Origin of the sequence: Terrabacter sp. NPDC000476, assembly GCF_040300125.1 — a bacterium.
Lineage (GTDB): Bacteria > Actinomycetota > Actinomycetes > Actinomycetales > Dermatophilaceae > Terrabacter.
Window position 1 is genome coordinate 1341189 of sequence record NZ_JBEPDF010000001.1, and the last position, 57671, is coordinate 1398859.

Sequence of the window (57671 nt, forward strand, 5' to 3'; positions counted from 1 at the left end):
AGGCGATGGAGCCGCTCTACGGGTTCCGCTCGCTCGAGAGCTTCAAGCAGAAGTTCCGGCCGCGCCACGAGCCCGTCCACCTCGTCTTCACCGACGAGGCGGCCCTCCCGCGCATCGGACTGGCCCTCACCTCCGCCTACCTGCCGGACGCGTCGCTGCGCGACCTCGCGCGCGCGGGCCTGCAGTCGCGCCGCGAGGGCGCCGGGACCGCGTCCTGACCCCGGCGTCCCCGGGCGACCGGGGGCCGCCCGTCAGGTGTCCTTGTAGGGGCGCTTCTCGAGGATGGAGGCCAGGGTGGCGGTGCGCTCCGGGGTCCAGTCCGGCGGTCGGGTGACGGCGACCCACGACTCGAGGTTGGCCGTGGCGGAGTAGAGGTGGCCGTAGCCCATCGGGATGCTGCCGGCGCCGGGCAGGTCGAGCAGCACCTGCCACATCGTGACGACGGGGAACCAGCCCATCCGCGGGGAGACGTCGGGGCCACGTTGGCCGTCCTTGAGCCACTCCGGCTCCGCGAACGCCATCGACGGCGAGAAGAAGACGATCGGGTCGCTCGCGTGCTGGAGGTAGACGAGCCGGGTCGGCCCCCACGTCGCCCCGCCGCGTCCGAGGCCGTCCTGCTCCGCGGTGAAGCGCACCGTGCGCCCCTTCTCGTAGACGGGCAGGTATGCCGGGCTGCCGGGCTCGCGACCCGCCGTGAGTCGCGCGTGCAGCTCGTTGACGAACGGCGGCCCGGACATCAGGGCCCCGTCGACCGGCTCGTTGATGACGTTGATCGAGCCGAGGATGCTCTCGACCCCGAACGACCCGAGCGACAGACCGTAGAGGTAGAGCTTCGGCCTGCTCTGCTCCGGCAGCGTCGCCCAGTAGGTGTGCACCGTGTCGAAGACGACCCGCGAGGTCTCGCGGACGGCGTCCTGGTCGGCCAGGAGCGAGATCCACGACGGGAGGTAGGAGTACTGCACGCCCCCGATGGCCGTGTCGCCGTTCCAGAGGAACTCGAGGGGGTCGGTGCCGTTCTGGTCGAGGAAACCGGTGCCCGTCGTCGTGGCGACGACGAGCACCTTGCGCGAGAAGGCGCCGGACCGCTTGAGCTCGGCGAGGAGCAGGTCGGCGCGCCCCTGCACCGTGTCGGCGGAGCGCAGCCCGGCATACACGCGGATCGGCTCCTTCGCGCCACCGCCGTTCGCCCGGTCGAGCTCGGCGACGGTGGGGCCGCCGCCCACGAAGTAGCGGCCCTGACGACCCAGCAGCTCCCACGACGAGAGCGACTGGGGGCTCCCCGAGCGCTCCGGCACCTGCGGCCGGTTCATGTCCTCCGCGATGAGCGTGTCGCGAGGGGCGAAGATGGCGTTCGCGACGGTGAAGAACCCGTTGACGAGGACGCCCGTGAGCAGCGACCAGATGAGGGCGAGCAGGACGGCGGAGCCCACGACGACGGCGACCCGCCGCGGCAGCCGGCGGCCCAGCCGGCGGAAGACGGTGCGGAAGAGCAGCCGCAGGCTGCGGGAAACGACGAGGATGAGCACGGTCAGCGCGACGGTCACCCCGATGATGACCGGCCACGTGCTCGGCGAGGACGGCTCCATGCCGTAGAGGGTGCGGATCTCGTTCTGCCAGCCCACCTGGCGCCACCCGGTGAAGACCGCCGCCCACAGGCCGAGGCCGACGAGCACGAGCACGAGCACGCGGCGGGTGCGACCGGGCACCGCCGGGATGCCGAGGTAGCGCCACAGCCACTGGCACGTCGCGCCGAACCCGTAGCCGATCATCACGGTGACGCCCGACGCCACGCCCTGCACGGCCGCCCCGCGCGGGAGCAGCGAGGGCAGGAGCGAGAGGGCGAAGAACCAGGCGGCCATCGTCAGGCCGACGCCGGAGAACGTCGTGTCGAACACCCGCTGAGGGGCGCCCAGGCGAGGGCGGCGGGGCAGTCGACGCAGGCGACGTCCGGTGCGGACCGCGGGAGGGGGCACGGTCGATGCGGTCATGATGGCGGCTCCTTGCTCGGCGTGCCACGTGACGAGCGCCAGCATAGGTGGCTGCCGGGGCCGCACCCCCGGGAACGAGAGAAGACCCCGGTCCAGTGGACCGGGGTCTTCTCGGCTCTTTCGAGCCATCACGTAGCCCCGACGGGATTCGAACCCGCGCTACCGCCTTGAGAGGGCGGCGTGCTAGGCCGCTACACAACGGGGCCGTGAGCGGTGCCGAGCGAGCTCGGCACGAGAAGAAACCTTACCGTGAAGGCGTGATTTCTCCGAATCGGATCACGTTGCCGTGAACCGTGGCTGGGGTACCAGGACTCGAACCTAGAATGACGGAACCAGAAACCGTAGTGTTGCCAATTACACCATACCCCAAGGGGTTTCACTCACAGTCCGCCTTGCGGTGGCCTGTGGGGTGAACCGAAGAGGAATATTACCGGGCATCCCGCGCAGGCCCAAATCGAGGGTCGAGCGCGGCCTCCAGCTCCCCCAGACGGGTCACCACGGGCACCGGCTCGCTCGTGCCCCGACCCTCGCGGTCGAGCCACACGGCCCGCAGCCCGGCGGCCCGGGCCCCGAGGACGTCCCACTCGAGGCTGTCGCCGACGCAGACGACCTCGGAGGGCTCCAGCGCCATGAGGCGGCACGCCTCGAGGTAGACCCGGGCGTCGGGCTTGCCGAACCCCAGGGTGTCGGTGGTGACGACGACCTCGAAGCGGTCCGTCAGGCCCAGCGCCTCCAGCTTGACGGTCGTGGGTGCGAGGGCCGAGTTCGTCAGCAGCGCGACGGCGAGCCCGGCCGCCTCGGCCGCGGCGAGCAGCCCCGGCACGTCGGGGAAGAGGCGCTGCGCCTCCCGGAAGGCCGGCGCATAGGCCTCCTCGAAGGTGCGGTGCGCCGTGTCCGGAAGGTCGAGGTCGAACGCCGTGGCCACCTCGGCGAGGCGGCCCGCGCGCATCGCCTCGAACGGCACGTCACCGGACGCGTAGCGCGGGAACCAGCGGTCGGGGTCGTCGTAGTAGCGCTGCGCGAGGGCGCGGTGGTGCTCGACCGGTCCCGGCCACACGGCGGCCGCCGCCCGGGTGCCGGCCTCGACCATGGCCGCACGGGTGTCGACGATGGTGTCGTCGACGTCGAGGAGCAGCCCGCGAGCCCCGCTCACAGCCGCTGCCGCTGCCGCTGCCGCCGAGTGCGTCACGACCGGCCCTGCCCGTCGACGCCGAAGAGGGGCAGGGCGGGCCCGACTCCCTCGACGACGACCTCGACAGCGACCCTGGCCCTCCCGTCGCCGTCGACACTGCCGTCGCCCCTGCCGTCGACCCTGCCGTCGACGCCGCCGGCGCGGCGCAGCCAGTCCGCCCGCTCGAGGCGCACGTGCTGCAGCGTCTCCCCCGAGTGCTCGAGCACCGACCGGTGCGTGTCGCGGTAGCCGAGGGCGCGCGAGACGCCGAGCGACGCGCCGTTCCCCGTCGTCGCCGAGCTCACGGCCGCCTCGGCGCCGAGGCGCCCGAAGGCGAGCGCCAGGACGGCCGCGCGCATCTGCTGCCCCCAGCCGCGGCCCCGCGCCCCGGCGACGAGCCACGACGACGAGTCGACCGTGCGCTCCGCCCGCCAGTCCGGGCCCTCGAGCCACTGGACGCCGACGACGTCGCCACCGGCGCGCACGACGAAGGGCAGGGCCCAGTCCTCCGGCGACCACAGGCCGAGGGCGCGCCAGTACGACTGCGCGAGGATCGCGCGCCGGTTGGCGCCCTCGTCGAGCCCCGCGTAGCGCGTCGCGGAGGGGTTCATCTCGAGGTCGTCCGGCACGAGCGGCCACAGCGCCGGCAGGTCGGCCTCGGTCATCACCCGGAGGACGAGGTCACCCGTCGTGAGCCGGATCCCGTGCAGGGGCCAGGCCGTGGCGTCGTGCGGCTGCACGTGGTCCCCTCTCAGAGCGTGTCGCGCAGGGACTGCAGGCGGGCCAGCGTCGAGGTCTTGCCGAGGATCTCCATCGACTCGAAGAGCGGCGGCGAGATGCGCGCGCCCGAGACGGCCGTGCGCAGCGGGCCGAAGGCGAACCGCGGCTTGATCCCCAGGCCCTCGACCACGGCCGCCCGCAGGGCGGCCTCGATGGTGGCGGCGTTCCACGGGCTCCCCGTGCCGAGCACGCCGTCGCCGTGGTCGTCGATGTCGGCGAGGGCGGCGAGCGCGGCCTCGAGGACGGCGGGCGCGTCGTCCTTGAGCTGGGCCCGCGCGTCCTCGTCGACGGCGAGCTGGTCGTCGGCCACGAAGAAGGGCCGCACGAGCGCGGGCGCCTCGGTGAGCAGCACCATGCGGGTCTGGATGAGCTCGGCGATCGCCTTGAGCCGCGCCAGCTCGCCCAGCGACTGGGTCTCCCCGAGGACCCCGTCCTCGACGAGGTAGGGCAGCAGCCGGCTCGCGAACTCGCCGACCTCGAGCGAGCGGATGTAGACGCCGTTGAGCCAGTCGAGCTTCTTGAGGTCGAAGATCGGCCCGATGGGGTTGACCTTGGCCCAGTCGAAGGTGCGGCTGAAGTCGTCGAACGAGAAGACCTCGACGTCGGCGCCGTCGGCATCCTGCTGCGGCGGATAGGCCAGCAGCGCAAGGAAGTTGACGAGCGCCTCGGGGAGGTAGCCCTGCTCGCGGAACCACGTGAGACGAGCAGCCGGGTTCTTCCGCTTGGAGATCTTGGACTTGTCGGTGTTGCGCAGCAGCGGCATGTGCGCGAACTTCGGCGGCTCCAGGCCGAGCCACTTGTAGAGCAGGATGTGCTTGGGCGTGGAGCTGATCCACTCCTCGCCGCGCACGACGTGCGTGATGCCCATGAGGTGGTCGTCGACGACGACGGCCATGTGGTACGTGGGGAACCCGTCGGCCTTGAGGATCACCTGGTCGTCCGGCCGGGGCGCCGACACCTTGCCGCGGATGACGTCGTCGAAGACCAGCGGCACGTCGTCGGGCACGAGCATGCGCACGACGGGCGTCTCGCTGAAACCGGGCAGCGCGGCCCGCTCCTCGCGCGTCTTGCCCACGCACAGCCGGTCGTAGCCGGTCGGCTGCTTCGTCTTCTGCTGCACCTCGCGCATCTGTGCGAGCCGCTCCGTGGAGCACCAGCAGAGGTAGGCGTGCCCCTCCTCGACGAGCCGGTCGACGTAGGGGCGGTAGGTGTCGAGGCGCTCGGACTGGCGGTAGGGCGCGAACGGCCCACCGATGTCGGGGCCCTCGTCCCAGTGCAGTCCGAGCCAGGCGAGCATGTCGTAGAGCTGCGCCTCGCTGTCCTCACGGAAGCGCGCGCGGTCGGTGTCCTCGACGCGCAGCACGAACTGCCCGCCCTGCTGGCGCACGAAGGCGAGGTTGAAGAGCGACATGTACGCCGTGCCGACGTGCGGGTCGCCGGTCGGCGACGGCGCGACGCGGGTGCGGACCGGGCCCGACCCGTCGGACGTCGAGACGCGCGGCGCCTCGGCGCCCCGCACCTCCACGAGGTCGGCGTCGGGGACGCTGGCGGACGGCATACCTGTGGTGTCGCTGATCTCGCTCATGGTGCGACCAGCCTAGTGGGCGCCCGAAACGCTCAGCGACGCACGAAGGTGTTGGTGAGCGAGCCGATGCCCTCGATCTCGATGGACACCTGCTGGCCCGCCTCGACGAGCCCCACCCCGGCCGGCGTGCCGGTGAGGATGACGTCGCCCGGCAGCAGCGTGAAGGCCGCCGACGCGTACTCGATGATCGACGCGATGCCGTGGATCATGTCGGCGGTCGTGCCGTCCTGGCGCACGTCGCCGTCGAGGGTCGTGACGATCGAGAGGTCGCTCGGGTCGAGCTCGGTCTCGACCCACGGGCCCAGCGGGCAGCTCGTGTCGAAGCCCTTGGCGCGGGCCCACTGGCCGTCGGAACGCTGCCAGTCGCGCGCCGTCACGTCGTTGGCGATGGTGTAGCCGTAGATGCACTCGGCGGCGTTCTCGGCCTTGACACCCCGGGTGATCGTCTTGATGACGACGGCGAGCTCGCCCTCGTAGGAGATCTCGTCACTGCCGGCCGGGAGCACGACCGGGTCGAACGGCCCGACGACGGCGGTGTTCGGCTTGAAGAACATCATCGGCTGCGCCGGCGCCTCCCCGCCCATCTCCTTGGCGTGGTCGGCGTAGTTCTTGCCGATGGCGACGACCTTGGAGCGCGGGATGACGGGCGCGAGCAGGCGCACGTCCTCGAGCATGACGGGCGGCTGCCCGCTCGGCTGGAGGCCGACGTAGAGCGGGTCGCCGGCCAGCGGCGTGATCACCTCGCTGCCGGGGTCGCCCTGGACGATGCCGTATGCCGGGTCGTCCCCGGTCGTGTACCTCGCGATGCGCACGCGCCCACCCTACGACGGGCGGCGCCCGCGCGCGGAGGGCGGTCAGCGCGGCCAGACGATCGTGACGTCCGCCGGCGACCCCGGGCGGCCGCTGCGGCGGGTGCGGTACTCGGGAACGCCGACGCACGTCCACAGCAGGCCCGCGACGTCGGCGCCGAGCAGGTGGGCGAGGTCGGAGTCGCGGAAGGTCATGCCGGACGCGGCCGCGCCCGACGCGTACGCCATGAGATGGAGCCGGCCCTCGGCGAGCCCGGCGAGCAGCTGCACCTCGCGGTACGCGTGGTCGTCGAGGTCGTCGAGCGGCACGCCGCTCATGGCGACGAACGACGCGTCACGAGCCAGCCCCTGCTCGAGCGCCGCGGCGAAGAGCTCGTCGCGGACCGCCTGCTCGGGGAGCGGACGCACGGGCGACGAGACGTCGGGCCAGCGGTGGATCCCCGTCGCGACGTCGTCGACGGCGCTGACGCCGACCCAGTGGGGCACGTCGACGCCCCGGAGCGCCACGGCCATGGCGTCCTCGAGGACGGCACGGGGCAGCGAGCGGTCGGCGTGGAGCCGGCGGATCGAGCCCTTGCTCGCCACGACCTCGTCGACGCCCGCTCCCCCGTCGTCCGAGATCCGCACTGCTGGGCCGCGGACGAGCTCGGGACCGAGGACCGTCCGCTCCCCCGCCCGCTGGGCCGCCGTGACGAGCGGGAGCTCGAGCCCGTCGGCGTCGTGGTGACCGGGTCGGGCGTCCCCGGTGGGGTGGATGGCGGGGCGTCCGTCGCCGAGGACGACGAGGGCGACGGGGAACTCGTGGACGCGGTCGGCCCCGACGAGGGCGGCCACCTCGACGTCGGGGAACGTCGTGACGAGTCGGGCGGTCAGGCCGGCCGAGTCGGCGAGGGCGAGGGTCTGGGCGAGCATCGTGCCGGCGTCCCAGTAGACGTGGCGGAAGCCGCGTTCCCGGTAGCGCCAGCCGGTGCGCCAGGGGACGCCCGTGACGACGAGCGTCACGGCGTCTCCCGACGGGGCCGGACCGACGGCCACGAGCGCGTGGGCCTCGGGGTCGTACCAGTGCAGGCCCGGTTCGAGGCCGTCGCGCACGACGTCGGCGCCGCGCGGCACGCCGACGTAGAGCTCGAGCGGGAAGCGGGCGCCCGCGGACCCGGCGGCCCGGAAGAGGACGACACCGCCGTCGGCACGGGTCGTGCGCCGCGTGACCCCCGACGACAGGAAGAGGAGGCGGGCGAGGGCCGGGAGGTCGAGCCGACCGGGCTCGACCTCGGCCGTGCCGGCGAGCACCGCGCGGGCGGCGGCCTGCGACGCCGGCAGCTCGGTGGGGAGCAGGGTGCGGTGCAGGTCGTCGTCGTACGCCTTGTAGGCACGGGGACGGCGCGACAGGTCGTTGGGGACGAGGTCCTGCACGAGCCGGTCGTCGTCGGGCACCTCGGTCCACTCCCGCTCCGCGGAGTACGACGTCAGCCGGTGCAGCACGTGGGTGGGTCGCTCTGCGTCCGTTGCCATGCGTCCATCCTGCCCTCGCGTCGCCGGTGCGCGGTGGGATGCGGCGTCGCGACTCCCCTACCCTCGTGGGGTGCACGTGATGAGCGAGGCCGAGTGGCGCGACCGGACGGCGGCGCACGAGGCGCGGGTCGACGCCGCCACCGCGGCGCACCTGGCGCGCCGGCGCGACCACCGCAAGCACCCGGTCGAGGACTTCCTCTTCACCTACTACACCTTCAAGCCCGCGCAGCTGCGCCGCTACCACCCCGGCGCCGGCACCTCGCTCGCCGCTGCGGAGCGGGCGCCGCACACCGACTGGCGCTTCTATGCCGTCGACGGCGACATCGTCCGCGTGGACGTCGAGGCCTTTACGGCCGCCCGCGGCGACACCCTGCGCTTCGTCCGGGAGCTCCTCGTCCGCACGGCGGAGCGGCCGGGTCGCTTCGGCTGCTTCGGGCTCCACGAGTGGGCCATGGTCTACCGGCTCGACCCGTCCGACGTGCGCCACTCGGGGTGGCCGCTGCGGCTCGGCGGCGCCGGCACCGACGCCGTCGTCGAGAGCCACCAGGTGGCTTGCTCGCACTTCGACGCCTACCGCTTCTTCACACCCGAGGCGGCACCGCTCAACGCGCTGGCGCCGACCCGCGAGAGCCAGACCGCCCTCGAGCAGCCGGGCTGCCTGCACGCCGGCATGGACCTGTACAAGTGGGCGCACAAACTGGTGCCCGCGGTCTCGAGCGAGCTCGTGATGGACTGCTTCGAGCTGGCCCGCGACATCCGGGCGCTCGACATGCGCGCCGCGCCCTACGACCTGAGCGAGCTCGGCTACGACCCGGTCCGCATCGAGACCCCCGAGGGCAAGGCGGAGTACGCCGCCGCGCAGCGCGGGTTCTCGGCGCGCGGCCAGGCCCTGCGGGCCCGCCTCGTCGAGGCGATCGACCAGGTGCTCGTCCCCGTCTGACTCCGCCCCCGCGTACCGGCGGACCGCCACGAGCGGGGCCGGAGCGCCCCGCCCACGCTCGGGTTGCCCGGTCGAGGCGTCCTCGTGGCGGTCCGTCGGCGCGGGGTCGGCGAGGGCGGGGTCGGCGAGCCCGGGCCCTGCCGCGGCGGCGCTCGGGGTCAGTCGGAGCCGTCGACGTAGAGGCAGAAGGGGTGGCCGGCGGGGTCGAGCAGGACCCTGACGTCGTCCTGCGGCTGGAACGCCGCGAGCTCGGCCCCCACCTCGACGGCGTGGGCCACGGCCGCGTCCAGGTCGTCGACCTCGAGGTCGAGGTGCAGCATCATGATCGGCCGGCCCGGCTCGCTCGGCCACACCGGTCGCACGTAGTTCGGCTCGGTCTGGAAGGCCAGGTTGTAACCGTGCGTCTCCGACGGCGCGAGCGTGGCCCAACCGGGGGTGTCCTTGTAGAGGGTCCACCCCAGCAGCCGCTCGTAGAAGTGCGCGAGGGCGGATGCGTCCGGTGCGTCGAGCACGACGCCGAACCAGTGCTTCGTCGTTCGTAGCGGCATCGACCCAGCATCCCAGGGCCGACACCAGGGCGGGGCGAAGAAGGGGTCGTCTCCGCGTATCACCGCCGCCTCCTGCTGCTCTGAGGGTTGTCGGCGAAGGTCCAGGCACGCGCGCCGACCACGCCCACCCCTTACGGGAGTGGTGCTGGGCGGCGCCTGGGCCGCCCAGCCCTCTGCCGCACCCGGCCGGGCGCGCTCAGCGCGAGGCGACGAGGCCGCGCACGAGCACCGACAGGCCCACCTCGAAGGCCTTCGCGTGGGCGTCCACGTCACCCATCGACGCCGCTGCCGATGCCGGCTGCAACGTACCCGCGAGCTCGCGATCCTGCTGCGCCGCAACCGAACCCAGCACGTGGTGGAGCACGAGCGCAGCCACCGCGTCCCGCTCGGACGGCGGGGCCCCAGCGGCCTGGACGAGGCGGGCGAGCGACGCCAGGGGGCGCACCGAGCCGGGGTCGACGGCATACGCCAGCCCCACGACGCCGGCCCCGTCGGGCACCTGGACGAGCGCCTCGCGGAGCGCCACGGCGAGGCCGACGAGCGCCTCCGCGGGCGGCTGGTCGGCCGGCGGGTCGGGCAGCTGCTCGAGCAGCGCGGCAGCCACCTCGACGAGCAGCTCCTGCTTGCTCGCGACGTGCCAGTAGAGCGCGCCCGGCGCGACGCCGAGCTCGCGCCCGAGCCGGCGCATCGTGAGGTCGGCCAGGCCGTAGCGGCGCAGCAGGCCGACGGCCGTCTCCACGACCTGCTCCCGACTCAGTGCCACGCGCTCCCCTGACCGTCGCCGGCCGCTCGCGGACCTGCGTTGACAGCCGAGCCTAGCGACTCGGCATACTGAACACCGTTCAAGTTGAACACCGTTCATCGCGCCGTGCAAGGGAGCCCGCATGACCCCCCGCTTCGACGACCTCGTGGACGCCGTCCTCGCCGGCACCCCGGCCACCGCTGCGGACGCCCTCGACGTCCTGCGCGCCCCCGACGACGAGCTGCTCTCCCTGGTCGCGGCAGCAGCGAGACTGCGGCGCAAGCACTTCGGCGACACCGTCAAGGTCAACTACCTCGTCAACCTCAAGAGCGGGCTGTGCCCGGAGGACTGCCACTACTGCTCGCAGCGCCTCGGCTCGGAGGCCGACATCCTGCGCTACACCTGGCTGGGGCCGGCCGAGGCGCTCGAGCAGGCGACGGCAGGGCTGCGCGGCGGGGCCACCCGGATCTGCATGGTGTCGAGCGGTCGCGGGCCCACCGACCGTGACGTCGAGCGGGTCGCGGGCCTCGTCGGCACCCTCAAGGGCGAGCACCCCGACGTCGAGGTCTGCGCGTGCCTCGGCCTGCTCAAGGACGGCCAGGCCGAGCGCCTCCGCGAGGCGGGCGTCGACGCCTACAACCACAATCTCAACACGGCCGAGTCGCACCACGACTCGATCGTCACGACCCACACGTACGCCGACCGCGTCGCCACGGTGAAGAAGGCCAAGGACGCCGGGCTGTCGCCGTGCTCGGGCCTCATCGCGGGGCTCGGCGAGAGCGACGAGCAGCTCGTCGAGGCGCTCGTGGCGCTCCGCGACCTCGACTCGGACTCGATCCCCGTCAACTTCCTCATGCCCTTCGACGGCACTCCCCTCGAGGGCACGTGGGACCTCACCCCCGGACGATGCCTGCGCATCCTCGCCATGGCGCGGATCGTGTGCCCCGACAAGGAGATCCGCATCGCCGGCGGCAGGGAGATGCACCTCCGCTCGCTGCAGGGCCTGGCCCTCCACGTCGCCAACTCGATCTTCCTCGGCGACTACCTGACGTCGGAGGGGCAGGCCGCCGAGGCCGACCTCGAGCTCATCCGCGACAACGGCTTCGTCGTGCTCGGCGCCGATCGGCCCGACTCCCCCGGCACGCACCCGCCCACCCGGGCGGGCTCCCCGGCCACGCGCCGGCGGGGTGCGGGGACGGACGTGCCCGCCAATGCCTGAGCCGGCCGGGTCGTCGCTCGCCTCGCGCGACCGTGGCCTCGTGTGGCACCCGTACGCGCCGCTCGACGGTCCTGAGCCGTATGCCGTCGAGGGCGCCGAGGGTGTGCGGCTCACCGTGACCGCGCCGGACGGCGAGCGGTTCGAGGCCGTCGACGCGATGGCGAGCTGGTGGTGCGCGGTGCACGGCTACCGACACCCGGCGCTCGACGACGCCGCCCGGGACCAGCTCGACCGGTTCAGCCACGTCATGTTCGGCGGCCTGACGCACGCACCGGCCGTCGACCTCGCCGAACGGCTCACCGCGATCGCGCCCGGCCCCATGGCGCACGTCTTCTACGCCGACTCCGGCTCGGTGTCGGTCGAGGTCGCGCTCAAGCTGGCCCTGCAGTACCAGGCAGCCCGGCAGCGTCCGCGTCGCCAGCGGTTCCTCACCGTCCGCGGGGGCTACCACGGCGACACCTTCGCGGCCATGAGCGTCTGCGACCCCGTCGACGGGATGCATGCGGCGTTCCCCGGCGTGCTGGCGACCCAGGTCTTCGCACCACGCCCACCGTCGGCGCGGCTCGTCGTCGCCGAGAGCGGCGAGGAGCACTGGGACACCGACGAGCTCGCCGTCGAGGAGTGGGCGGAGCAGGTGCGGGCACTCGCTCGCGCACACACCGACGAGCTCGCCGCGATCGTCGTCGAGCCGGTGCTCCAGGGGGCCGGCGGGATGCGCGTCCACCACCCCGACTGCCTGCGGCTGCTCCGAGAGGTGGCCGACGAGCACGGGTTGCTCCTCGTCGTCGACGAGATCGCGACCGGCTTCGGTCGCACCGGTCGCCTCTTCGCGTCCGAGTGGGCCGACGTGCGCCCCGACGTCCTGTGCGTCGGCAAGGCGCTCACGGGCGGCTACCTCTCGTTGGCGGCCGTGCTCACGACGTCGCACGTCGGTGAGGCGATCACCCGCTCGCAGTTCCGCGCCCTGCTGCACGGACCCACGTTCATGGCGAACCCGCTCGCCTGCGCGGTCGCCGGCGCCTCCCTCACCCTCGTCGAGGCGGGCTGGAAGGACGACGTGCCGCGCATCGGCCGGCTGCTCTCGACCCATCTCGCCCCCGCGGCGCACCTGCCCCGCGTGGTCGACGTGCGGGTGCTCGGCGCGGTCGGTGTCGTCCAGCTCGACGAGCCCGTCGACGTGCCCGCCGTGACCCGGGCTGCGCTGCGGCGAGGGGTCTGGGTGCGCCCCTTCCGCGACCTCGTCTACACGATGCCGCCCTACGTCACCTCCGACGCCGACGTGCGCCTCGTCGCGGACGCCCTCGTCGGCGCGGTGGGAGAGGTGCACCCGTGAGCGGCGTCTGGGACGACTGGCTGGCCGAACGGGCCGCGCTCCGGGCCGAGCGCGGCACCGAGCGCTTCGACGCCGTCCTGCGTCTGGACCACCCCCGGTCGCGACTTCGCGAGCCGCTCGACCTCGCCTCCAACGACTACCTCGGCCTGTCGCGCGACGAGCGCGTCGTCGGAGCCGCGCACGCCGCGCTCGACCGCTACGGCGCCGGGGCCACCGCCAGCCGCCTCGTCACCGGCACCCTGCCCGTGCACCGCGACCTGGAGGCAGCCCTGTGCCGGCTCACCGGCCAGCCCAGCGCGCTGGCGTTCTCGACGGGGTATGCCGCCAACCTCGGTGCGCTCACCGCGCTCAGCGGCCGCGGGGCCGAGATCCTCCTCGACGCGCACGCGCACGCCTCGCTCCACGACGGCGCCAGGCTGTCCCGGGGGCCCTACGCCACCTTCGCGCACAACGACGTCGACGACCTCGACCGCCAGCTCGCCGCCCGCGAGGGGAGCCGCGTCGTCGTCGCCGTCGAGTCGATCTACTCGGTGCTCGGCGACCGCGCACCGCTGCGCGACCTCGTGCGCGCCTGCCGCCGCCACGACGCGCTCCTCGTCGTCGACGAGGCGCACGGGGTCGGGGTGGCCGGGGCGGGGTGCGGTCTCGTCCACGAGGTGGGCCTCGCCGGCGCGCCCGACGTCGTCGTCACCGTCACGCTCTCCAAGGCGCTCGGCTCGCAGGGCGGCGCCGTGCTCGCCCCCACGGCCGTGCGCAGCCACCTCGTCAACACTGCCCGCAGCTTCATCTTCGACACCGGCCTGGCCCCCGCCGCGGCCGCCGCTGCGGCGGCGTCCGCCGACATCGTCCGCGCCGACACCTCGCTCGCCGGGCGGGTGCGCGCCCACGCCCGCACGATCTCGAGCACGTGCGGCGTCGAACCGGCCGCCGGAGCCGTGCAGTCGCTGCCGATGGCCGACTCGGCGGCCGCCGTCGACGTCGCGCTGGAGCTGCGCCGCCGCGGGGTCCTCGTCGGCTGCTTCCGACCCCCGAGCGTTCCGGACGGCGTGCCCCGCCTGCGGATCACCGCGCGGGCCGACCTCTCCGACGCGGACGTGCTCGAGGCGTCGCGCCTCGTGGCGCGGCTTGCCGCGGCGGACCGACTCGGGGCCGGGCTCCGGGCGGTCGAGGCCGTCGACGACGCCGCCGACGAGGGGCCACGGACCGGGGACGCTCCCTCGCCGGCCCGTGGCCTCCCGTCGGCGGCGGCCGTCGAAGGCGTGACCACCCCGGTGCCGGCGACGCCGCTCGAGAACCTGTCACCCGGCGACGACCGTGCCTGAGGCGCTGCTCCCCCGCGTCGTCGTCGTCACGGGCACCGACACCGACGTCGGCAAGACCGTCGTGTCGGCGGCCGTGGCCGCCACCCTGGTCGGCTCCGGCCGGAGCGTGGCGGCCTACAAGCCGACGCAGACCGGGGTGGGCCCTGGCGAGCCGGGCGACATGGCGCTCGTGACGGCCCTGACCGGCTGCCGCACGGCCGAGGGCGTCCGCCTCCTCGCACCGATGGCGCCTCGGCCCGCCGCCGCCCTCGAGGGTGCCCGGCTCCCCACCCTGGCCCACCACGGGCAGGCCGTGGCCGCGCTCCTGGCGGCGCACGACGTCGTGGTCGTCGAGGGCGCCGGCGGCCTCCTCGTGGAGCTGACCGACGAGGGCGAGACCCTCGCCGACCTGGCGTCCGCCCTGCCCGACTGCGGGGTCGTGCTCGTCGTGCGCAGTGGGCTCGGCACGCTCAACCACACGATGCTGACGCGAGAGGCGTTGTCGCGCAGGGGGATCCGACAGCTCGGCATCGTCATCGGCTCCTGGCCGGCGCCGCCGCAGGCGCCCGACGTCGTCGAGTCCTCCAACCGCGACCACCTCGCCGCCCTGCCCGAGGGTCTGCTCGGGGCCGTGCCCCGGGGTGCGCCCGGGCTCGGCGCGGAGGTCTTCCGCACGTCCGTGGCCGCGTGGCTGCCGGGCCTCGCTCAGCGCCTCGGCACTCCCTGACGCAGCAGGCCGTGCACGATGCCGTCGGTGAGCGCCCGCCACGACGCCGCGAGGATCGAGCCGGCCACCCCGATCGTGTCCCAGGACGTCTCGCCGTCCGAGGTCTCGATGAGCACGCGGGTGACGGCATCCGTGCCGTGCGACGCGTCGAGGATGCGCACCTTGAAGTCGATGAGCTCGATCTTCTCGATCTCGGGGTAGGCGCGCGTCAGGGCCTCGCGCAGGGCGTGGTCGAGGGCGTTGACCGGGCCGTTGCCCTCGCCCGTCGCGATGAGCCGCGACCCGTCGGCCCGCAGCTTGACGGTGGCCTCGGAGGTCGCGTCGCCGGAACCGCTCGAGTCGGTGATGACCCGCCACGACTCGACCTCGAAGTAGTCGGTGCAGCCGGGCTCGAGCGCCTCCCGGAGCATGAGCTCGACGGTGGCGTCCGCCGCGTCGAAGGTCCAGCCGCGCAGCTCGAGGTCCTTGACCTCGGCGAGCACCGCGGCCACGACGTCGGGCCTGTCGGACAGGTCGAGGCCGGCCTCGCGCGCCTTGAGCTCGATGCTCGCCCGTCCCGCCATGTCGGAGACGAGCGTGCGCATGCCGTTGCCGACGAGGGCCGGGTCCATGTGCTGGTAGAGGTCGGGGTCGACCTTGAGGGCGCTGGCGTGCAGGCCGGCCTTGTGCGCGAACGCGCTCGCCCCGACGTAGGGCTGGCGGCTGTAGGCCGGCACGTTCGTCACCTCGCTGATGGCGTGCGCGACGTGCATGGCGCGCGAGAACGAGCCGGGCTCCATGGCGTCGAGACCGAGCTTGAACTGCAGGTTGGCCGCGACCGTGAGCAGGTCGGCGTTGCCGGTGCGCTCGCCGTAGCCGTTGACCGTGCCCTGCACGTGGGTCGCGCCTGCCCGCACCGCGGCCACCGAGTTGGCGGCCGCGCAGCCGGTGTCGTTGTGGCAGTGCGCCCCCACCCGGGCTCCCGTGGTGGCGATGACGTCGGCGACGACCTCCTCGACCTGGTGGGGCAGCATGCCGCCGTTCGTGTCGCAGAGCACGACGACCTCGGCCCCGGCCTCGTGCGCGGTGCGCACGACCGAGAGCGCGTAGTCGCGGTCGAGGTGCCAGCCGTCGAAGAAGTGCTCGCAGTCGAGGAAGACCCGTCGGCCGCGACCGACGAGGTGGCTCACGGTGTCGCGCACCATCTCGAGGTTCTCCTCGAGGGTCGTGCGCAGCGCGCGCTCGACGTGGCCGGTGTGCGACTTGGCGACGAGGCAGACCACCGAGGCCTCGGAGTCCACGAGCGCCTGCACGAGCGGGTCGGTGGCGGCGTCCCCGCCGGCCCGGCGGGTGGCGCCGAAGGCGGCCAGCGTCGCGCGGCGCAGCGACAGCTCGCTGCGGGCCCGGTCGAAGAACTCGGTGTCCTTGGGGTTCGCCCCCGGCCAGCCGCCCTCGATGAAGTCGACGCCGAGGTCGTCGAGCAGCGCGGCGATGGCGAGCTTGTCCGACACCGACAGGTTGAGGCCCTCCTGCTGGGCGCCGTCGCGCAGGGTGGTGTCGTAGACGTGGAGCGCTTCCATGGCCTTCATTGTCCTCGGTCTCGGGGGCCTTGCCGACCACCGGAGCGGTGGTCGGCCAGCGGTGTGGGTGGCGGCCGGTCTCTTCTCGGTGCGCGTGGCCGGGGTGGTGGCCTGGCGCGGCGTCTCCCGCAGGGGTGGTCGGGGAAACAAAAAGACCCCCCAAGGGTTGGGAGGTCTGCGCGACGAGGGTTGCTCGTCGCGCTAGTCGATAATGAGGGTGCCGGTGGGCACGGTCCGCGTCATCACCCGCTCACCGTAGGGCGGCCGTGACGAGCACGGAACACGCGGTCCGGATCGTGGACTACGGTCCCGAGGGGCGAGACGCCCGCTCGGCGGCCGCCTCGACGAGGGCCCGGAAGAGGCGTGGGTCGGTGCCGACCTCCGGGTGCCACTGGACGGCGAGCCGGAAGGTGGCGACGGGGTCCTCCATCGCCTCGAGCGTGCCGTCGTCGGCCCAGGCGGACGCCTCGTAGCCGGGGTGCGTGAGCACCGACTGGTGGTGGTAGCTCGGCACGTCCGCCACGCCGCCGATGACGGCGTGCAGGCGCGTGCCCGCGACGACCCGCACCGGGTGCCGGCCGTACGTGGCGGGTGCGGGCGAGTGCTCGTCGTGGCCCACCCGGTCCGGCACGTGCTGCTCGAGCAGCCCCCCGGCGGCCACCGCCATCACCTGCATGCCCCGGCAGATCCCGAGCACCGGCAGGTCGACCTCCGAGCTCGCCCGGGCCAGCGCGATCTCGGTCGTGTCGCGGTCGGGGCGCGAGTCCTGCACCGTGGCGTGGCGCTCGTCCGCGTAGAGCTCGGGCGCGACGTCCACCCCGCCCGCGAGGATGACGCCGTCGAGGCGGTCGAGCAGGGCTCGGGCGGTGGCGTGGTCACCGTCCGGGCGGGGTGGGATGACGACCGCGATGCCCCCGGCGTCCTCGACGTGCTGCACGTAGCGGTGCGGCACGAGGGCGCCCGGCACGTCGACCCAGCGGCCCCACGAGGCCCGCTCCACGTAGGCCGTGATGCCGATGACGGGGCGGAGGCTCACAGCGGCGTGACGTAGGCGCCCGAGATGCCGCCGTCGACGAGGAACGTCGACGCCGTCATGAAGCTGGACTCGTCGGAGGCGAGGAAGAGCACGGCGTTCGCCATCTCCTCCGGCTCGCCGAAGCGGCCCATCGGCACGTGGACGAGGCGTCGCGCCGCGCGCTCCTCGTCCTTGGCGAACAGCTCCTGGAGCAGCGGCGTGTTGACGGGGCCCGGGCACAGCGCGTTGACCCGCACGCCCTGCCGGGCGAACTGCACGCCCAGCTCCCGCGACATCGACAGCACGCCACCCTTGCTCGCGCTGTAGGAGATCTGCGACGTGGCGGCGCCCATGACGGCCACGAACGAGGCGGTGTTGATGATCGAGCCCTTGCCCTGCTCGAGCATGTACGGCAGGGCTGCCTTGCAGCAGAGGTAGACCGAGGTGAGGTTGACCTCCTGCACCTTGCGCCACGCCTCGAGGTCGGTGTCGAGGATCGAGTCGTCCTCCGGCGGGCTGATGCCGGCGTTGTTGAAGGCGATGTCGACCGAGCCGTAGGTCTCCTTCGCCGTGCGGAAGAGCGCGTCGACGTCCTCCTTGCTCACGACGTCGACGCGCACGAAGGTGCCACCCACCTCCTCGGCCACCCGGGGACCGTTGGTCTCGTCGAGGTCGCCGATGACGACCTTCGCGCCTTCCTCGGCGAAGCGCCGCGCGGTCGCCAGACCGATGCCGGAGCACCCGCCCGTGATGACCGCGACCTTGCCGTCGAGCCTGCCTGCCATGTGGATTCCTTTCAGCCCAGAGGTTTCTCGTGGTGTGTCGCCCGTGCGACGTCAGTCGGTGGAGATGAACACGTTCTTGACCTCGGTGAACGCCTCCAGCGCGTCGGGGCCGAGCTCGCGCCCGATCCCGCTCTGCTTGAAGCCGCCGAAGGGGGTGGAGTAGCGCACGCTGCTGTGCGAGTTGACCGAGAGGTTGCCGGCCTCGACGGCACGCGCCACCCGCAGCCCACGCCCGATGTCGCGGGTCCAGATCGACCCCGAGAGCCCGTATGCCGTGTCGTTGGCCTTCGCGACCGCGTCGGCCTCGTCGTCGAAGGGCATGACGGCGACGACCGGCCCGAAGACCTCCTCCTGCCACACCCGGTCGCTCGTCGACCGCGGCAGGACCACCGTGGCGGGGTACCAGTAGCCGGGCCCGCCCGGCGCCTCGCCCCGGAAGGCGACGTCGACGGGCTCGGGGGCCGCGTCGACGTAGGACCGGACCGTCTCGCGCTGCTGCGCGCTGATGAGGGGGCCCATCTCGGCCGCCTCGTCCCGGGGGTCGGTGACGACGACACCGCGCACCGCGGTCTCGAAGTGCTCCATGAACCTGTCGAAGACGCTGCGCTGCACGAGGATCCGGCTGCGCGCGCAGCAGTCCTGCCCCGCGTTGTCGAAGACGCCGTACGGGGCCCGCGCCGCTGCCAGCTCGAGGTCGGAGTCGGCGAACACGATGTTGGCGCTCTTGCCCCCGAGCTCGAGGGTGACCCGCTTCACCTGGTCGGCCGCGCCCCGCATGATCCGCTGGCCGACGGCCGTCGAGCCCGTGAAGCACACCTTGCGCACGTCGGGGTGGGTCACGAACCGCTCCCCGACGACCGAGCCCTTGCCGGGCACGACGGTGAAGACGCCCTCGGGCAGGCCGGCCTCGAGCGCGAGCTCGCCGAGCCGCATGGCCGTCAGCGGGGTCAGCTCGGCGGGCTTGAGCACGACGGTGTTGCCCGCGGCGAGGGCCGGCGCGAAGCCCCACCCGGCGATCGGCATGGGGAAGTTCCAGGGGACGATGATGCCGACGACCCCGAGGGGCTCACGGAAGGTGACGTCGATGCCGCCGGCCACCGGGATCTGCCGACCGGCGTTGCGCTCCGGGGCTCCCGAGTAGTAGGCGAGCACGTCGCGCACGTTGCCCGCCTCCCAGCGGGCGTTGCCGATCGTGTGGCCGGCGTTGAGCACCTCGAGCTGGGCCAGCTCCTCCTGGTGGTCGCCGACGAGGTCGGAGAAGCGGCGCAGCAGCAGGGCGCGGTCGGCGGGGGCCACGGCGCGCCACGCCGGGCCGGCTGCGACCGCCCGCGCGACGGCGGCGTCAGCCTGCTCGAGCGAGGCCAGCCCGACCGTGCGCACGACCTCCTCGGTCGCCGGGTTGACGACGTCGTGGTTCTGGGTGTCCGTCGTGGTCACAGTCGCTCGAATCCTCTCCTGCGCTCCCAGTCGGTGACGGCCGCGTTGAAGGCCTTGATCTCGACGTCGGCGGCGTTGACGTAGTGGTCGACGACCTCGTCGCCGAAGGCGGCGCGCGCGACCGCCGAGGCGGCGAGCAGGTCGCGCGCCTCCTGCAGGGTCGAGGGCACGTGCGGCTTGTCCGAGGTGTAGGCGTTCCCCTCGAGCGCCGGCTCGAGCGGCAGCTCCTCCTCGATGCCGTGCAGCCCCCCGGCGAGCATGGCCGCGACGGCGAGGTAGGGGTTGAGGTCGCCGCCGCCGACCCGGTTCTCGACCCGCAGGGCCGGGCCGTGGCCGACGACCCGCAGCGCGCACGTGCGGTTGTCGCGGCCCCACGCCACGGCGGTGGGCGCGAAGCTCGCAGAGGCGAAGCGCTTGTACGAGTTGATGTTCGGCGCGTAGAAGTACGTCAGCTCGCGCTGCGTCGCGAGGATGCCCGCGAGGAAGTGCTCGAACATCTCGCTGTGGCCGTGCTCGCCGTCGTCGTCGGCGAAGACCGCCTCGCCGTCGAGCCCGCGGAGCGAGAGGTGGATGTGGCACGAGCTGCCCTCGCGCTCGTCGAACTTGGCCATGAAGGTGAGCGACTGGCCGTGGTGCGAGGCGATCTCCTTGGCCGCGTTGCGGTAGACCACGTGGTTGTCACAGGTGCGCACGGCGGTGTCGAAGAGGAAGCCGATCTCGTGCTGGCCGTAGTTGCACTCGCCCTTCGCGCTCTCGACGACGGCGCCGGCGGCATACATCTCGTTGCGGATGTCGCGCAGCAGCGGCTCGACACGGTCGCCGCCGAGGATGGAGTAGTCGACGTTGTAGCGGTTGGCCGGGGTCAGACCGGTGTAACCGGCGTCCCAGGCCTGCTCGTACGACTCCTGGAAGACGATGAACTCGAGCTCGGTGCCGCAGTGCGCCTCCGTGCCGAGGGCGGCGGCCCGCTCCAGCTGCTTCTTGAGGATCGTGCGGGGTGACTGCAGCACGGGCCCGCTCCCGTCGAGCCAGCTGAGGTCGCACTGGATCGTCGCGGAGTGCGGGGTGCCCGGCGTGCGGCGCAGGGTGTCGAGGTCGAGCTCGAAGAACATGTCGCCGTAGCCGCGCTCCCACGAGCTGATCGCGTAGCCGTCGACGGTGTTCATGTCGACGTCGACGGCCAGGAGGTAGTTGCACCCCTCGGTGCCGTCGTCGAGCACGTGGTCGAGGAAGTAGTGGCCGTGCAGCCGCTTGCCCTGGAGCCGTCCCTGCATGTCGGTGAACGCGACGATCACGGTGTCGATCTCGCCCGAGTCGACCTCCTCGCGGAGCCGGTCGAGCGTCAGTGTGGGTCTGGTCGCCATGGCGTGCCTTCCTGTCGTCCGTCGCGTGCTAGCCGATGAGTCCGCGCAGCAGTGCGGAGGTCGCGTCGCAGTGCTCCTCCATGACCGCTCGGGCCCGTTCCGCGTTCCCGCCGAGGATGGCCCCGACGATCTGGTGGTGCTGGGCGTTCGAGTGCTCGATGTTGGGTCGCAGCACGGGGATGGCCATCAGCATGTCGTGCAGGGCCGACTGCGACCGGGTGACGGCGTCGATGAGCATCGGGGAGCCCGACAGCGTGGCGACGGCGAGGTGCAGGCGGGAGTCGGCCACCCGGTGCGCCGCGGCGTCCACGGCGTCGTCGACCTCGGCGAGGCTGTCGGTCAGCCACGCCCGCTGGTCGCCGGCCAGGGCCTGCGTGGCGGCCAGCCACGCCGCCCCGGGCTCGACGACCCGGCGGAAGGTCAGCGCGTCGCGCATCGCCGCCCCGCTGCGCACGAAGGCCCCGGTGGACCGGGGTGGCAGCTCGGTCGCGTCGGTGACCCACGTCCCGCCGCCGCGACCGCGCCGGGTCGTGACGAGGCCCGAGTCGCGCAGCGCCGCGATGGCCTCGCGCAACGTGTTGCGGCTGACGCCGAGCCGCTCGGCGAGCTCGCGCTCGGGAGGCAGCTGCTCCCCCCGGGCGAAGACGCCGAGCCGGATGGCCGTCGCGAGCTGCTCGACCGTGCCCTCGAAGACGTTGCCCGGTGCGGGTCGCAGCACGACGTCCGGCAGGGACGGCGCTCGCTCGACTGCACTCACGCGTCGATCCAATACCGTCACCGTCCCCTCGTCAATGGTGCGACTTAGAACCATTAGTGCGTGTCGGCGCGCGGGCGGCGCAGCCGCAGCCCGTCCGGGTCGACCGGGGGGCGCAGGCCCACCGCCAGCACCGACCGCTCCCCCGCGACGTCGACCTCCCACGCGCCGGAGCGCACCCAGTCGCGCGGTGCCCCGCCGGCCGCGCGGTCACCGACGAGGGCGAGCCCGACGGCGGACCCGACGGTCGCCCCCCACGCGGCGCTCGTCACCTGGCCCACCGGACGCCCGTCGCGCAGGACCAGCTCACCGCCCCACACCGTGACGGCCGGGTCCTGCACGACGAGGGAGACGACCCGACGGGCCGGCACGACGTCGCGGGACGCCTCGACCGCCGCCCGGCCGAGGAAGTCGACGTTGGTCGCGAGCTTGCACGCGAAGAGCAGGCCCGCCGCCACCGGGTCGACGTCGGCCGTCAGCTCGCGGCCGAACGCGCGGTAGCCCTTCTCGAGCCGCAGCGCCTCGATGGCGTAGTAGCCCGCGGGACGGATGCCGAGGTCGGCGCCGACCCGGAAGAGGTCGTCGTAGACGCGCGAGGCGAGCTCGGTGGGCACGTAGAGCTCCCAGCCCAGCTCGCCCACGTAGGTGATGCGCGTCGCCCGCACGACGACGCCGCCGAGGCGCACGTCGCGGCTCGTGCCGAAGGGAAAGGTCGTGTCGTCGAAGGTGTCATCGCAAAGGGCGCCCAGCACGTCGGCCGAGCGGGGTCCCATGACGCCGAGGACGGCATACCTGCTCGTGACGTCGACGATCTCGGCCGCGCCGCCGCGGGGTGCGTGCCGGCGCATCCAGTCGAGGTCGCGCACCGTCGTCGCCGCGCTGCTCACGACGAGGAACTCGTCGGCCGCGAGGCGGGTGACCGTGACGTCGGCCTGGTAGCAACCGCGTTCGTCGAGCAGGCCGGTGTAGACGGTGCGCCCGACGGGCACCGCGACGTCGTTCGTGCACAACCACTGCAGGGCCTGCTCGGCGCCCTGGCCGGTCACGAGGTACTTCGAGAACGATGTCTGGTCGAAGACCGCGACGGCGCCACGCGTCGCCCGCTGCTCGTCGGCGCACCAGTCGACCCAGGCCGGTCGGTCCCACGCGTAGTCGACCCGGCGAGGCCGGCCCGGCGGCGCGAAGACGTTGGCGCGCTCCCAGTGGTTGCGGGTGCCGAGCACCGCTCCCTGCTCGACGAGGCGCGACTCGAGGGGTGACCGGCGCTGCCCCCGGCCGGTCTCGGGCTCACGGTTGGGCCACGGCACGGCGTAGTGCAGCCCGAGCACCTCGACGACGCGCTCGCGCAGCCAGGCGTCGTCGTCGGCGAGCGGCGAGAACCGGCGGATGTCGGCGCTCGCGAGGTCGAGCGTCGGGTGCCCCTCGACGACCCACTCGGCCAGGGCGCGCCCCGCGCCCCCGGCGCTCGCGATGCCGACGGAGTTGAAGCCGGCCCCGACGAAGAAGCCCGGCAGCTCGGGCGCCTCGCCGACGATGAACTGGTTGTCGGGCGTGAAGCTCTCGGGGCCGTTGTAGAACTTGCGGATCCCCGTCTCGGCCAGCACCGGTAGCCGGTGGATCGCGCTCTCCATGAGCACCTCGAAGTGTTCCCAGTCCTCGTCGAGCAGCTGGAACTCGAAGGGGTGCGGGATGCGGTCCGGCGACACCCACGGCTTGGCCTCCGGCTCGAAGCCCCCGACGAGCAGCCCGCCGACCTCCTCCTTGACGTAGGTCCAGCCGTCGGGGTCGCGCAGGACCGGTAGGTCGCGGTGCACGCCCTCGATCGGCTCGGTCACGACGTAGAAGTGCTCGGCCGAGTGCAGCGGCACGTTGACGCCCGCCATCGCGCCGACGGCGCGGGCCCACTGGCCGGCGCAGTTGACGACGACGTCGGCCTCGACGTCGCCGTGGTCGGTGCGCACCCCCGCCGCCCGGCCTCCACGGGTGAGCACGCCTGTGACCCGGACCCGTTCGGCGATGCGGACGCCGAGTCGCCGGGCACCCTTCGCGAGGGCCTGCGTCAGGTCGGTGGGGTTCGCCCGGCCGTCGCCCGGCAGCCAGATGGCGCCGACGAGGTCGTCGGTGCGGATCAGCGGGTAGCGCTCGTGGGCCTGCTCGGGGGTCAGCAGCTCGCACTCGAGGTCGTATGCCGCCGCGTTGGCCACCGTGCGCCGCAGCGCGACCATGCGCTCCGGGGTGCGCGCCACGGTGAGCCCTCCACAGACCCGGTAGCCGGTGCCCAGCCCCGTCTCGGCCTCGAGGCGCGAGTAGAGGTCGGTCGAGTACTGCACGAGACGCGTGCCCGCCTCGCTGGCACGCAGCTGGCCGACGAGTCCGGCCGCGTGCCACGTCGTGCCGCACGAGAGGCTGCCCTGCTCCACGAGGAGCACGTCGGTGCGGCCGAGGTGGGCGAGGTGGTAGGCGACGCTGGCGCCGATGACACCCCCGCCGATGACGACGATCTCTGCGCGGGACGGGATCTCGCTCATCCCGCCTCCCCCGGGTCGTCGCCGGCGGCAGCGTCGACGAGCGCGTCGAGCCGCGCGCTCGTCAGGAGCGACGCGGCGGGCTCGAACCGCTCGGTCGTGAACGCCCAGAAGTCCGCCTCGACGTCGGAGACCCCGTGCTGGATGGCTCCCCACAGCGTCCACGCGTACTGTCCCGCGAGCCCCCACAGCTGCGCCCGGGCGAGCAGCCGGTCGCTGACCCGCCCGTGGTAGGCCTCGACGAGCTCGACGAGGTGGTCGAGGCCGAGCTGCGACTCGCACACGAGGTTGCCGAGCTCGAAGGCGCTCTCGTTCGTGCCGGAGTACTCGTAGTCGATGATCCGCACGTCGCCGCCGTCGTCGAGGAAGTTCGCGGCGAGCAGGTCGTTGTGGCACGGGACGAGCGGGTCGGGGTGCACGCGCAGGGCGCGCTCGACGCGCCGCGCCGGCTCCTCGAGGTCCCGGTAGCCCTCGGGCACGGCGAGGCCGCGCTCCCGCACGATGGCGGCATACGTTCGCTGGATGTCGAACATGTCGAAGCGCGACGCGAAAGCCGGGCCGGCGTGGAGGCGCCGCAAGGACGCCGCGATCCGGTGCAGGTTCGCGCCGACGTCGGCTGCGGCATACGTGCGGCCGGGCAGGAACTCGACGACGAGGATGCCGGCGCCCGGGACGTAGTCGACGACGGGCGCGCCGACGCCCGCCTGGGCCGCGGCGATGGAGTTGAGCCACTCGTGCTCGTGGTCGACGGCGAGCAGGGCGCTGCTCGGCGAGGAGACGCGCACGACGACGTCGAGACCGGGCGCCCTCACGCGGAAGTTGTGGTTGGTCAGTCCCCCGGGCAGCTCCGTCACCTCGCTCGGCCGTGCACCGGGGCACAGCCGAGCGAGGGCGGTGGCGAGCTGGTCGGCCGGCCCGGGAGCGTGGGCCGGCCGGGCCCGCTGCTCCTCGGTCACTCGCTGAACGCGTCGACGACCTCGGGGTCGATGTTGCTCCTGGGGCCCTTGAACCAGTGCCGGGCCGACAGCTTCCACCACACCGCGAGCACGAGCAGCGAACCGAGGGTGAGGACGGGGGCGTAGTTGACGAACTTCCACTCGAAGCCGTCGGTGAACGGGATGCCGCCGGGCACGAAGGGCAGGATGAAGTAGATCGAGATGACGGCGATCTCGATGACGGCCACGAGGTTCATCCAGCGGTACTTCGCACCGAGCGTCCACGAGCCGGGGACGAACGCGTCACCCATCTTCCAGCGCAGCCAGATCGGGATGAGGAAGGCGAGGTAGAGCCCGATGACGGCCACCGAGACGACGGCGTAGAACGCGGTCGGGACGATGAGCGGCTCGGCCTCCGTGCCGATGTTGACCTCGACGAGGGCCGGCAGCGTGATGATCGCCGAGACCACGGCGACGAGGAGCACGGCGTTGGCGGGCACCCGCGCGGCCGTCAGCGTCGACCACCACCGCGACCCCGGCACGGCGCCGTCGCGGCTGAACGCGAAGGTCATGCGCGACGCGCTCGTCATGCACGAGGTCGTGCAGAAGAACTGGCCGATGCACGAGATGGTGAGGATGATGGCGGCCCACTTCGAGTCCATCGCGTGCGTGAAGATGTACGCGACGCCGTTCGCCCCGACGCCCGCGTTGTCGGGCTTGCCGTCGGGGCCGTCGGGCACGGCGAAGAGGAAGCACAGCAGCAGGATCCAACCGCCGATGGCGGAGTAGAAGATCGAGCGCCAGATCCCTTGTGCGGCAGCCTTGGACGCCGCCGAGGTCTCCTCGGAGAGGTGGGCCGAGGCGTCGAACCCGGTGATGGTGTACTGCGTCAGCAGCAGGCCGAACGGGACGATGAGCAGCCAGTACGTCGGCGAGCTCGTCGAGCCGTCGCTGTAGCCCGAGTTGTTGAACCGCTCGGTGAAGACGTAGGAGAAGCTCTGGTGGTTGTCGGGCACGATGAGGAGGATGAGGATGATCGCCGCGGCGCCCACGACGTGCCACCACACCGAGACGTTGTTCATGACGGCCATGAGGTGGCCGCTGAAGATGTTGAGCACGGCGGCCGCGACGAGCACGACGAGGAAGATCCAGAAGACACGGGTCAGCGAGTAGCCCTCGGCGTAGCCCGACGACCACGTGCTGAGGGCGAGGTCGATGAAGGTGGCGCAGCCGTAGGCGACCGAGGCCGTGACGGCGACGAGGCCGATGAGGTTGAGCCAACCGGTGAAGAAGCCGGCGCGCGCGCCGCCCATCTTGTTCGCCCACCAGTAGATGCCGCCCGAGGTGGGGTAGGCGGACACGAGCTCCGACATCGTCAGCCCGATGACGAGGATGAAGGCCGCCACGATCGGCCAGCCCCACGAGATGGCGATCGGCCCACCGTTGTTGAAGCCCTGGCCGAAGGTCGTGAAGCATCCCGCCAGGATCGAGATGATCGAGAACGAGATCGCGAAGTTGGAGAATCCCGACCACGAGCGGTCGAGCTCCTGCTTGTAGCCGAGCTCCGCGAGGCGGCGTTCGTCGTCGGAGAGATCAGTTGCGTGAGCCATGCCCTGCACTCCCATCTTCGGTATGAAGTTGGACCGATGCTAGCGCTGGGCCTGACGCCCGAACAGAGCTTCGGGCAACGGGTTCCGGGCATGCCGGAGCGCGCCGTCCGGGTGCGGACCCGGACGGTCGGGGCCCGAAGGAGGCACTCCAGACCATTCGGACACGGCGGCGTCAGGACGGGCTCGGGCGGGACGGTTCCCGCCCGAGGGCGTCGGGCTCGCTCGCGATCAGGCGAGGCGGGTCAGCCAGCCCCGGGTGTCCTCGGCGCGGCCGTACTGGATGTCGAGGAGCGCGTTGCGGATCGCCTCGGCGTAGCGATCCTCGTGACCCTCGCGGCGGTGGTCGACCGAGCCACCCTCCCAGCGCAGCTCGCCCACGGGCGTGACGACGGCCGCCGTGCCGCAGGCGAAGATCTCGACGATGTCGCCGCTCGCCGCGCCCGACTTCCACTCCTCGATGGGGATGCGCCGCTCCTCGGGCTCGAGCCCGAGGTCCTTGGCGATCTCGAGGATGGAGCTGCGGGTCACGCCCTCGAGGATCGTGCCGGTGAGCTCGGGCGTGATGATGCGCCCGTCCCTCGTCACGAGGAAGAGGTTCATGCCCCCGAGCTCCTCGATGTACGTGTGCGTCGAGGAGTCGAGGAAGACGGCCTGGTCGCAGCCGTGCTCGATGCCCTCGAGCTGGCCGGCGAGCGAGCTCGCGTAGTTGCCACCGCACTTCGCGGCACCGGTGCCGCCCTCGCCCGCCCGCGCGTAGTCGGTGGAGATCCAGAGCGTCACCGGCTTGAGGCCACCGGAGAAGTAGGCGCCGGCCGGGGAGGCGATGACGGAGTAGGTGACCTGCTGGGCCGGGCGCACCCCGAGGAAGGCCTCGGACGCGAACATGAACGGGCGCAGGTAGAGGCTCTTCTCCCCCGCGTCTCCCGCGGGGACCCACGCCTGGTCGACGGCCACGAGCTGGCGCAGCGACTCGATGAAGTCGTCCTCGGGCAGCACCGGGAGCGCCAGACGACGCGCGGAGCGCGCGAAGCGGGCCGCGTTGGCCTCGGGGCGGAAGGTCCAGATCGAGCCGTCGGCGTGACGGTAGGCCTTCATGCCCTCGAAGATCTCCTGGGCGTAGTGCAGCACCGCCGCCGCGGGGTCGAGCTGGAACGGACCGTAGGGCTTGACCCGGGCATCGCCCCAGCCGCCGTCGGCGTTCCACGTGGCCACGACCATGTGGTCGGTGAAGGTCTTGCCGAAGCCGGGGTTCTCGAGGATCTCGGCGATCCGCTCGGGCGGCGTGGCGTCGTCGCGGCGCGTGACCTCGAAGGACAGCTGGGTCATGACAAAACCTCCAGGAGCAGTCAACGGTGATCCGACGTCAGGCTATCGCCCACATCGTGAGACGACGACGTCGGGCGTCGGAGGCGTCGAGGGCGGCGGGTGCGACGCGGGTCAGAGCCGGGCGGCGACGGCGTCGCCGACGGCCGTCGTGCTGCGGGCCGCGTCACCGCGGGCGGCCAGGTCGGCCGCCACCGCGGCGTCCACACGGGCCGCCTCGGCGTCGAGCCCGAGGTGCGCGAGCAGCATGCCCACCGAGAGGATCGCGGCGGTCGGGTCGGCCTTGCCCTGGCCGGCGATGTCGGGAGCCGAGCCGTGCACCGGCTCGAACATGCTCGGCGTCGTGCGCGCGGGGTTGATGTTGCCCGAGGCCGCGAGCCCGATGCCGCCGGCGATGGCGGCCGCGATGTCGGTGACGATGTCGCCGAAGAGGTTGTCGGTGACGATGACGTCGAACCGCCCGGGGTCGGTGGCGAGGAAGATCGTCGCGGCGTCGACGTGCTGGTAGGCCGTCTCGACGTCGGGGAACTCGGCCCCGACCTCCTCGACGGTGCGGCGCCAGAGGTGGCCGGCATACGTCAGCACGTTGTGCTTGTGCACGAGGGTCAGGTGCCGACGCGGGCGGGACTGGGCGCGGGCGAAGGCGTCGCGGACGACGCGCTCGACGCCGAAGCGCGTGTTGACGCTGACCTCGGTCGCGATCTCGTGGGGCGTGCCGACCCGGAGGGCGCCGCCGTTGCCGGTGTACGGGCCTTCGGTGCCCTCGCGGACGACGACGAAGTCGATGCCGTCCGGCGCCACGCGGGCCACGTCGAGCGGGCTCGCGACGCCCGGGAAGAGCTTGGCCGGGCGCAGGTTGACGTAGTGGTCCAGCGCGAAGCGCAGCGGGAGGAGCACACCGCGCTCGAGCACCCCGCTCGGCACGCTCGGGTCGCCGATGGCGCCGAGCAGGATCGCGTCGTGGCCGCGCAGCTCGTCGAGCACGGACTCGGGGAGCGTCTCGCCGGTCTCGTGCCACCGCCGCGCGCCGAGGTCGTAGTCGGTCGTCGAGAACGACGGGCCGCCTTGGCCGGACACGGCACCCAGCACCTTGAGGCCTTCGGCGACCACCTCGGGACCGATGCCGTCACCACCGATCACGGCGATGGAGTACGCGTCCTTGACGTCAGTCTGTGCCATGCGTTTCAGCCTAGGACCCGTCTTGTGATGTGGGATCCGTGTCTCATTTCCTGAACGCGGACGACGAAGGCCCCCACCCGGACGGGTGGGGGCCTTCGTGGCGGACGATGCGTCAGTCCTCGGTGTGTCCCTGGTCACGCAGGTCCATGGACTCCTGCAGTGCCTGACGGGCGGCCTTGGCGTCTTCGCTCATGGTGATCACGTCTCTCGGTCGTGCGGATGGTGGTCTCAGGCGGCTCGAGCCCTGGTGGGCGAACCGGGTCAGCGGGTGCGCGGGATCTCCGCGGCGAGGTCGCTGACTACCTGGACTCGCCGCGGCGAGGAATGAGTACGACCTGCCGCGTCATGCGTTTCACGGTACGCCCGCCTACTGCTGGGTAAAGGGGGTTTCCACGGAGTGAGACGAGATGTCCGACATGTGGCTGTCGCTGGTCCCCGACCACCGGGCCGTCCGGCGTCCCCCACTGCCCGACGCGCGCCCCGTACGCTCGACGGGTGAGCGCCGACCATCGAAGCGACCCGGCGGAGCACTCCCCCGGCGTCGCCACCGCCCAGCAGCAGGCCATCCGCGAACGCCACGCGCAGCACGAGGTGCCGGGGGTGCCCTTCGGCGACCAGGCCCGGTGGATCGCCATCACGCCGGCCAACGCACGTCGGGTCACCCTCATCGTCGTCTCGGCGATCGTGCTCCTGTCGATCGCGTCCTGGGCCTTCGACGCGATGGGCAGCTTCTTCTTCCTCCTGCTGCTGTCCTGGCTGCTCTCCATCGCCATGGAGCCCGTCGTGCTCTGGCTCGTGAACCACGGCGTCAAGCGCGGGCTCGCCACCGGCCTGACCATGCTCGCGATGCTGCTCGTGTTCGCCGGGCTGGCCGAGCTCTTCGGGCAGGTCTTCGTCTCGCAGCTCTCCCAGCTCGGCTCGCAGCTGCCGGGAGCCGTCACCTCCGCCATCGACTGGGTCAACTCGAGCCTCGGCACGACCTTCGACATCTCCCAGATCCAGCAGGCGCTGAGCCTGACGCCCGACAAGCTCGGCGAGCTCGCCGGGAAGTACGGCGGCGGCATCATCGGGATCTTCGGGTCGGTCATCACCTTCCTCTTCGACAGCCTGACGATCCTCGTCTTCGCCTACTACTTCTCGGCCGACAGCCCGCGGCTGCGCCAGACGATCGGCTCGTGGCTGCCCCAGCGCTACCAGCGCGTCTTCGTGACGGTGTGGACCATCTCCGTCGAGAAGACCGGCGGCTACGTCGTCTCCAAGCTCGTGCTCGCCTCCCTCTCCGCCGTCTTCCACGTCGCGTTCTTCTGGTTCATCGACGTGCCCTTCTGGCTGCCGCTCGGCATCTTCGCCGGCATCGTCGGCCAGTTCATCCCGACGATCGGCACCTACATCGGCGTGGCGCTGCCCGCGCTCTTCGCCGTGCTCGAGCGGCCCCTCAGCGCGCTGTGGATCGCCGTCTTCGCGACCGTCTACCAGCAGATCGAGAACTACGTCTTCACGCCGCGGATCAGCCGTCGCACCATGGACGTGCACCCGGCCGTCGCCCTCGGGTCGGTCATCGCCGGCGCCGCGCTCTTCGGGCCCATCGGGGCGCTCATCGGCATCCCGGTCGCCGCGGTCGCCCTCGCCATCGTCGACACGTTCAGCAAGCGGCACGAGCTGCTGCCCGAGCTCGCCCGACTCGAGCCGGACCCGGACGACGACGACAAGGACGAGGACAAGGACGACGACGACGACGAGGACGACGAGAGCAGCGAGCGCGACAAGAAGGGCGACGAGCGCGACGAGAAGGCCCGCGCGACCCCCTGAGCCACACCGCCGGATGCGTGCTGCTCAGTCGCGCAGGTCGACCACCGAGAACGTGCGGGCCTCCACGACCTGCGCCAGCCGGGCGGCGAGGGCCGCCGGCACCGCGCTGTCGACGTTGATGACCCCGATGGCGCGGTCGCGCTGCCGCGAGACCTGCATGCCGCCGATGTTGATGTCGGCGTCGCCGAGCAACCGCCCGACGCCGCCGATGACGCCGGGCCGGTCGGAGTACTCGAAGACGAGCATGTGCTCCGAGAGCGGCACCTCGAGGTCGTAGCCCGAGACCCCCACGAGCTTCTCGACGCCCTTGGGCCCGGTGAGCGTGCCGGAGACCGAGACGACCGCGCCGTCGGCGAGGGTGCCGCGCAGCGTGATGACGCTGCGGAAGTCGCCGCCGTCGGGGTCGGTGACGAGTCGCACGACGCAGCCGCGCTGCTCGGCGAGCGCCGGGGCGTTGACGTAGGTGACGGGGTCCTCGACGACGTCGGTGAACAGGCCCTTGAGCGCGACGAGCTTCCACACGTCGAGGTCGTGGGCCGTGACCTCACCGCGGACGTCGACGTCGAGCTGGGCCGGCACGGCGCCCGCGAGCGCCGTGAACACGCGGCCGAGCTTCTCGACGAGCGGGATGCCGGGTCGGGCCTCCTCGGCGATGGCCCCGGTGCTGACGTTGACGGCATCCGGCACGAGCTCGCCACCCAGCGCGAGCCGCACCGAGCGTGCCACCGCGAGGCCGGCCTTCTCCTGCGCCTCCTGCGTCGAGGCCCCGAGGTGCGGGGTGACGACGACCGACTCGTGCGCGAAGAGCGGCGAGCGGGTCGTCGGCTCCGTCGCGAAGACGTCGAGGCCCGCCCCCGCCACACGGCCCTCGGCGATGGCGCGCTCGAGCGCGTCCTCGTCGACGATGCCGCCGCGCGCCGCGTTGACGATGCGCACCGTCGGCTTGACCCGCGCCAGCGCCTCCTCGCCGATGAGACCGACGGTCTCCGGGGTGCGCGGCAGGTGCACCGTGATGAAGTCGGAGCGCTCGAGCAGCTCGTCGAGGCCGACGAGCCGGGCACCGAGCTGGCCCGCCCGGGCCGGAGCCGCATACGGGTCGTACGCGATGACCGTCATGCCGAAGGCCCGCAGGCGCTCGGCGACGAGGGCGCCGATGCGACCGAGACCGACGACCCCCAGGGTCTTGTCGAGCAGCTCGACGCCCGCGTAGGCGCCGCGCCGCCACTCACCCGCCTTGAGCGACTGGTTCGCGGCGGCGATGTTGCGGGCGCTGGCGAGGATCAGCCCGATCGCGAGCTCCGCCGCCGACGTGATGTTGGACGTCGGCGCGTTGACCACCATGACGCCGGCCCGCGTGGCTGCCTCCACGTCCACGTTGTCGAGACCGACACCCGCGCGGGCGACGACCCGCAGCCGGGGTGCGGCGGCGAGCGCCTCGGCGTCGACCTGTGTGGCGGAGCGGACGAGCAGCGCGTCCGCGTCCGCGAGCGCGGGCAGCAGCGCCGCACGGTCCACGCCGTCGACCGTGCGGACCTCGAAGTCGGGTCCCAGCGCCTCGAGCGTTGCCGGGGAGAGCTCCTCGGCGATGACGACGACGGGCTTGCGCACGGGCGGGTCTCCTCCTGGCGAGGGCGGTCGGCGCCTGCTGGCGTGGCTCGCGGAGGGAGCCTCGGGCGCCGTCGGCGAGTCTAGGGGCACCGCCGCGCCGGGGCGGGGCGGTGCCGCGCCGGGGCCGGGCCGATCCGGACGCGCGGGCGGCCGGTGCCCCGATCGGGACACCGGCCGCCACGACGTGGTCGGGAACGGGCTCAGCGAGCCGCGCTGCCCTCGACGTAGTCGGAGTCGGTCTGCTTGACCCAGGCCATCAGCTTGCGCAGCTCGCGGCCGGTGCCCTCGATCGGGTGCTGGGCACCCTTCTCACGCAGGGCCGTGAACTCCGGCGCGCCGGCGTCCTGGTCGTCGATGAAGCGCTTGGCGAAGGCACCGTTCTGGATGTCGCCGAGCACCGCCTTCATGTTCTCCTTGACGTGCGGGTCGATGACGCGCGGACCGGAGACGTAGTCGCCGTACTCCGCCGTGTCGGAGACCGACCAGCGCTGCTTGGCGATGCCGCCCTCGATCATGAGGTCGACGATGAGCTTGAGCTCGTGCAGGCACTCGAAGTAGGCGACCTCGGGCTGGTAGCCCGCCTCGACGAGCGTCTCGAAGCCGTACATGACGAGCTGGCTCGCGCCACCGCAGAGCACGGCCTGCTCGCCGAAGAGGTCGGTCTCCGTCTCCTCCGTGAACGTCGTCTTGATGCCGCCGGCACGCAGTCCGCCGATCGCCTTGCCGTAGGCCTTGGCGAGGTCCCAGGCCGTGCCCGAGGCATCCTGCTCGACGGCCAGCAGGACGGGCACCCCACGGCCGTCGACGAACTCGCGGCGCACGATGTGCCCCGGGCCCTTCGGGGCGACCATGAGGACGTCCGCGTCGGACTCGGGCTGGATGTAGCCGAAGCGGATGTTGAAGCCGTGGCCGAAGAGGAGGGCGGCACCGTCCTTGAGGTTCGGCTTGATGTCGTTCGCGTAGACGGTCCGCTGCACCTGGTCGGGCGTCAGGATGACGACGAGGTCGGCCTCCTTGACCGCGTCGGCGACGCTCGACACCGCGAGCCCCTCGGCCTCGGCCTTGGCGCGGCTCTTGCTGCCCTCGGCGAGGCCGACGCGCACGTCGACCCCGGAGTCGCGCAGGTTGAGCGCGTGGGCGTGGCCCTGGCTGCCGTAGCCGATGACGGCGACCTTCTTGCCCTGGATGATCGACAGGTCGGCGTCGTCGTCGTAGAACATCTCGGCCATGGTGGCCTTCTCCTTCGGTTGCGGTGTGCAGTGGGTCTTGGGGGGATGGTCAGGCGCTGCGGAGGCTGCGGTCGGTGATCGAGCGCGATCCGCGCCCGACGGCGACCATGCCTGACTGGACGAGCTCCTTGATGCCGAACGGCTCGAGGACGTCGAGCAGCGCCCGCAGCTTGTCGGTGGTGCCGGTCGCCTCGATGACGATCGCGTCGGTCGTCACGTCGACGACCTTGGCCTTGAAGAGCTGGATCGTGTCGATGACCTGGCTGCGCGTCGCCGGGTCGGCGCGCACCTTGACGAGGAGGATCTCGCGCTGCACCGAGGCGTGCGGGTCGAGCTCGACGACCTTGAGCACCTCGATGAGCTTGTTCAGCTGCTTGGTCACCTGCTCGAGGGCCGAGCCCTCGACCTCGACGACGACCGTGATGCGGGAGATCTCGGGCAGCTCGGTCGGTCCGACCGCGAGCGAGTTGATGTTGAAGCCGCGCCGCGAGAAGAGCGCGGCGACGCGCGTCAGCACGCCGGGCTTGTCCTCGACGAGCACCGACAGGGTGTGCTTGCTCATGCTCAGTCCTCCCGCTCCCAGACCGGCGCCTCGTGGCGCGCAGCCTGGATCTTGTCGTTGCTGACGCCCGCGGGCACCATCGGCCACACCATGGCGTCGCGGTGGACGATGAAGTCGATGACGACGGGTCGGTCGTTCGTCTCGAGCGCCTGCCGGATGACGGCGTCGACCTCCTCCGGGGTCTCCGCGCGCAGACCGAGGGCGCCGTAGGCGTCGGCGAGCTTGACGAAGTCGGGCACGCGCTGCTCGAGCGGCTGGAGGTTGGTGTTGGAGTAGCGCTCGTCGTAGAAGAGCGTCTGCCACTGGCGCACCATGCCGAGCGAGCTGTTGTTGATGATCGCGACCTTGATCGGGATGTTGTTGATGACGCAGGTGGCGAGCTCCTGGTTCGTCATCTGGAAGCAGCCGTCGCCGTCGATGGCCCAGACCGTGCGGTCGGGCTCGGCGACCTTGGCGCCCATGGCAGCCGGCACCGAGTAGCCCATCGTGCCGAGGCCTCCGGAGTTGATCCAGGCGTTGGGCCGCTCGTACTGCACGAACTGCGCGGCCCACATCTGGTGCTGCCCGACGCCGGCGACGTAGGTCGCCTCCGGACCCGAGAGCGCGCCGATCCGCTCGATGACGTACTGCGGCGAGAGCGTGCCGTCCTCGCTGTCGGTCCAGCCCAGCGGGAAGGTGCGCTTCCAGTCCGCGACCCGCTCGCGCCAGGCGTCGTAGTCCCAGCGCGCGACGGCCGCGTCGGCTCCGTCGCCCTCGTCGGCCGCCGCGCGGTCGAGGGTGATCTGCTCGATGAGGTCGTGGATGACCTCGCCCACGTCACCGACGATCGGCACGTCGGCGTTGCGGTTCTTCGAGATCTCCGCGGGGTCGATGTCGGCGTGGATCACCTTGGCGTGCGGGGCGAACGTCGAGAGCTGGCCCGTCACGCGGTCGTCGAACCGCGCCCCGAGCGCGATGATGAGGTCGGACTTCTGCAGGCCGGTGACGGCCGCGACGGTGCCGTGCATGCCGGGCATGCCGAGGTTGAGCGGCTCGCTGTCGGGCACCGTGCCGCGGGCCATGAGGGTCGTGACGACGGGGATGCCGGTCAGCTCGACGAGCCGGCGCAGGCGGTCGCTCGCCCGGGCGCGCACGACGCCGCCGCCGACGTAGAAGATCGGCTGCTTCGCCTCGGCCATGAGACGCGCGGCCTCCCGGATCTGCTTGCCGTGCGGCCGCAGCACCGGCCGGTAGCCCGGCAGGTCGATGGGCGGGGGCCACGAGAACGTGGTCGTCGCCTGCAGGGCGTCCTTGCTGATGTCGACGAGGACCGGCCCGGGGCGTCCGGTGCTGGCGACGTGGAAGGCCTCGGCGATCGCCTGCGGGATGCGCGCCGGGTCGGTGACGAGGTAGTTGTGCTTCGTGATCGGCATCGTGATGCCGCGGATGTCGGCCTCCTGGAAGGCATCCGTGCCGATGGCGGCGCTCGCCACCTGACCGGTGATCGCCACGACGGGCACGGAGTCCATGTGCGCGTCGGCGAGCGGTGTCACGAGGTTCGTCGCGCCGGGCCCCGAGGTGGCCATGCACACGCCGACCTTGCCCGTCGCGGCGGCGTAGCCCTCGGCCGCGTGTCCGGCGCCCTGCTCGTGGCGCACGAGGATGTGGCGCACCTTCTTGGAGTCGAGCATGGGGTCGTACGCCGGCAGGATCGCGCCGCCGGGGATGCCGAAGACGGTGTCGCAGCCGATGGCCTCGAGGGAGAGGACGAGCGACTGGGCTCCGGTGACCTCGAGGGTCTCGGTGACCACCTCTGCCGGCTTGACCTCGGCGGCGGGTCGGGGACGCGCCAGGGAGGCCACGTCGGCGGGCGAAGGAGCCTGCTTCGTCGTGTCGCTCACGTGTGATTCCTTGTCTCGAGCACTGCGTTGTCCTGCCGGGCCGGGCCGACTCGACCCACAAAAAAACCCTTCGGTCCCGTGGGGGACGGAAGGGGGCGCGCTGACCGTTCGGGCTGGTCGGCGCGCTAGGGAAGTACGAGGAGTCGGGCCACGTGACAACCGTCCTACGCGGCCCCACGGGTGTCAATCGGCCCTCTGAGCCGTCTCAACATGTGACCTCGTGATCTCACCCACTGTCACCCCGAAAAGTCGCTTGTCGTGCCCGGCCACGCTCAGGACACTGAGGTCATGACCGCTCCGAGCCCTGCGCCCGCCGACCCGACCGGCGCGAGGGTCCCCGTCGAGGCCCTGCACCTGCCGGCCACGGCCGGGGGGCTCACGACGCGCCCCCTCTCCGCACGCGACGCGACCGACGTCACGGCCCTCATGGCCGCGTGCGAGCTGCACGACGTCGGTGAGGTGCTCATCGAGGAGGCCGACATCGTGGGCGACTGGCAACGGCCGGGCTTCGACCTCGCCACGCAGGGCGTCGGGGTGCTCGACGACGGCCGGCTCGTCGCGTACGCCGAGGTGTTCAAGGGGCGATGGGCCGACGCCGCCGTCCACCCGGACCACCGCGGCCGCGGCATCGGGACGGCCCTGTCGGACTGGACCCGACGCGTCGGCGCACGCGACGGTGGCCACGTCGTCGGCCAGCCGGTGCCGGGCGGCTCCGCGGGCGAGCGGCTGCTCGAGGCCCTCGGCTACCGCGTGCTGTGGACCTCGTGGGTGCTCGAGCTGCCGGCCGGGCAGGCGATCGAGCCGCAGCCCGTGCCGGAGGGCTACCGCATCCGGGAGCCGCGCGACCAGGCCGACCTCGAGGCGACCTGGACCGTCAACGAGGACGCCTTCCTCGAGTGGTCGGAGCGTGAACGCGCGAGCTTCGAGGAGTGGTCGGCGACCGTCACGCGCCGCCCGGGCTACGAACCGTGGCAGCTGCGCCTCATGGTCGACCCGGCCGACGCGGTCGTCGGCATGGCGTTCGTCGTCGTCTCGAGCGGCTGCGCCTACGTCGACAAGCTGGCCGTCCGGCGCGACGAGCGTGGCAAGGGCCTGGCCCGGGCCCTGCTCGTCGACGCCTTCGAGGTCGCCCGGGCCCACGGCGGCGAGCGCTCGGAGCTCTCGACCGACTCCCGGACGGGCGCCCTCGGCCTCTACGAGAAGGTCGGCATGCAGGTCACCTCGGTGTGGCGCCACTGGGCCGCCGACGTGACGCCCTCCCCCGCGTCCACCACCGCGGCCGAACCCGCCGGCGCGCGCTGAGCACGGCCGTGGAGCAGCTCGTCGAGATCGACGTCGACGCCCCCGCCGCGCGGGTCTGGGCCGTGCTGCACGACGTGGAGCGCTGGCCCGAGTGGACGGCCTCGGTCCGGTCGGTGGCGCTGCTCGACGGCCCGCTGCGCACCGGTGCGCGGGCACGCATCGACCAGCCCCGCATCCCCAGCACCGTGTGGACCGTCACGGCGCTCACCGAGGGCCACGACTTCACGTGGGAGGCCACCGGGCCGGGGTCGCGCACGACGGCCCGGCACCTCGTCGAGCCGACCGGGCCGCGCTCGTGCCGGGTCGTGCTGTCGATCGTCCAGGCCGGCCCCGTGGGGTCGGTGGTGGGGCGGGCCTACCGCAGGCTCACCGAGCGCTACCTCGCGCTCGAGTCCGCCGGCGTCAAGACGCGCGCGGAGAGCCCTCCGGCGGACTGAGCGCGGGGTTCGCGTCCGACGCCGCGAGGTCGCCGGGCACGAGCCCGGGCAGCCACGAGGCCAGGTCGTTGCCCTGGGCGGGGTTGGCCGGCTGCTGCACCGTGAGGCCGTCGGCGAACCAGATCACCGTCATCACCTCACGCATCTGCGCCGCGCTGTTGCCGAGGGCCTGGTGCACCGTCCAGCCGGAGTGGAACGAGGCGTCGCCCGCGCGCATCGCGACCGGCCCGTCGACGACGAGGCCGCGCTCCGCCACGAGGTGGTCGAAGTGCTCGGCCGAGGCGTCCGAGATGCCGATGTCGCTGAGGGCTCCGTCGACGTGGCTGCCCGACGCGAAGGCCAGCCCGCCGTGCGCGGGCGTGATGTCGACGAGCGGCATCCACATCGTCAGGCAGCGTGAGCCGTCGAGCGGCCAGTACATGGCGTCCTGGTGCCACGGCGTGCGCCCGCCGCCGGGCTCCTTGAAGAGGGCCTGGTCGTGGTAGAGCCGCACGCGCGGCACGCCCAGCAGCGCTGCCGCGACGCCCGCGAACCTCCGGGCCTGCACGAAGCGCGCCACCGCCTCGTCGTGGCGCCACAGGTTCATCACCTGCAGGAAGGCCATGCCGTACGTGTCGCGGTCGGCGAGCGGCCGGCTCTCCGTGCTGAGCCGCTCAACGGCTGCCGCCACGGGCGTCCGGTAGGCCGCCGCCTCCTCGGGCGACGCGACCCCGCGCAGCCGCACGTGGCCGCGCGTGCGGTAGCGCGCGACGTCGTCGTCGGTGAGGGGGTATGCCGTGGCCAGCTCGGGCAGTAGGTCGGTGCTCATGGGTGCGTCGTCCTCCGTGGGTCGTCAACGGCCGGAGTGGCCGTCGTGGACCGAGCCCACCATCGTGCGGCGCCGGAGACCCGGAACGTGCTGGTGCGAGGGGAACGTTCTGGTTGGATCTCCCCATGGGACCCGACCGCTCGCAGCCGGGGGCGGCCCGCCTCGGCGAGGTGCTCGTCGCGGGCCGCATCACCGGCGGCGGCGGGCTGCCGCCCGGCACCGTGCGACGACACCCGACGTGGGGGCTGACGTTCGTGACGTCCGGCTCGGGCCGCTACCGCGACGCCGACCACGACGAGGCCCTGGGGGCGGGCAGCCTCGTGCTCGTCCGTCCGAGCCACCCGCACTGGTACGGCCCCGACCGCGGCGGGTGGGACGAGCACTTCGTCGTCTTCGACGGGCCGGTCTTCGAGCTCGCCCGCCGACGCGGGGCGCTCGGCCCCGGACGCCCGCTCGTGCACGGGCTCCCCGTAGCCCGGTGGGGCCACCGCCTCGCGACCTTCGGCGCGCGGCGCCGTCCGTCCTCCCCCGACGCCCGGGACGCCGAGGCGCTCGAGCTGCTCGCACTGGTCCTCGAGGCCCTCGCGACCGTGCGACCGGCGCGCTCCCCGGGCGCGCCGCTCCGGGTCGCCGACTGGCTGGCCCGCTCCACCGACCTGCTCTCCGGCGACCTCGCCGAGACCCTCGACCTGCGCGGGGTGGCCGGCGAGGTCGGCCTGCCCTACGAGACGTGGCGCCGCCGCTTCCGCGCCGAGACCGGAACGAGCCCCTACGCCTACCGCGCGGCCCGGCGCCTCGACGCGGCCACCGAGCTGCTCGTGCACACCGGGCTCGCGGTGCGCGACGTCGCGGCCGCGACGGGCTTCAGCGACGAGCGCCACCTCATCCGCCGCTTCCGCGCGGCCACCGGCCGCACGCCCCGCGCCTTCCGCGACGACCCGCGCTGACCGCATACGCCCCCTCCCGCAACACACCGAGAAGGTCACGACGCACCGGGATCGGATGCCGGTGTGTCGTGACCTGCTCGGTGTGTTGCGGGGTGGTTGCGCGGCGCGGGCGTCAGTCGCAGACGGCTCCACCGCTGGCGCTGCCGACGAGCTTGCGGTACTTCGCGAGCACGCCCCGGGTGTACTTCGGCTCGGGGTGCGTGACGCCCTCGGCGCGGCGGCGCGCCATCTCCTCGTCGTCGACGAGCACGTCGAGCGTGGCGTTCGCGACGTCGAGGCGGATCGTGTCACCGTCGCGGACGAAGGCGATCGGCCCCTCGTCGACGGCTTCGGGAGCGACGTGCCCGACGCAGAGGCCGGTCGTGCCGCCCGAGAACCGCCCGTCGGTGAGCAGCAGGACGTCCTTGCCGAGGCCGGCCCCCTTGATGGCGCCGGTGACGGCGAGCATCTCGCGCATGCCGGGCCCGCCCTTGGGGCCCTCGTAGCGGATGACGACGACGTCCTTCGCCTTGAGCGAGCCCGCCTCGACGGCGTCCATGGCGGCGCGCTCGCCGTCGAAGACGCGGGCGGTGCCCTCGAAGACCTCGTCGTCGAAGCCGGCCGTCTTGACGACGGCGCCCTCGGGCGCGAGCGAGCCGGTGAGGATCGTCAGGCCGCCGGTCCGGTGGATCGGCTGCGACATCTGGCGGATGACCCGGCCGTCGATGTGCGGCGGGTTGATCTCCTCGAGGTTCTCGGCCATCGTCCGGCCGGTCACGGTGAGGCAGTCGCCGTGCAGCAGGTCGGCCTCGAGCAGCGACTTGAGCACGACGGGGATGCCGCCGATGTGGTCGATGTCCTTCATGACGAAGGCGCCGAAGGGCTTGACGTCGGCCAGGTGCGGCACCTTCTTGCCGATGCGCTGGAAGTCGCCGATCGTGAGGTCGACCTCGGCCTCGTGCGCGATGGCGAGCAGGTGCAGCACGGCGTTCGTCGAGCCGCCGAAGGCCATGACGACGGCGATGGCGTTCTCGAACGCCTCCTTCGTCATGATGTCGCGCGCCGTGATGCCGCGGCGGAGCATCTCGACGACGGCCTCGCCCGACTTGCGGGCGTACATGTCGCGGCGACGGTCGGTGGCCGGCGGCGCGGCCGAGCCGGGCAGCGACATGCCCATCGCCTCACCGACGGTGGCCATCGTGTTCGCGGTGTACATGCCACCGCAGGCACCCTCGCCCGGGCAGATGGCGCGCTCGATGGCGTCGACGTCCTCACGCGACATGAGTCCGGCGTTGCACGCCCCGACGGCCTCGAAGGCGTCGATGATCGTGACCTCCTTCTCCGTGCCGTCGGAGAGCTTGGCGACGCCCGGGAGGATGGTGCCGGCGTAGAGGAACACCGACGCGAGGTCGAGGCGCGCGGCGGCCATCAGCATGCCGGGCAGCGACTTGTCGCACCCCGCGAGCAGCACCGAGCCGTCGAGGCGCTCGGCGTTCATGACGGTCTCGACCGAGTCGGCGATGATCTCGCGCGAGACGAGGCTGAAGTGCATGCCCTCGTGGCCCATCGAGATGCCGTCGGAGACCGAGATGGTGCCGAACTCGAGCGGGTAGCCGCCGCCGGCGTGCACGCCGTCCTTGACGGCCTGGGCGAGCCGGTCGAGGGAGAGGTTGCAGGGCGTGATCTCGTTCCACGAGCTCGCGACGCCGATCTGCGGCTTGGCGAAGTCGTCGTCGCCGAGGCCGACGGCCCGGAGCATCCCCCGCGCGGCGGTCTTCTCGAGACCGTCGGTGACGTCGCGGCTGCGGGGCTTGATGTCAGGCGTCTGCGTCATGCCCAGCAGCATAGGACCGTGTCCGCTGGGTGGACACCACATCTCACGGCATGAACGCGTGCGCGGGTGTCGGGGCCGGCCCCGGCCGCGCCGTCAGCCGCCCTGGCCCCGGCTGACGTGGAAGCGGGTGAGCGCGCAGGTGCCGAGGTCGAGGTCGGCCCAGCTGCCGGCATACGTCAGCACCGCGAGGCCGGAGGTGACGAAGCCGCGCCCGAGCGCCTCGTGGGCCTCGCGCGACCCCTCGCCGTCGGTGAGCAGGCTCGTCAGCTGCGCCATCGTCGGGTTGTGCCCGACGACGAGCACCGTGCTCGTGTCGCCCGCGTCCTCGCGGACGGTCTCCAGCGTCTGCTCGGAGCCGCCGAGGTAGACGCTGCGGCGGTACTCGACGAACTCGGTGTGCAGGCCGCCGTGGCACGCCTCGTCCCACGTCTGCCGCGTGCGCTGCGCGGTCGAGCAGATGACGAGGTCGGGCACGAGCCCCTGCTCGTGCAGCCACCGCCCGGCCGCCTTGGCGTCGCGACGGCCCCGCGGCGCGAGCTCCCGGTCGTGGTCGGGCTTGCCCAGCCCCTCCTCCGCCTTCGCGTGGCGCATGAGGAGGAGCGTCTTCTCTCGGGCCGCGGTGCTCATGGCACCGAGCATGCCCGCATCCGTCGGGGTTGTCAGCCCGGGACCCTCGCCCCGCGGCCGCCCCGCCGGGCCCTCAGAGCTCGAGCGCGGGCTTGATGCGCTTCGGCGTCCACATCCGCGAGCGGCGGGCGGCGATCGTCGAGACCGCGAGCGCCACGAGCAGGTATGCCGTCAGCACCCCGAGCGAGCCGAGCACCGGGCCGAGGTCGGCGCCGTAGAGCAGCCGCCGGAGCCCGTCGACGGCGTGGCTCATCGGCACGACGTGGTGGACCGCCTGGAGGGGTGCGGGCAGCGTCTGCCACGGGAACGTGCCGCCCGCGCTGACGAGCTGGACCACCATGAAGACGAGGCCGAGGAACTTGCCGACCGCGCCGAACCGTGCGGCCAGCGCGTGCAGGATCGCGACGAACGTCATCGAGGTGAAGCAGAGGAAGAGGAAGGCCAGCACCGGGTGGGCGAACTTGATGTCGACCCCGCGCCCGACGACGAGCACGAGCGCGGCCACCTGGACGAGGCCGACGAGCGTCGGCGCGAGCCAGCCGCCGAGCGCCGTGCGGAGCGAACGCTGGCTCGTGGCGAGCGCGCGGGGCGAGAGCGGGCGCACGAAGAGGAAGAGGACGTAGGCGCCGATCCAGAGGGCGAGGCTCATGAAGAGCGGCGCGAGGCCGGCGCCGTAGGAGCCGGCCGACGACAGCGATCCCGTCGAGACGCCGACCGGGTTGCCGATGGTCTGCGCCATGGCCTTGCGCTCGGCGTCGCTCGGGTCGGGGATCGAGTCGCGCCCCTTGACGAGCCCGGAGTGCAGGTCGGTCGCGCCCTTGGCCAGCTGGTCGAGGCCCGAGGTGAGCGACGCCGCCCCGGCGGCCAGCGTGTCGGCGCCCGTCGCGGCCGAGTCGGCCCCGGCCTTCAGCTTCGTCGCCCCGGTGCGGAGGGTGTCGAGGCCCGAGGAGAGGGCGGACGCCCCGTCGCGGACCTTCACGGCGCCCGAGTGGGCCGAGGAGATGCCGTCCGCGAGCGCCGGCGTCGCCGAGGCGAGCGCCCGCGCACCGGTCGCCACCTGGTCGGCGCCCTTCGAGAGCCTGGTCAGGTCGCCCGCCGCGGACTGGATCTTCTCGTCGGCGCCGTCGACGTAGCCGTCGATCGTGTCGAGCCGGGTCTGCACGACGGCGAGCTGCGCGTCGGTCAGCCCCTCGGCCCGGAGGGTGTCGAGGAAGGTGGTGCGGTCGGCGGCGATGCGCTTCTTGAGGTCGCTCGAGGCCGTGGCGGCCTTGGCCCCGTAGCCGGCGATGGTGCGGTTGCCCGCGGCGACCTGCTCCGCGCCGTCGGCGAGCCGGTCGGTCTGCGCGGGCAGGCCGGCGGTGCGCGACTCGAGGGTGCCGAGGCCGGTGGCGAGGGCTCCGGCCCCCTTCTCGAGCTCGTCCGCGCCCGAGGCGGCCCGGCCGATGCCGGTCGAGAGCTTCGCCGCCCCCGCGGAGAGGTCGTGCAGGCCGTCGGCGAGGCTGGTGGCGCCGGTGGCGAGCTGACCGGCACCCGAGTCGGCCTTGACCGCGCCGGCGCGCAGCTTCTCCGAGCCGTCGACGGCCGTGACGAGCTGGTCGTGCACCTCGCTGAAGCCGAGGAGCAGCTTGCTCGCGGCCGTCTGGCTCACCTCGCTCGCGACCGAGGCCGTGACCTGCTTGATGACCTGGTTGCCGATCATCGAGGTCATGTAGTTGTTCGCGTCGTTCGTCTCGAGCACGACGGTGGCCTGGCGCGGCTTCATCTCGGCGGTCGACGCGAGGTCGGCCGAGAAGGTCTTCGGCACGATGACGGCGAAGGCGAAGGTGCCGTCGTCGACGCCGCGCAGGGCCTCCTCGCGGCCGACGCGGTGCCAGTCGAACGACTTCGACTCGACGAGGTGGTCGGCGACGTCGCCGCCCACGCGCAGCTTCTCCCCCGTGCTGAGGGTCGTGCCCGCGTCGTCGCTGACGACGGCGGCGGGCACCTGCGGGAAGGCGCCGTACGGGTCGTGGTTGGCGTAGAGGTAGAGCCCGCCGTACAGCGTCGGGATGAGGACGAGCGCCGCGAGGGCGAGACGGGCGAGTCGGGTGGAGGTGAGGCGGCGCAGCTCGGCGACCGCGAGACGCACGGGGTTCATGCCGAGGGCTCCTTCGTGGGGGTCGACGGCTCGCCGTCGGGCGTGCCGGCCGGTGGGTCGGCGGCAGGAGGCGCGGGCTCGTCGGCCGGCTCGGGCTCGTCGCCCGGCTCGGGGTCGATGGCCGACGCGGGCTCGAGGGCCGGGTCAAGGTCGGGCTCGTGGTCGGGCTCGTGGTCGGGCTCGTGGTCGGGCTCGTCGTCGCGCTGGGGCTCGAGGCCGGCCGCGGGGAGGGCGGCCGTCGTGGCGAGCCGGGCCGCAGGCAGGGTGGCCGCCGTGGCAGCGGCGGTGAGGACGATGACGACGAGGCCCGTGGCGGCCAATCGGTCGCAGGTCGCGAGCCAAGCCGCGTGGTCGCCGCCGTGCCGCTCGGGGCCGGCGAGCACGAGCACGCGCACGTGGGGGTGGAGCGCGCCGAGCTCGAGCAGCAGGCTCGTGCGGACACCGGCCGGCAGCTGCTCCCACGGCCGGGAGGCCAGGTGCGTGAGGTCACGCTCGGCGAGGAAGGCCGCCACCGCCTTTCGCGAGGCCGGGCGCTCGGCGAGGGCCAGCTCCTCCTCGACGACGGCCTTGACGGCGATGCTGTCCTCGGGCGCGGTGACGTCGGCGACGTCGACGAGCCGGGTGCGGGCCTGCAGCTCGGGCAGGTCGGAGGCGCCGCCGACGGAGACCCGGCCGCGGAGCAGCTCCACGCGGCCACCGAGCGCGAGCGCCAGGGCGACCTGCGGGAGGCCTGGGTCGGTCGGCACGAGCGTGACCTCCCCGGCCGGGGCCGTGAAGGAGACGTGCTCGACGAAGGGCTCATGGGTGCCGGCGACGCTGACGTCGTCGGCGACCACGGTGCGCTGGCTCGGTGCCCGGGGAACGTCCACCTCTGTTCGACTCACGATACGAGTATGCATCCGATGCGCTTGTGTATTCAATACGGGGACGTATCCTGTAAGCATGACCACGACGGCCGAGCCCCGGATCACCCCCCGACGCCAGGCGACGCGCGACCGCGTCCTCGCCGCCGCGAGCGAGGTGTTCGCGGAGCGCGGCTTCCACGGCGCATCCGTCGAGGACATCTGCGACCGCGCGGGATTCACACGCGGCGCCTTCTACTCGAACTTCACCTCCAAGGACGACCTCGTGGTGGAGCTCTCCCGACGGCACTCCGAGGCCCTCGTCGACCGGATCCGTCGCGCGAGCGAGCGCGAGCACGCGAGCGCGGAGGAGGTGCTGCGCGACGTCCTCGCCGCCCTCGCCGACGACAACCGCAGCAAGGAGCGCTGGCTCGTGCTCACCACGGAGTTCACGCTGCACGCGATCCGTGACGCCGACGCGCGACGGGCGTGGGCGGCGCAGCAGCGGCGCGTGCGCGACGAGCTCGTCGTCGTCGTCGACGAGGCACTGGCCGGCCAGGGGCTCACGCTCCCCATACCGACCGAGCTCTTCGTCCGCGCCGCCATCGCGCTGGCCCACGGGTCGATGACGCAGCGCCTCGTCGAGCCGCGCTCGCTCAACGTCGGAGAGCTCGAGCGCACCGTGCTGCCGATCCTGCTCGGCGTCGGGGCCTGACGACGGAGGGGCGCCGGCCGGGTTCGCACCCGGCCGGCGCCCTCACTGTCACTTGAGCGCCACGGTGAAGGGGGCGCTCACCCCGCCCAGGGGCGACTCGACGACGACCACGGATCCGGCGGTCGCCACCGGCCCGGTCGCAGGCCTGACCGAGAACGCACCCGTCGCGTCGACGACCGACCGTCCGACGACCGGGCCGGCGAGCGACCCGAGGTGGGCCACGACGTTCTGGCCGGCCGCCACCGAGCTCGTGCCGTCGACCCGCCACTTGCCCCCCGTGTAGCGGGCGGTCGTGATGCGGACGACGTCGGCCGTGGGCGTGACGGTCACCTGCGCCGTGCGCGTGCTCGTGGCGCCGACGTCCCGGACCGTCAGCTCGAAGGTCAGCGGGCCGTTGCTCGCCGGGTAGGCGAAGAACGGGAAGGTGAACGACGGTCGCGCCGTGTCGGCCGCCGTCATCGTCACGACGGGGTCACCCGGGCCGGCGAGCTGGCGCCAGGCATACGTGGCGGCACCGACCGAGCGGGAACCGTCGAGGGTGACACGGGTGCCGCGCTGCACGGTCTGCGCGGGCCCGGCGTCCGCGACGACCTCCGGAGCCGGCGGGAGCACGGTGACGGTGAGCGTGGCCGTCGAGGTGCCGCTGCGCCCGGTGACGGTGAGCGAGAGGACGTAGTCACCCGCGGCCGCGGGCGCCGTGAACGAGGCCTGCGCCCGGTCGGGGTCGACGACCGAGATGCCCCCCGGCGACGTCCACGCGAACGTGGCCACCGGCCCGCGGGAGGCCGACCCGTCGAGCCGCACCGTCTGGCCCGCCTGCACGACCTGGTCGGGACCGGCCTGCGCCACGACCGGGATCGGGGCACGCGCGCCCCCGTCGACGGTGACCGGCAGCACGAGCGAACCGCCGGCGGCCGACGTCACGGTGACGCTCGGCGGCGGCGCCGGCAGGTCGTCGACGACCAGCGAGCCGCTCGCCATCGCACCCCAGCCCACGACCGTGAGGGCGGGTGGCTCGGCGGTGTCGCTCGACCCCGCCGTCACCGTGAGGCTGCGGTGGTCGGTGTCGTAGACGGCCTCGCCCGTGAGGCGGTCGGCGACGCGGACGGTGCGTCGTGAGGGCGGCACGTCACCGACGTTCGAGACCTGCAGCTGCTGCGGCAGGACCGAGCCGACGTCGACCCGCGCGAAGTAGTGCCCGGCCGCGCCGGGGAGGTCGGTCGGGTCGAAGGCCGCGCTCACGCCCGGCGTCGCGTCCGCCACCTCGATGGCCTGCACGTCACCGGGCTCGGATGACGCGAAGACGTCGACCACCGCTGCGCTGGCGGAGGAACGGGCATACGTCGCCCGCTCGGCCGTCACGCCGGCGGTCGTCGCCACCTTCCCCTGCACCGTGAAGAGCGCGGTCTCGACGCAGTCGGGGACCGGGCCGCCGACGGTCGGGCACGCGTCTGCCGCGGTGGGGTTGATGCCCGGCCCCTCGATGCGGAAGACGTTGGTGCCGTAGGGGCTTCCCTTGACCGCGTGCGGCGTCACGCCGTCGCCGATGTAGGCGTCGGACGAGAGCGCGGGGTCGGAACGGTCGCCGAACGTCGACCACGTGAGGAAGGGGCCGATGCGGCCGGCGAGGGCACCGGTGAAGTCGCCCTGGCCGCCGATCCCGATGTCCTCGGTGTCGAAGACCAGGCCGGGCTTGTTGGTGCGCACCGTCTTGGTGCCGACCGGGGTGGTGACGCGGTAGTCGACGCCGTCGCGCGCGTTCGTGATCTTGATCCGCAGGCGGGCGAAGACGATCTGGTCGCCCTCGACGGGCGGCCCTGCGGCGAAAGCGCCTTCGAGGGCGATGTCGACGAGCGCCTTGCCGGCGTTGGCGGTGTCGAGGTTGGCCGCCGCCATGGCGTAGAAGCTCTCGTCGGGGTAGTTGTCGGGGAAGCTGAGCGGGGCCGTCTCGTCCGGCACGGCGCCGCGCGCGGGGCACCGCGGGTCGGCGAGGTCCACGCACCGCTCGAGGCGCAGCCCGTTCTTGTCCTTGTACCAGACCGGGTAGCCGTCGGTGGCGTTGACCGGACCGACCTGGGCGAGGCCGGGGCCCGGCGTCCCGCCCACGATGGCGGCCGACGCGGTGACGGCCGCGACGGCCGGGAGGAGGACGACGGCGGCGAGTGCCGCAGCAGTGGGACGTCTCATGGCTGCCTTCTCACGTTGATGCCGGATGACGTGCGCCTGCGAGGGACGCGGGTGCCAGCGTCGCGACAGGGCCTTGGGGAAACCTTGGCTCCCGTCGGCGCCGACCCCAAGGTCTTTGCAAGGTCGGGCGGCTTCCATGGACCCGTGCCCATGACCAGGAGGTAGACATGAGCCTGTCTCGCCGAGACCTGATGAAGCTGGGCGTCGTCGGAGGCGCGGCCCTCGCCCTGCCGCTCGAGCGCACGGTGCGCGCCGGGACGACCGCCCAGACGCGACTCGCCGCGAGCCGCCTGCCGAAGCCGTTCACGCTGCCGTTCCGCGTGCCCCCGGTGCTGACCCCCACCCGGGTCGACGACACGACCGACTACTACAAGGTCTACATGAAGCCGGTCATGGCCGACGTCGTCCCCGGCCTCAAGACGCCGCTGTGGGGCTACAACGGGATCGTCCCGGGTCCGACCGTCCGGGTCGCCCAGGGCCGGCGCACCGTCATGCGCCAGGTGAACAACCTCCCGGCCCAGCACCCGGTGCTCTCGTACACGCCGTGGACCTCGGTGCACCTGCACGGCTCCCCGTCGGCGCCCGAGTACGACGGCTACGCCAGCGACATCACCAACCCGGGGCAGTACAAGGACTACGTCTACCCGAACTCCCCCACCGCCCGGACGCTCTGGTACCACGACCACGGCCTGCACCACACGGCCGAGAACGTCCAGATGGGGCTCGCGGCGCAGTACCTGCTGAGCGACCCGCTCGAGGCCTCGCTGCCGATCCCCCACGGCGCGTACGACGTCCCGCTCGTCGTGGGCGACGCGATGTTCGCCACCGACGGCTCGCTGTTCTGGGACAACCACGACGAGTCCGGCATGTACGGCGACGTCATCCTCGTCAACGGGGTGCCGTGGCCGGTGATGAAGGTGGCCCGCCGCAAGTACCGCTTCCGCCTGCTCAACGCGTCGGTCTCACGCTCGTACCAGTGGTCGCTCGACTCCGGCGAGCCGCTCATCGTCATCGGCACGGACGGCGGGCTCATGCCGGCGCCGCAGCGGGTGAAGTCCTTCCGGCAGGGCATGGCCGAGCGCTACGAGGTCGTCATCGACTTCAGCCGCTACCCGGTCGGTCGGCGGGTGGTGCTGAACAACTCGAGCCCGAAGAACAACGTCGACTACACGAACACGAACAAGGTCATGGCGTTCGACGTCGTCGCCGACGACTTCGACCCGGCCGACAACACCGTGCCGGACCAGCTCAACCCGACGAACCCCGTCATGGCGCTCACGGCGGCCGACGCCGTGCGCACCCGGCGCCTCGACCTCGTGCGCAAGAACAGCATGTGGACGATCAACGGGCACACCTGGGACGACGTCGTGCGCAGCGGTTTCTCGCTCGTCGAGGGCGATCCGCGAGAGGGCGACGTCGAGGTGTGGGAGATCCGCAACGCCTCCGGTGGCTGGTTCCACCCCGTGCACATCCACCTCGTCGACTTCCGGGTGCTCGACCGCAACGGCAAACCGCCGATGCCCCACGAGCTGGGCCCGAAGGACGTGGTCTACGTCGGCGAGAACGAGCTCGTGCGCGTCGTCATGCGCTTCGAGGGCCGCGGCAAGTACATGATCCACTGCCACAACCTCGTCCACGAGGACCACGACATGATGAGCCAGTTCGAGGTGCGCGCCGACGAGGAGTCGGACCCTCTGGGCGACCCGTGCAAGAGCCTTCCCGAGTCCGACGAGCTCTGAGGACCGACCCGTGGACACCCTGTCGACCGGCGCCGACGACCCCGTCGCCGTCCAGCCCGCGCCCGCCCCTCCCGCCCCGTCCGGAGCGGCAGGGCGCCGCGGGCGGGCGAGCCTGCGCTGGGCGGGCGCCGCCGCCGCGGTGGCCGGGGCGGTCCACGTCGGCGTCGCACCGGAGCACTTCGCCGGGTGGGCCCCGGCCGGGGTGTTCCTGCTCGGCGCCGGCGTCCTCCAGCTCGGCCTCGCCGTCGCACTGTGGCGCGACCGGCTGGGGCGTCTGGCCCCGCTCGCCGTGCTGGGCACCGCCGCCCTCGTGCTCCTCTACGTCGTGTCCCGCACCGTCGGGCTCCCGGTGCCCGGCCACGTCGAGCTCGCCACGAGCCACCACACGCCACTCCCCGTCCCCCAGGGAGTGGGCAACGGGATGCCTGTCATCCCGGGATCACCTGGGTCGTCGTCCGCGGAGCCGGTCGGTCCCCTCGACCTGCTCTGCCTCGTCGCCGAGCTCGGACTGCTCGTCGTGCTCGTCGGTCTGCTCCCTGCTGACCGGCGCCGGGTGCTGACGAACCTGCTGCTCGCGGTCGCCGGCTGTGCCGTCGTGCTGCGGGCCGTGGCGCAGGCCTCGTGAACGAGGCCTCCCAGGTCGCGGGCCCGGCCGTCGGGTCCCCTCCCCCCGGGGACTCCCGACGGCCGGGTCCGTCCCGTCGTCGACGGGTGCTCGCGATCGTGCTGCTCGCCGGCGTCCTCCTCGGGAGCCGGCTCGTCGTCGAACCGGTGCAGGTCACGTCGGAGTCGATGACACCGACGTTGCGCCCGGACGACCGGGTGCTCGTGCTGCGGGCCCCGTTCAGCGGCGACGTGCACCGGGGCGACGTCGTCGTCGTCGACGGCACGACGTGGGAGCGACGGCAGCCGACGGCCACCGAAGGGCCTCCGCGCGAGAGCCTCGAGGGCGAGTGGCTCGTCAAGCGTGCGGTCGCCCTGGCCGGCGACTCCGTGGCCCTCGAGGACGGGTCGCTCGTCGTCAACGGCACCCCCGTGGACGAGCCGTGGGTCGACCTCGAGTCGGTCGACGGCACCTACTTCGGCCCCGTGACGGTGCCGCAGGGCGAGGTCTTCGTGCTCGGTGACGACCGGGACCGCTCCGTCGACTCCCGCGCGCTCGGGCCGGTGCCCCTCGACGCGGTGCGGGGCCGCGTTCTCACGCGCTGGTGGCCATGGGGGTGAAGCGGGTCAGCCCGCGCTCCGCGGGCCCCGCCACGGCGCGCACCAGCTCGCGCAGCCGCCGGCAGTCCTCGCTGAGGCTCGTGCCCTGACCCACGACGGGCGGCAGAGCCTCCCCGGCGCGGCCCCGCCGACCGGCGTCCGCGAACCCGTCCAGGGCGGTCGGTCGCGTGCCGTGCCCGTCGCGCAGGGCCAGGTGCAGCCGGACGACGGCCTCGACGAGCTCGCCCAGACCCCCGTCGGCGGCGCAGGAGGTCGCGACGAGCAGCCGCTCGAAGACGCCTCGCAGCCGGGGGCCGGGCTCGCAGCCGAGCTCGGCCGCGAGCAGCGTTCGGCACGCGTCGTACTCGCGCAGCGCCTCGGCCTCCTGGCCCCGGCGCTCGAGCGTCTCGAGCAGCACGACCCAGGCCGACTCGAGCAGCGGGTCGAGCTCGAGCGCCCGCCGCGCCCACGCCTCCGACCGTTCGAGGTCGCCGGCCGCGGCCGCGGCGCGGCCGGCCTCGACCAGCACCTGGAGCACGCGGGCGGCGTGCACGTGCGCCCGGTCGCGCAGCCACGGCAGGTCGACGTCGTCGGGCAGCAGCGGCGCCTCGACGAGGTCGATGGCGGCGCGGTAGTCGGTGAGCGGGCAGCGCCCGGCGGCGCCGGCCTCGCGGGCCGCGGCGACGTGCCGGCCGTACTCCACGAGATCGACCGGCACCGCGTCGACGTCCCAGCGGTAGCCGCCCGGCACGGTGAGCACGGGGCGCAGGCCGGGCTCCGCGGTCGCGAGCCGCTTCCGCAGCACGCTGACGTATGCCTCGAGCGTGCTGAGCGCGCCCGCCGGCGGCTCGTCGCCCCAGAGCGTCTCGATGAGACGCGTCTTCGGCACCGGCGTGCCGCCCTCGACGAGCAGGGCGAGCAGCACCTGCCGGGACTTGGCCCCGCCGAGGTCGCGCGGACCCAGCACGGTCCGGGCCGTCGTGACCCGCAGACCCCCACACACCCGGACGCTCATCCACGGCGCCCGACGCGACATCGCTCCCATGACGATCCCCCCTCAGAGACTGCTTCCATGCTGCGTCGCGCGCCCACGCACGGGATGTCCCACCGAGGGGGTGGCGACCACCCAGTTTTCGGTGCCGTTTTCTGCCCACGAAGACGGTCCGGCCGTGATACTGGCCGGGGGCCGCAGGGGGTGCGTGCCCGGGCGACGAAGGGGGCTTCGTGTCGTCAGCTCTGTTGCGGGTGGTGGTCGTCGACGACCACCGCACGGTCGCGGACGCCCTGTCGCTCGCCGTCTCGGGCGAGCCGGACATGGAGTGCGTCGGCACCGCGCACGGTTCCGTCGAGGCCGAGCGGCTCGTGGCGACCCTCGTGCCGGACGTCGTCGTCATGGACGTGCGGCTCGAGGACGGCGACGGCATCGAGCTGACGCAGCGCCTCGTGGCGCGCCGACCCGAGCTGCGTGTCGTCGTGCTCACCGCCCACGTCGACCACGCGCTGCTCGCCCGGGCAGCCGAGGCCGGGGCGTGCGCCGTGCTGCCGAAGGGCGAGGCGCTCACCGAGCTGATCACGACCGTGCGCAGCGTGCCGCGCGACGGGTTCGCCGTCCATCCGGTGCTGCTGCGCCGGCTGATGGGGGCCGGCCCGTCGGGGCGCGAGCCCGACCCGCTGCTCACGGCCCGCGAGATGGAGGTGCTCGAGCTGCTCGCGCAGGGGCGCGACCCCACGGCCATCGCGCGCCGCCTCGGCATCTCGGTCTCGACCACCCGGGGCCACGTGAAGAGCCTGCTCGTCAAGCTCGACGCGCACAGCCAGCTCGAGGCGGTCGTGATCGCCTTGCGCCGTAGGCTGATCCGACTCGACGACGACCACTGACCTGGAGCCCGACCTTGACCACAGCCACCGAGCGGTCGTCATCCGTGCTCCGCCACGCCACGATCCGCTTCGTCGTGGCCAGCCTCGTGGCCCTCGCGCTCGCCGCGGCAGCCACCGTGCTGTTGTCGCAGCCGCTGGCCGAGCAGCTCGCGGTGCGCGAGGCGTCCTCGCGGAGCACGGCATACGCGACGGCCGTCGTGGCGCCGCTCGTCGACGCCCGCGTGCTGCGGCAGGAGCCCGACGCCACGGCCACGCTGGCCCGGTTCATGCGGTCCCGGATGGCCGACGGCTCCATCACCCACATGAAGATCTGGACCGAGACGGGCCGCGTCGTCTGGTCCGACGAGCCGGCGGTGAACGGCTCGAGCTACGAGCTCGACGAGGACGTGGCATCCCTCTTCGGCACGACGGCCGTCACGGCCGAGGTGTCGGAGCTCGACAAGGCCGAGAACGCGCAGGAGCGCGGCGACGGGCGCCTCATCGAGGTCTACGTCGGCTTCCACGCCGACGACGGCAGCCCGCTCGTCTTCGAGGCCTACTGGCCGACCGAGCGCATCCAGCAGGACGTCGGCGACATCCGCTGGCGGTTCACCGGGCTCGGGCTCGGCGCGCTGCTCGTGCTGGCCGCCACCCTGCTGCCGCTCGCGCTCTCCCTCGCCCGCCGCGTCGACCGGGGGCTCGCCGAGCGCGAGGCGATGGTGCGGCACGCCCTGTCCGCCTCGGACCTCGAGCGCCGGCGGATCGCGGAGGACCTCCACGACGGCATCGTGCAGGACATCATCGGCCTGCGCTACTCGCTGCCCACCGTCGCCGCGGCCGTGCCCGCGGAGGCCACCGGCGCCCGCGAGGTTCTCGACCGGGCCCAGGACGACCTCGCCCGCGGGATGGTCGGCGTCAGGCACCTGCTCACCGACCTCTACCCCGCGGACCTCGAGCGCGGGGGCCTGACCGTCGCGGTCGAGGAGCTGGCCGAGCGACTGCGCCAGTCGGGCACCGTGGTCGACGTTCGCCTCGACCCGGGCATCGACGGCGACGTGGCGGTGGCACGCCTGACCTACCGGGTCGTGCGCGAGGGGCTGCGCAACGTCACGAAGCACGCCCACGCGCAGGCGGTGCAGGTCGTCGGCACGGTCGAGGACGGGCGCGTCTGCATCGAGGTGCGCGACGACGGGCGCGGGCTCGGCGAGGGCGGCCTCGACGCCGCGGTCGCCGAGGGCCACCTGGGGCTGCGCCTGCTGGAGGACACCCTGCGCACGCTCGGCGGCACCCTGCTGCTCACCTCGCCCCCCGAAGGTGGCACGACGCTGGTGGCGAGGTTCCCGCTCGCCCTGGGCGCCGACACGGACTGATCCGGCCCACCCGATCTGACCGAGGCGGGGCGTCCTGGCCGGCGGGCGACCGTTGGTCGCCCGCGTGGCGCGAGTCCCCGCGCGGCGCTGTTCCGTGGCGTCCCGCCCGATTCACCGGCGGTCGTCCGTCGGCGCGCCACGGAGCGAGCGGCGCCCCGGTCCGCGCTCCCTGGTCAGCCGCCCGAGACGGCGTTGATGATGTGGACGCGCGCGCCGGCCGGCACGTCGGTCCCCACCCCGGCCCCGCGCGTCGCGTCCTCACCGTTGACGAACACCTTGACGTGCCGGCGGATCTGGCCGCGCTCGTCGCGCACCTTGCCGTCGAGGATGCGGTGCTCGGCGAATGCTCGGTCGAGCAGCTCGGCGACGGTCTGCGACTCGGCGGGCGAGTCGACCTCGATCTCGCTCACCCCGCCCACGAGGTCGCGCAACATGCCGGGCAGGATGACACGGACGGCGGACGGCATACGGAATCCCTGTCTTCTCAGGCGATCTGGGCTGCGCGTACGACGAGGACATCGGGCAGTTGGGTGGCGATGCGGGTGAAGGACTCGCCCTCGTCGGAGGATGCGAAGACGTCGCCGTTGCGCGTGCCGAGGTAGACCCCGACGGGGTCGGCCTCGTCGAGGGCGGCGGCGTCGCGCAGCACGCAGGTGAAGCTGTGCGCGGGAAGGCCGACGCTCTGCTCACGCCAGTGGGCTCCCCCGTCGTCGGAGCGCTGCACCTGCAGCTGGGCGCCGGGCGGGATGCGCTCGCCGTCGTCGGCGACGGGCACGTTCCAGACGACGCCGGGCCGGCGCGGGTGGGCGAGGATGGTGAACCCGAAGTCGGTGGGCAGCCCGTCGGCGATCGAGCTCCACGTGCGCCCGTTGTCGTCGGAGCGGTAGACGCCCTTGTGGTTCTGGGCGTAGAGCTCACCCTCGGCCGAGCCGCGGGCCACCTTGTGCACGCACTGGCCGTACTCGGGGTACTCGTCGTCGGGCATGAAGTAGGCGCGGATGCCGGGGTTGCTCGCCTCCCACGACCCGCCGCCGTCGCCCGAGCGGTAGACGCCGCCCGCGCTCATCGCGACGAGGAGGTTCTCGGGGTGCCCCGGCTCGGGGACGATGGTGTGGACGGCACCGCCGCCGAAGCCCGGCTCCCACGTCGGGCGGTGCGGGTGGTCCCAGAGCCCCCGGACGAGCTCGTAGTGGTCGCCGCGGTCGGTGCTGCGGAAGAGCGCGTGCGGCTCGACGCCGGCCCAGACGACGTCGGCGTCGTTGGGATCGGGCGTCAGCTGCCAGACCCGCTCGAGGGCGGTGTCGGTGTCGGTCGGGAACGCGAGGGCGCGCTCCGCGCTCTCGGTCCACGTGCGGCCGGCGTCGGTGCTGACCTGGACGGTTGGTCCCCAGTGCCACGACTTGACGCCGGCGAGCACGGTCGAGCGGCCCTCCCGGGTGTCGACGGCGACGGAGGCGACCTCGCTCATGAGGAAGTGCGGGCCTTCCAGGGTCCACTCCGCCCGGTCGCTGCTGCGGGCGATCCACAGGCCCTTGCGGGTGCCGATGGCGACGATGGTCTCGGTCATGTTGACAGTGTCCACTACCCGTCGTGGGTCGACAAGGGTCCGACGACGGCGTTGTCGACCGGCCGCACGGCGAGCAGCGCCTCCACCTGGGCGCGCACGAGGGCCTTGGCCCGCGGGCGCATCGCGTCGGTCGCTCCCCCCACGTGCGGCGTGAGCAGCACCCCCGGCGTCGTCCAGAGCGGGTGGTCCTCCGGCAGCGGTTCCGGGTCGGTGACGTCGAGGGCCGCGCGGAGCCGACCCGACGCGCACTCCGCCACGAGCGCGTCCGTGTCGACGACGGGCCCGCGGGCCACGTTGACGAGCAGCGAGCCGTCCGGCATCCGGGCGAGGGCGGCCGCGTCGAAGAGGCGTCGGGTGGCCTCGGTCAGCGGCACGATGACGACGACGACGTCGTGCTCCGGCAGCAGGGCAGGCAGCTCGTCGATGCCGTGCACGTGCTCGACGAGGTCGTCGCCCGCCCGGGCGCGCGACGCGACCGCCGTCACCGTCACCTCGAAGGGCGCGAACCGGCTCGCGATGGCGCGGCCGATGCGGCCGTAGCCGACGACGAGCACCTTCCGGTCGGCGAGCGCCGTGCGCAGCCGCAGCGGCGCCCAGTGGCGCGCCGCCTGCGCGGACACGAACTCCGGCACGTCGCGGATCGAGGCCAGCGTCAGGGTGAGGGCGAGCTCGGCGGTCGAGGCGTCGTGCACCCCTGCGGCGTTGCACAGCGTCACGCCGTCCGGCACGACGTCGGCGTACTGCTCGTAGCCGGCGCTCTGCAGCTGCACGACCCCGAGCGCGGTCAGGCCCTGCGTCACCTGCGCGAGGTCGAGGGAGGTCATGTAGGGCATCACGGCATACCGGATCTCGGCACCGCGGGGGTGCGGCGCCGCCATGTCCCAGACGACGGCGTCGACGCCGTCGAGGTCGGCGAGCGCCTCCGCGTACTCGGCTTCGGGCACGGACACGACGAGCGGGGAGGTCGGCATGCACCCACGCTAGGCGACGCACCCCGCCCTGGTGCGGCGGGGACGTGACGTGCGGCGGGGACGTGACGTGCGGCGAGGCGTGCGGCTCGCCCGGGCTAGGCTCACCGGCGTGAGCGCGCTCCCCCACGTCCTGTCCCTCCGGTCCGGGCGACGCACCCCGCCGCCGGGGGGCGGCCGGCCCACCGCCATCGCCAAGGCGCCCGTCGACACGGCGGAGGTGCGCGACCCCGGGCCGAAGCACGGCGGCCTCGGCAGCGGTGTCGTCGGCGACGAGATCGGCAACCCCAAGCACCACGGCGGGTCGCTGCAGGCCGTCTACGCCTACTCCCGCGAGGACCAGCTGTGGTGGGCGGAGCAGATCGGACGGCCCATCGCGGCAGGCGATTTCGGCGAGAACCTCACGACGTCGGGCGTCGACACCACGCACGCGCTCGTCGGCGAGACGTGGCGCATCGGCGAGGTCGTGCTGCGGGTCGAGGTGCCCCGCATGCCGTGCCGCACCTTCGCGAAGCACATGGGCGAGCCGCGGTGGGTGCGCCGCTTCAGCGAGGCCGGACGCACCGGCGCCTACCTGTCGGTCGTGACCCCCGGCGTCCTCGCCGTCGGCACGCCGATCGAGGTCGAGCGGCCGGAGCACGACATCGACCTGCTCGTGCTCTTCCGCGCCATCACCGGCGACCTCGACGCCGCGCGCCGCGTCGTGGCGTCCGGCGTCACCCACCCCGACGTCGAGCGCGGGCTCGTCGAGACCCTCGAGCGCCGCGGGGCCTGAGCCCGACCCGGATCGACGGCCGTGCCCGGGCGTTCCGCGTGCTGCCGTGGGACACAATGGGGTATGCCGTCCCCGTCCCGATCGCTGCGCCGCGCCCTCGCCGGCGGCGTCGCCGCCGCCCTGCTCGTGTCAGCCGGCGCGTCGGCCT

Annotated in this window: 50 protein-coding genes, 2 tRNA genes and 1 pseudogene (2 of these 53 cut by a window edge); 18 read left to right on the forward strand and 35 right to left on the reverse strand. The window is 73.0% G+C overall.

Going from position 1 to position 57671, the window contains the following annotated elements; translation table 11 throughout:
• Positions 1–218 carry the 3' portion of a bifunctional lysylphosphatidylglycerol flippase/synthetase MprF gene (locus ABT295_RS06265; protein WP_352393538.1) on the forward strand. Its footprint begins 1990 nt before the window's first position, so 218 of the gene's 2208 nt are visible here — the last part of the coding sequence; its start codon lies off the left edge, out of view; its stop codon occupies positions 216–218.
• A gap of 33 nt (positions 219–251) precedes the next feature.
• Here ABT295_RS06265 and ABT295_RS06270 read toward each other — a convergent pair whose 3' ends face one another.
• The 8 genes from ABT295_RS06270 to ABT295_RS06305 form a co-directional block, all read right to left on the reverse strand.
• Complete coding sequence (locus tag ABT295_RS06270) at positions 252–1988, reverse strand: alpha/beta hydrolase (protein WP_352393539.1); 1737 nt, start codon at positions 1986–1988, stop codon at positions 252–254.
• 133 nt (positions 1989–2121) lie between these two features.
• Positions 2122–2194: transfer RNA gene (locus tag ABT295_RS06275), tRNA-Glu, on the reverse strand.
• Between the two features lie 88 nt (positions 2195–2282).
• Positions 2283–2357 (reverse strand) — tRNA-Gln (locus tag ABT295_RS06280).
• 58 nt (positions 2358–2415) lie between these two features.
• Positions 2416–3141 (reverse strand): HAD family hydrolase, encoded by a 726-nt coding sequence (locus tag ABT295_RS06285; RefSeq protein ID WP_352393540.1) that lies wholly within the window; start codon positions 3139–3141, stop codon positions 2416–2418.
• Positions 3142–3173: 32 nt separating this feature from the next.
• Positions 3174–3899, reverse strand: a complete 726-nt coding sequence (locus ABT295_RS06290; RefSeq protein ID WP_352393541.1) for a GNAT family N-acetyltransferase — start codon at positions 3897–3899, stop codon at positions 3174–3176.
• Positions 3900–3910: 11 nt separating this feature from the next.
• Positions 3911–5524 (reverse strand): glutamate--tRNA ligase, encoded by a 1614-nt coding sequence (gene gltX / locus ABT295_RS06295; RefSeq protein ID WP_352393542.1) that lies wholly within the window; start codon positions 5522–5524, stop codon positions 3911–3913.
• Between the two features lie 32 nt (positions 5525–5556).
• The gene (locus ABT295_RS06300) at positions 5557–6336 is read right to left on the reverse strand and encodes a fumarylacetoacetate hydrolase family protein (RefSeq protein WP_352393543.1); all 780 of its coding nucleotides are present in this window, start codon (positions 6334–6336) and stop codon (positions 5557–5559) included.
• Positions 6337–6378: 42 nt separating this feature from the next.
• Complete coding sequence (locus ABT295_RS06305; protein ID WP_352393544.1) at positions 6379–7845, reverse strand: SagB/ThcOx family dehydrogenase; 1467 nt, start codon at positions 7843–7845, stop codon at positions 6379–6381.
• A gap of 70 nt (positions 7846–7915) precedes the next feature.
• Between ABT295_RS06305 and ABT295_RS06310 the strand changes: the two genes are divergently transcribed.
• Positions 7916–8785, forward strand: coding sequence for a 3-methyladenine DNA glycosylase (locus ABT295_RS06310; RefSeq protein WP_352393545.1), 870 nt, complete (start codon positions 7916–7918; stop codon positions 8783–8785).
• 158 nt (positions 8786–8943) lie between these two features.
• Here ABT295_RS06310 and ABT295_RS06315 read toward each other — a convergent pair whose 3' ends face one another.
• Together ABT295_RS06315 and ABT295_RS06320 are read right to left on the reverse strand one after the other, a co-directional pair.
• Positions 8944–9333 (reverse strand): VOC family protein, encoded by a 390-nt coding sequence (locus ABT295_RS06315; protein WP_352393546.1) that lies wholly within the window; start codon positions 9331–9333, stop codon positions 8944–8946.
• Positions 9334–9529: 196 nt separating this feature from the next.
• Entirely contained in the window at positions 9530–10096 is a 567-nt protein-coding gene (locus tag ABT295_RS06320; RefSeq protein WP_352393547.1) for a TetR family transcriptional regulator, read from the reverse strand.
• A gap of 121 nt (positions 10097–10217) precedes the next feature.
• On the opposite strand from ABT295_RS06320, the pseudogene bioB reads away from it, so the two are divergent.
• The 4 genes and pseudogenes from bioB to bioD all read left to right on the forward strand — a co-directional run.
• Positions 10218–11291: pseudogene (gene bioB / locus ABT295_RS06325) on the forward strand (biotin synthase BioB); the annotation flags it as partial.
• Complete coding sequence (bioA, locus tag ABT295_RS06330) at positions 11287–12627, forward strand: adenosylmethionine--8-amino-7-oxononanoate transaminase (protein WP_352393549.1); 1341 nt, start codon at positions 11287–11289, stop codon at positions 12625–12627. The pseudogene bioB and the gene bioA, both read left to right, overlap by 5 nt.
• Complete coding sequence (locus ABT295_RS06335; RefSeq protein WP_352393550.1) at positions 12624–13949, forward strand: 8-amino-7-oxononanoate synthase; 1326 nt, start codon at positions 12624–12626, stop codon at positions 13947–13949. The genes bioA and ABT295_RS06335 overlap by 4 nt, the downstream gene beginning before the upstream one ends.
• On the forward strand, positions 13942–14655 hold the full coding sequence (gene bioD / locus ABT295_RS06340) for a dethiobiotin synthase (RefSeq protein WP_352393551.1): 714 nt from the start codon (positions 13942–13944) through the stop codon (positions 14653–14655). Before ABT295_RS06335 ends, bioD begins: the two co-directional genes overlap by 8 nt.
• On the opposite strand, the gene cimA is transcribed toward bioD, so the two are convergent.
• From cimA to ABT295_RS06395, 11 genes are all read right to left on the reverse strand, one after another.
• A complete protein-coding gene (gene cimA, locus ABT295_RS06345; RefSeq protein WP_352393552.1) occupies positions 14634–16214 on the reverse strand; it encodes a citramalate synthase in 1581 nt (526 codons plus the stop codon). The two genes, bioD and cimA, sit on opposite strands and share 22 nt — an antisense overlap.
• Positions 16215–16515: 301 nt before the next feature.
• Positions 16516–17250: a gamma-glutamyl-gamma-aminobutyrate hydrolase family protein gene (locus ABT295_RS06350; RefSeq protein ID WP_352393553.1), complete on the reverse strand. Its 735-nt coding sequence runs from the start codon at positions 17248–17250 to the stop codon at positions 16516–16518.
• Positions 17247–18014 (reverse strand): 3-oxoacyl-ACP reductase, encoded by a 768-nt coding sequence (locus ABT295_RS06355; RefSeq protein ID WP_352393554.1) that lies wholly within the window; start codon positions 18012–18014, stop codon positions 17247–17249. Before ABT295_RS06355 ends, ABT295_RS06350 begins: the two co-directional genes overlap by 4 nt.
• Before the next feature lie 51 nt (positions 18015–18065).
• On the reverse strand, positions 18066–19451 hold the full coding sequence (locus ABT295_RS06360; protein ID WP_352393555.1) for an aldehyde dehydrogenase family protein: 1386 nt from the start codon (positions 19449–19451) through the stop codon (positions 18066–18068).
• Positions 19448–20815, reverse strand: a complete 1368-nt coding sequence (locus tag ABT295_RS06365; RefSeq protein ID WP_352393556.1) for a glutamine synthetase family protein — start codon at positions 20813–20815, stop codon at positions 19448–19450. The genes ABT295_RS06360 and ABT295_RS06365 overlap by 4 nt, the downstream gene beginning before the upstream one ends.
• A 28-nt stretch (positions 20816–20843) precedes the next feature.
• Positions 20844–21572: a FadR/GntR family transcriptional regulator gene (locus tag ABT295_RS06370; RefSeq protein ID WP_352393557.1), complete on the reverse strand. Its 729-nt coding sequence runs from the start codon at positions 21570–21572 to the stop codon at positions 20844–20846.
• A 53-nt stretch (positions 21573–21625) separates the two neighbouring features.
• Positions 21626–24097 (reverse strand): GcvT family protein, encoded by a 2472-nt coding sequence (locus ABT295_RS06375; RefSeq protein ID WP_352393558.1) that lies wholly within the window; start codon positions 24095–24097, stop codon positions 21626–21628.
• Entirely contained in the window at positions 24094–25050 is a 957-nt protein-coding gene (locus tag ABT295_RS06380; RefSeq protein WP_352393559.1) for a phosphotransferase, read from the reverse strand. Before ABT295_RS06380 ends, ABT295_RS06375 begins: the two co-directional genes overlap by 4 nt.
• Positions 25047–26639: an amino acid permease gene (locus tag ABT295_RS06385; RefSeq protein WP_352393560.1), complete on the reverse strand. Its 1593-nt coding sequence runs from the start codon at positions 26637–26639 to the stop codon at positions 25047–25049. Before ABT295_RS06385 ends, ABT295_RS06380 begins: the two co-directional genes overlap by 4 nt.
• Positions 26640–26867: 228 nt before the next feature.
• Positions 26868–27965 (reverse strand): branched-chain amino acid aminotransferase, encoded by a 1098-nt coding sequence (locus ABT295_RS06390; protein ID WP_352393561.1) that lies wholly within the window; start codon positions 27963–27965, stop codon positions 26868–26870.
• A gap of 111 nt (positions 27966–28076) precedes the next feature.
• Positions 28077–29141, reverse strand: coding sequence for a 3-isopropylmalate dehydrogenase (locus tag ABT295_RS06395; RefSeq protein ID WP_352393562.1), 1065 nt, complete (start codon positions 29139–29141; stop codon positions 28077–28079).
• A gap of 495 nt (positions 29142–29636) precedes the next feature.
• On the opposite strand from ABT295_RS06395, the gene ABT295_RS06400 reads away from it, so the two are divergent.
• A complete protein-coding gene (locus ABT295_RS06400) occupies positions 29637–30950 on the forward strand; it encodes an AI-2E family transporter (RefSeq protein ID WP_352393563.1) in 1314 nt (437 codons plus the stop codon).
• 24 nt (positions 30951–30974) lie between these two features.
• Here ABT295_RS06400 and serA read toward each other — a convergent pair whose 3' ends face one another.
• The 4 genes from serA to ABT295_RS06420 all read right to left on the reverse strand — a co-directional run bounded on the left by serA (position 30975) and on the right by ABT295_RS06420 (position 36229).
• The gene (gene serA / locus ABT295_RS06405) at positions 30975–32558 is read right to left on the reverse strand and encodes a phosphoglycerate dehydrogenase (protein ID WP_352393564.1); all 1584 of its coding nucleotides are present in this window, start codon (positions 32556–32558) and stop codon (positions 30975–30977) included.
• Between the two features lie 200 nt (positions 32559–32758).
• Positions 32759–33787, reverse strand: a complete 1029-nt coding sequence (gene ilvC, locus ABT295_RS06410) for a ketol-acid reductoisomerase (RefSeq protein WP_352393565.1) — start codon at positions 33785–33787, stop codon at positions 32759–32761.
• 49 nt (positions 33788–33836) lie between these two features.
• Positions 33837–34349, reverse strand: coding sequence for an acetolactate synthase small subunit (gene ilvN / locus ABT295_RS06415; protein WP_352393566.1), 513 nt, complete (start codon positions 34347–34349; stop codon positions 33837–33839).
• A gap of 2 nt (positions 34350–34351) precedes the next feature.
• Positions 34352–36229, reverse strand: a complete 1878-nt coding sequence (locus tag ABT295_RS06420; protein WP_352393567.1) for an acetolactate synthase large subunit — start codon at positions 36227–36229, stop codon at positions 34352–34354.
• Positions 36230–36517: 288 nt separating this feature from the next.
• On the opposite strand from ABT295_RS06420, the gene ABT295_RS06425 reads away from it, so the two are divergent.
• Together ABT295_RS06425 and ABT295_RS06430 are read left to right on the forward strand one after the other, a co-directional pair.
• On the forward strand, positions 36518–37531 hold the full coding sequence (locus ABT295_RS06425; protein ID WP_352393568.1) for a GNAT family N-acetyltransferase: 1014 nt from the start codon (positions 36518–36520) through the stop codon (positions 37529–37531).
• A gap of 8 nt (positions 37532–37539) precedes the next feature.
• Positions 37540–37968, forward strand: a complete 429-nt coding sequence (locus tag ABT295_RS06430) for an SRPBCC family protein (RefSeq protein WP_352393569.1) — start codon at positions 37540–37542, stop codon at positions 37966–37968.
• On the opposite strand, the gene ABT295_RS06435 is transcribed toward ABT295_RS06430, so the two are convergent.
• Entirely contained in the window at positions 37934–38776 is an 843-nt protein-coding gene (locus ABT295_RS06435; protein ID WP_352393570.1) for a phytanoyl-CoA dioxygenase family protein, read from the reverse strand. The two genes, ABT295_RS06430 and ABT295_RS06435, sit on opposite strands and share 35 nt — an antisense overlap.
• A gap of 125 nt (positions 38777–38901) precedes the next feature.
• Here ABT295_RS06435 and ABT295_RS06440 point away from each other — a divergent pair, with 125 nt between their 5' ends.
• A complete protein-coding gene (locus tag ABT295_RS06440) occupies positions 38902–39723 on the forward strand; it encodes a helix-turn-helix transcriptional regulator (RefSeq protein ID WP_352393571.1) in 822 nt (273 codons plus the stop codon).
• 112 nt (positions 39724–39835) lie between these two features.
• Here ABT295_RS06440 and ilvD read toward each other — a convergent pair whose 3' ends face one another.
• From ilvD to ABT295_RS06460, 4 genes are all read right to left on the reverse strand, one after another.
• Positions 39836–41536 (reverse strand): dihydroxy-acid dehydratase, encoded by a 1701-nt coding sequence (gene ilvD, locus ABT295_RS06445; protein ID WP_352393572.1) that lies wholly within the window; start codon positions 41534–41536, stop codon positions 39836–39838.
• A gap of 93 nt (positions 41537–41629) precedes the next feature.
• Positions 41630–42163, reverse strand: coding sequence for a SixA phosphatase family protein (locus ABT295_RS06450; RefSeq protein WP_352393573.1), 534 nt, complete (start codon positions 42161–42163; stop codon positions 41630–41632).
• 73 nt (positions 42164–42236) lie between these two features.
• A complete protein-coding gene (locus ABT295_RS06455; RefSeq protein WP_352393574.1) occupies positions 42237–44300 on the reverse strand; it encodes a YhgE/Pip family protein in 2064 nt (687 codons plus the stop codon).
• On the reverse strand, positions 44297–45184 hold the full coding sequence (locus ABT295_RS06460) for a hypothetical protein (protein WP_352393575.1): 888 nt from the start codon (positions 45182–45184) through the stop codon (positions 44297–44299). Before ABT295_RS06460 ends, ABT295_RS06455 begins: the two co-directional genes overlap by 4 nt.
• Positions 45185–45242: 58 nt before the next feature.
• Between ABT295_RS06460 and ABT295_RS06465 the strand changes: the two genes are divergently transcribed.
• The gene (locus ABT295_RS06465; RefSeq protein ID WP_352393576.1) at positions 45243–45857 is read left to right on the forward strand and encodes a TetR/AcrR family transcriptional regulator; all 615 of its coding nucleotides are present in this window, start codon (positions 45243–45245) and stop codon (positions 45855–45857) included.
• 48 nt (positions 45858–45905) lie between these two features.
• Here ABT295_RS06465 and ABT295_RS06470 read toward each other — a convergent pair whose 3' ends face one another.
• Positions 45906–48044 (reverse strand): PKD domain-containing protein, encoded by a 2139-nt coding sequence (locus ABT295_RS06470; RefSeq protein WP_352393577.1) that lies wholly within the window; start codon positions 48042–48044, stop codon positions 45906–45908.
• A 167-nt stretch (positions 48045–48211) separates the two neighbouring features.
• Here ABT295_RS06470 and ABT295_RS06475 point away from each other — a divergent pair, with 167 nt between their 5' ends.
• The 3 genes from ABT295_RS06475 (at position 48212) to lepB (ending at position 51007) form a co-directional block, all read left to right on the forward strand.
• The gene (locus ABT295_RS06475; protein ID WP_352393578.1) at positions 48212–49783 is read left to right on the forward strand and encodes a multicopper oxidase family protein; all 1572 of its coding nucleotides are present in this window, start codon (positions 48212–48214) and stop codon (positions 49781–49783) included.
• 10 nt (positions 49784–49793) lie between these two features.
• Positions 49794–50408 carry a hypothetical protein gene (locus tag ABT295_RS06480; RefSeq protein ID WP_352393579.1) on the forward strand — a complete coding sequence of 205 codons (615 nt, stop codon included), beginning with the start codon at positions 49794–49796 and terminating at the stop codon, positions 50406–50408.
• Between the two features lie 86 nt (positions 50409–50494).
• A complete protein-coding gene (lepB, locus tag ABT295_RS06485) occupies positions 50495–51007 on the forward strand; it encodes a signal peptidase I (protein WP_352393580.1) in 513 nt (170 codons plus the stop codon).
• Here lepB and ABT295_RS06490 read toward each other — a convergent pair.
• Entirely contained in the window at positions 50982–52031 is a 1050-nt protein-coding gene (locus ABT295_RS06490; RefSeq protein ID WP_352393581.1) for an AfsR/SARP family transcriptional regulator, read from the reverse strand. The two genes, lepB and ABT295_RS06490, sit on opposite strands and share 26 nt — an antisense overlap.
• Before the next feature lie 179 nt (positions 52032–52210).
• Here ABT295_RS06490 and ABT295_RS06495 point away from each other — a divergent pair, with 179 nt between their 5' ends.
• Both ABT295_RS06495 and ABT295_RS06500 read left to right on the forward strand, forming a co-directional pair.
• Entirely contained in the window at positions 52211–52864 is a 654-nt protein-coding gene (locus ABT295_RS06495) for a response regulator transcription factor (protein WP_352393582.1), read from the forward strand.
• Between the two features lie 14 nt (positions 52865–52878).
• Positions 52879–54213 carry a sensor histidine kinase gene (locus tag ABT295_RS06500; protein ID WP_352393583.1) on the forward strand — a complete coding sequence of 445 codons (1335 nt, stop codon included), beginning with the start codon at positions 52879–52881 and terminating at the stop codon, positions 54211–54213.
• A 173-nt stretch (positions 54214–54386) separates the two neighbouring features.
• Here the strand turns inward: ABT295_RS06500 and ABT295_RS06505 are convergent, their stop codons facing one another.
• The 3 genes from ABT295_RS06505 to ABT295_RS06515 are packed head-to-tail and all read right to left on the reverse strand — an operon-like array spanning position 54387 to position 56751.
• Positions 54387–54680 (reverse strand): MoaD/ThiS family protein, encoded by a 294-nt coding sequence (locus tag ABT295_RS06505; protein ID WP_352393584.1) that lies wholly within the window; start codon positions 54678–54680, stop codon positions 54387–54389.
• 17 nt (positions 54681–54697) lie between these two features.
• A complete protein-coding gene (locus ABT295_RS06510) occupies positions 54698–55780 on the reverse strand; it encodes a WD40/YVTN/BNR-like repeat-containing protein (RefSeq protein WP_352393585.1) in 1083 nt (360 codons plus the stop codon).
• 14 nt (positions 55781–55794) lie between these two features.
• The gene (locus tag ABT295_RS06515) at positions 55795–56751 is read right to left on the reverse strand and encodes a 2-hydroxyacid dehydrogenase (RefSeq protein WP_352393586.1); all 957 of its coding nucleotides are present in this window, start codon (positions 56749–56751) and stop codon (positions 55795–55797) included.
• Between the two features lie 109 nt (positions 56752–56860).
• Between ABT295_RS06515 and ABT295_RS06520 the strand changes: the two genes are divergently transcribed.
• Complete coding sequence (locus ABT295_RS06520) at positions 56861–57523, forward strand: MOSC domain-containing protein (protein ID WP_352393587.1); 663 nt, start codon at positions 56861–56863, stop codon at positions 57521–57523.
• Between the two features lie 63 nt (positions 57524–57586).
• A protein-coding gene (locus ABT295_RS06525) for a PQQ-dependent sugar dehydrogenase (protein ID WP_352393588.1) crosses the window boundary here: on the forward strand, positions 57587–57671 show its 5' portion. 1130 nt of this gene lie beyond the right edge of the window; 85 of the gene's 1215 nt are visible here — the first part of the coding sequence; it begins with the start codon at positions 57587–57589; its stop codon lies beyond the right edge, outside the window.

Excerpts from the sequence above, each read along its gene's own strand:
- ABT295_RS06435 (WP_352393570.1), bottom strand. The coding sequence starts at position 38,776 with ATGAGCACCGACCTACTGCCCGAGCTGGCCACGGCATACCCCCTCACC.
- ABT295_RS06270 (WP_352393539.1), bottom strand. The coding sequence starts at position 1,988 with ATGACCGCATCGACCGTGCCCCCTCCCGCGGTCCGCACCGGACGTCGC.
- ilvC (WP_352393565.1), bottom strand. The coding sequence starts at position 33,787 with ATGGCCGAGATGTTCTACGACGACGACGCCGACCTGTCGATCATCCAG.
- ABT295_RS06375 (WP_352393558.1), bottom strand. The coding sequence starts at position 24,097 with ATGAGCGAGATCCCGTCCCGCGCAGAGATCGTCGTCATCGGCGGGGGT.
- ABT295_RS06355 (WP_352393554.1), bottom strand. The coding sequence starts at position 18,014 with ATGGCAGGCAGGCTCGACGGCAAGGTCGCGGTCATCACGGGCGGGTGC.
- ilvD (WP_352393572.1), bottom strand. The coding sequence starts at position 41,536 with ATGACGCAGACGCCTGACATCAAGCCCCGCAGCCGCGACGTCACCGAC.
- ABT295_RS06490 (WP_352393581.1), bottom strand. The coding sequence starts at position 52,031 with ATGGGAGCGATGTCGCGTCGGGCGCCGTGGATGAGCGTCCGGGTGTGT.
- ABT295_RS06305 (WP_352393544.1), bottom strand. The coding sequence starts at position 7,845 with ATGGCAACGGACGCAGAGCGACCCACCCACGTGCTGCACCGGCTGACG.
- ABT295_RS06515 (WP_352393586.1), bottom strand. The coding sequence starts at position 56,751 with ATGCCGACCTCCCCGCTCGTCGTGTCCGTGCCCGAAGCCGAGTACGCG.
- ABT295_RS06365 (WP_352393556.1), bottom strand. The coding sequence starts at position 20,815 with ATGGCGACCAGACCCACACTGACGCTCGACCGGCTCCGCGAGGAGGTC.
- ABT295_RS06315 (WP_352393546.1), bottom strand. The coding sequence starts at position 9,333 with ATGCCGCTACGAACGACGAAGCACTGGTTCGGCGTCGTGCTCGACGCA.
- ABT295_RS06465 (WP_352393576.1), top strand. The coding sequence starts at position 45,243 with ATGACCACGACGGCCGAGCCCCGGATCACCCCCCGACGCCAGGCGACG.
- ABT295_RS06510 (WP_352393585.1), bottom strand. The coding sequence starts at position 55,780 with ATGACCGAGACCATCGTCGCCATCGGCACCCGCAAGGGCCTGTGGATC.
- ABT295_RS06455 (WP_352393574.1), bottom strand. The coding sequence starts at position 44,300 with ATGAACCCCGTGCGTCTCGCGGTCGCCGAGCTGCGCCGCCTCACCTCC.
- ABT295_RS06390 (WP_352393561.1), bottom strand. The coding sequence starts at position 27,965 with ATGACCCAGCTGTCCTTCGAGGTCACGCGCCGCGACGACGCCACGCCG.
- ilvN (WP_352393566.1), bottom strand. The coding sequence starts at position 34,349 with ATGAGCAAGCACACCCTGTCGGTGCTCGTCGAGGACAAGCCCGGCGTG.
- bioA (WP_352393549.1), top strand. The coding sequence starts at position 11,287 with ATGCCTGAGCCGGCCGGGTCGTCGCTCGCCTCGCGCGACCGTGGCCTC.
- ABT295_RS06450 (WP_352393573.1), bottom strand. The coding sequence starts at position 42,163 with ATGAGCACCGCGGCCCGAGAGAAGACGCTCCTCCTCATGCGCCACGCG.
- ABT295_RS06505 (WP_352393584.1), bottom strand. The coding sequence starts at position 54,680 with ATGCCGTCCGCCGTCCGTGTCATCCTGCCCGGCATGTTGCGCGACCTC.
- ABT295_RS06475 (WP_352393578.1), top strand. The coding sequence starts at position 48,212 with ATGAGCCTGTCTCGCCGAGACCTGATGAAGCTGGGCGTCGTCGGAGGC.
- gltX (WP_352393542.1), bottom strand. The coding sequence starts at position 5,524 with ATGAGCGAGATCAGCGACACCACAGGTATGCCGTCCGCCAGCGTCCCC.
- cimA (WP_352393552.1), bottom strand. The coding sequence starts at position 16,214 with ATGGAAGCGCTCCACGTCTACGACACCACCCTGCGCGACGGCGCCCAG.
- ABT295_RS06385 (WP_352393560.1), bottom strand. The coding sequence starts at position 26,639 with ATGGCTCACGCAACTGATCTCTCCGACGACGAACGCCGCCTCGCGGAG.
- ABT295_RS06425 (WP_352393568.1), top strand. The coding sequence starts at position 36,518 with ATGACCGCTCCGAGCCCTGCGCCCGCCGACCCGACCGGCGCGAGGGTC.
- ABT295_RS06440 (WP_352393571.1), top strand. The coding sequence starts at position 38,902 with ATGGGACCCGACCGCTCGCAGCCGGGGGCGGCCCGCCTCGGCGAGGTG.
- ABT295_RS06395 (WP_352393562.1), bottom strand. The coding sequence starts at position 29,141 with ATGGCACAGACTGACGTCAAGGACGCGTACTCCATCGCCGTGATCGGT.
- ABT295_RS06470 (WP_352393577.1), bottom strand. The coding sequence starts at position 48,044 with ATGAGACGTCCCACTGCTGCGGCACTCGCCGCCGTCGTCCTCCTCCCG.